Annotated in this window: 55 protein-coding genes (2 of these 55 cut by a window edge); 31 read left to right on the forward strand and 24 right to left on the reverse strand. The window is 59.2% G+C overall.

All coding sequences use genetic code 11. The features are described from left to right. The 6 genes from J7447_RS10680 to J7447_RS10705 form a co-directional block, all read left to right on the forward strand. A protein-coding gene (locus J7447_RS10680) for a CoA ester lyase (protein WP_209169591.1) crosses the window boundary here: on the forward strand, positions 1–108 show its 3' portion. It extends 693 nt beyond the left edge of the window; only the last 108 of its 801 coding nucleotides appear in the window; its start codon lies beyond the left edge, outside the window; its stop codon occupies positions 106–108. Continuing rightward, the gene (locus J7447_RS10685; RefSeq protein ID WP_286189115.1) at positions 105–815 is read left to right on the forward strand and encodes an alpha/beta fold hydrolase; all 711 of its coding nucleotides are present in this window, start codon (positions 105–107) and stop codon (positions 813–815) included. The genes J7447_RS10680 and J7447_RS10685 overlap by 4 nt, the downstream gene beginning before the upstream one ends. An 81-nt stretch (positions 816–896) precedes the next feature. Continuing rightward, on the forward strand, positions 897–1,508 hold the full coding sequence (locus J7447_RS10690; RefSeq protein ID WP_209169592.1) for a CDP-alcohol phosphatidyltransferase family protein: 612 nt from the start codon (positions 897–899) through the stop codon (positions 1,506–1,508). Then, positions 1,505–2,431 carry a phosphatidate cytidylyltransferase gene (locus J7447_RS10695; RefSeq protein ID WP_152506115.1) on the forward strand — a complete coding sequence of 309 codons (927 nt, stop codon included), beginning with the start codon at positions 1,505–1,507 and terminating at the stop codon, positions 2,429–2,431. Before J7447_RS10690 ends, J7447_RS10695 begins: the two co-directional genes overlap by 4 nt. A 277-nt stretch (positions 2,432–2,708) precedes the next feature. Further along, positions 2,709–3,338 carry a lysophospholipid acyltransferase family protein gene (locus J7447_RS10700; RefSeq protein WP_152510275.1) on the forward strand — a complete coding sequence of 210 codons (630 nt, stop codon included), beginning with the start codon at positions 2,709–2,711 and terminating at the stop codon, positions 3,336–3,338. A gap of 4 nt (positions 3,339–3,342) precedes the next feature. Then, complete coding sequence (locus J7447_RS10705; RefSeq protein ID WP_075284331.1) at positions 3,343–3,882, forward strand: hypothetical protein; 540 nt, start codon at positions 3,343–3,345, stop codon at positions 3,880–3,882. A gap of 16 nt (positions 3,883–3,898) precedes the next feature. On the opposite strand, the gene chrA is transcribed toward J7447_RS10705, so the two are convergent. From chrA to flgB, 9 genes are all read right to left on the reverse strand, one after another. Further along, positions 3,899–5,143 (reverse strand): chromate efflux transporter, encoded by a 1,245-nt coding sequence (gene chrA, locus J7447_RS10710; protein ID WP_209170137.1) that lies wholly within the window; start codon positions 5,141–5,143, stop codon positions 3,899–3,901. A 237-nt stretch (positions 5,144–5,380) separates the two neighbouring features. Continuing rightward, the gene (locus J7447_RS10715) at positions 5,381–5,716 is read right to left on the reverse strand and encodes a cupin domain-containing protein (RefSeq protein ID WP_023000729.1); all 336 of its coding nucleotides are present in this window, start codon (positions 5,714–5,716) and stop codon (positions 5,381–5,383) included. 52 nt (positions 5,717–5,768) lie between these two features. After that, positions 5,769–8,321 (reverse strand): cell cycle histidine kinase CckA, encoded by a 2,553-nt coding sequence (gene cckA, locus J7447_RS10720; RefSeq protein WP_023000728.1) that lies wholly within the window; start codon positions 8,319–8,321, stop codon positions 5,769–5,771. A 153-nt stretch (positions 8,322–8,474) separates the two neighbouring features. Then, positions 8,475–9,554, reverse strand: coding sequence for a flagellar biosynthesis protein FlhB (flhB, locus tag J7447_RS10725; RefSeq protein WP_023000727.1), 1,080 nt, complete (start codon positions 9,552–9,554; stop codon positions 8,475–8,477). Positions 9,555–9,563: 9 nt separating this feature from the next. Continuing rightward, positions 9,564–10,337 (reverse strand): flagellar biosynthetic protein FliR, encoded by a 774-nt coding sequence (fliR, locus tag J7447_RS10730; RefSeq protein WP_023000726.1) that lies wholly within the window; start codon positions 10,335–10,337, stop codon positions 9,564–9,566. Positions 10,338–10,350: 13 nt separating this feature from the next. Beyond that, complete coding sequence (gene fliQ / locus J7447_RS10735; RefSeq protein ID WP_023000725.1) at positions 10,351–10,617, reverse strand: flagellar biosynthesis protein FliQ; 267 nt, start codon at positions 10,615–10,617, stop codon at positions 10,351–10,353. Positions 10,618–10,641: 24 nt separating this feature from the next. Next, positions 10,642–10,962, reverse strand: a complete 321-nt coding sequence (locus J7447_RS10740; RefSeq protein ID WP_031269190.1) for a flagellar hook-basal body complex protein FliE — start codon at positions 10,960–10,962, stop codon at positions 10,642–10,644. A 34-nt stretch (positions 10,963–10,996) separates the two neighbouring features. Then, positions 10,997–11,407, reverse strand: coding sequence for a flagellar basal body rod protein FlgC (flgC, locus tag J7447_RS10745; RefSeq protein WP_023000723.1), 411 nt, complete (start codon positions 11,405–11,407; stop codon positions 10,997–10,999). A gap of 32 nt (positions 11,408–11,439) precedes the next feature. Further along, a complete protein-coding gene (gene flgB / locus J7447_RS10750; RefSeq protein ID WP_023000722.1) occupies positions 11,440–11,844 on the reverse strand; it encodes a flagellar basal body rod protein FlgB in 405 nt (134 codons plus the stop codon). A gap of 423 nt (positions 11,845–12,267) precedes the next feature. Between flgB and J7447_RS10755 the strand changes: the two genes are divergently transcribed. The 3 genes from J7447_RS10755 (at position 12,268) to J7447_RS10765 (ending at position 16,076) form a co-directional block, all read left to right on the forward strand. After that, the gene (locus J7447_RS10755; RefSeq protein WP_209169593.1) at positions 12,268–14,127 is read left to right on the forward strand and encodes a flagellar biosynthetic protein FliO; all 1,860 of its coding nucleotides are present in this window, start codon (positions 12,268–12,270) and stop codon (positions 14,125–14,127) included. A 44-nt stretch (positions 14,128–14,171) separates the two neighbouring features. Next, positions 14,172–14,894 (forward strand): flagellar type III secretion system pore protein FliP, encoded by a 723-nt coding sequence (gene fliP, locus J7447_RS10760; RefSeq protein ID WP_055656672.1) that lies wholly within the window; start codon positions 14,172–14,174, stop codon positions 14,892–14,894. A 222-nt stretch (positions 14,895–15,116) separates the two neighbouring features. Next, entirely contained in the window at positions 15,117–16,076 is a 960-nt protein-coding gene (locus J7447_RS10765) for a DUF2336 domain-containing protein (protein ID WP_208993498.1), read from the forward strand. A gap of 36 nt (positions 16,077–16,112) precedes the next feature. Here J7447_RS10765 and J7447_RS10770 read toward each other — a convergent pair whose 3' ends face one another. From J7447_RS10770 to J7447_RS10795, 6 genes are all read right to left on the reverse strand, one after another. Beyond that, positions 16,113–16,877: an alpha/beta hydrolase gene (locus J7447_RS10770; protein WP_209169594.1), complete on the reverse strand. Its 765-nt coding sequence runs from the start codon at positions 16,875–16,877 to the stop codon at positions 16,113–16,115. 225 nt (positions 16,878–17,102) lie between these two features. After that, positions 17,103–21,392, reverse strand: a complete 4,290-nt coding sequence (locus J7447_RS10775) for a tetratricopeptide repeat protein (RefSeq protein ID WP_209169595.1) — start codon at positions 21,390–21,392, stop codon at positions 17,103–17,105. Positions 21,393–21,485: 93 nt separating this feature from the next. Next, positions 21,486–22,217 carry a hypothetical protein gene (locus J7447_RS10780; RefSeq protein WP_023000714.1) on the reverse strand — a complete coding sequence of 244 codons (732 nt, stop codon included), beginning with the start codon at positions 22,215–22,217 and terminating at the stop codon, positions 21,486–21,488. After that, the gene (locus tag J7447_RS10785) at positions 22,214–22,771 is read right to left on the reverse strand and encodes a DUF6468 domain-containing protein (protein WP_031269186.1); all 558 of its coding nucleotides are present in this window, start codon (positions 22,769–22,771) and stop codon (positions 22,214–22,216) included. The genes J7447_RS10780 and J7447_RS10785 overlap by 4 nt, the downstream gene beginning before the upstream one ends. Then, a complete protein-coding gene (gene fliM / locus J7447_RS10790; RefSeq protein ID WP_228872743.1) occupies positions 22,768–23,964 on the reverse strand; it encodes a flagellar motor switch protein FliM in 1,197 nt (398 codons plus the stop codon). The genes J7447_RS10785 and fliM overlap by 4 nt, the downstream gene beginning before the upstream one ends. 50 nt (positions 23,965–24,014) lie before the next feature. After that, positions 24,015–24,527, reverse strand: a complete 513-nt coding sequence (locus J7447_RS10795; RefSeq protein WP_023000711.1) for a flagellar basal body-associated FliL family protein — start codon at positions 24,525–24,527, stop codon at positions 24,015–24,017. A 282-nt stretch (positions 24,528–24,809) separates the two neighbouring features. On the opposite strand from J7447_RS10795, the gene flgF reads away from it, so the two are divergent. The 7 genes from flgF (at position 24,810) to J7447_RS10830 (ending at position 32,182) form a co-directional block, all read left to right on the forward strand. Beyond that, the gene (gene flgF, locus J7447_RS10800; protein WP_075284327.1) at positions 24,810–25,550 is read left to right on the forward strand and encodes a flagellar basal-body rod protein FlgF; all 741 of its coding nucleotides are present in this window, start codon (positions 24,810–24,812) and stop codon (positions 25,548–25,550) included. Positions 25,551–25,572: 22 nt separating this feature from the next. Next, the gene (gene flgG / locus J7447_RS10805) at positions 25,573–26,355 is read left to right on the forward strand and encodes a flagellar basal-body rod protein FlgG (protein ID WP_023000709.1); all 783 of its coding nucleotides are present in this window, start codon (positions 25,573–25,575) and stop codon (positions 26,353–26,355) included. 17 nt (positions 26,356–26,372) lie between these two features. Next, positions 26,373–27,350 carry a flagellar basal body P-ring formation chaperone FlgA gene (flgA, locus tag J7447_RS10810; protein WP_152510266.1) on the forward strand — a complete coding sequence of 326 codons (978 nt, stop codon included), beginning with the start codon at positions 26,373–26,375 and terminating at the stop codon, positions 27,348–27,350. Beyond that, positions 27,351–28,100, forward strand: a complete 750-nt coding sequence (gene flgH / locus J7447_RS10815) for a flagellar basal body L-ring protein FlgH (RefSeq protein WP_023000707.1) — start codon at positions 27,351–27,353, stop codon at positions 28,098–28,100. Positions 28,101–28,289: 189 nt separating this feature from the next. Continuing rightward, positions 28,290–29,054, forward strand: coding sequence for an NAD(P)H-dependent oxidoreductase (locus J7447_RS10820; RefSeq protein WP_209169596.1), 765 nt, complete (start codon positions 28,290–28,292; stop codon positions 29,052–29,054). A 132-nt stretch (positions 29,055–29,186) separates the two neighbouring features. Further along, complete coding sequence (locus J7447_RS10825) at positions 29,187–29,993, forward strand: lytic murein transglycosylase (protein WP_023000705.1); 807 nt, start codon at positions 29,187–29,189, stop codon at positions 29,991–29,993. A 206-nt stretch (positions 29,994–30,199) separates the two neighbouring features. Beyond that, positions 30,200–32,182 (forward strand): bifunctional 2',3'-cyclic-nucleotide 2'-phosphodiesterase/3'-nucleotidase, encoded by a 1,983-nt coding sequence (locus J7447_RS10830; RefSeq protein WP_209169597.1) that lies wholly within the window; start codon positions 30,200–30,202, stop codon positions 32,180–32,182. Between the two features lie 277 nt (positions 32,183–32,459). On the opposite strand, the gene dksA is transcribed toward J7447_RS10830, so the two are convergent. Together dksA and J7447_RS10840 are read right to left on the reverse strand one after the other, a co-directional pair. Next, positions 32,460–32,876, reverse strand: coding sequence for an RNA polymerase-binding protein DksA (gene dksA, locus J7447_RS10835; protein ID WP_006932683.1), 417 nt, complete (start codon positions 32,874–32,876; stop codon positions 32,460–32,462). A gap of 165 nt (positions 32,877–33,041) precedes the next feature. After that, positions 33,042–33,461, reverse strand: coding sequence for a flagellar assembly protein FliX (locus J7447_RS10840; RefSeq protein WP_075284324.1), 420 nt, complete (start codon positions 33,459–33,461; stop codon positions 33,042–33,044). A 333-nt stretch (positions 33,462–33,794) separates the two neighbouring features. Here J7447_RS10840 and J7447_RS10845 point away from each other — a divergent pair, with 333 nt between their 5' ends. The 9 genes from J7447_RS10845 (at position 33,795) to flaF (ending at position 43,310) form a co-directional block, all read left to right on the forward strand. Beyond that, positions 33,795–34,919, forward strand: a complete 1,125-nt coding sequence (locus J7447_RS10845; RefSeq protein WP_209169598.1) for a flagellar basal body P-ring protein FlgI — start codon at positions 33,795–33,797, stop codon at positions 34,917–34,919. Next, the gene (locus J7447_RS10850) at positions 34,919–35,230 is read left to right on the forward strand and encodes a rod-binding protein (RefSeq protein WP_023000700.1); all 312 of its coding nucleotides are present in this window, start codon (positions 34,919–34,921) and stop codon (positions 35,228–35,230) included. The genes J7447_RS10845 and J7447_RS10850 overlap by 1 nt, the downstream gene beginning before the upstream one ends. Further along, on the forward strand, positions 35,227–35,721 hold the full coding sequence (locus tag J7447_RS10855) for a hypothetical protein (RefSeq protein WP_023000699.1): 495 nt from the start codon (positions 35,227–35,229) through the stop codon (positions 35,719–35,721). Before J7447_RS10850 ends, J7447_RS10855 begins: the two co-directional genes overlap by 4 nt. A gap of 274 nt (positions 35,722–35,995) precedes the next feature. Continuing rightward, positions 35,996–36,391: a hypothetical protein gene (locus J7447_RS10860; protein ID WP_152510262.1), complete on the forward strand. Its 396-nt coding sequence runs from the start codon at positions 35,996–35,998 to the stop codon at positions 36,389–36,391. A gap of 630 nt (positions 36,392–37,021) precedes the next feature. Next, entirely contained in the window at positions 37,022–38,518 is a 1,497-nt protein-coding gene (locus J7447_RS10865; RefSeq protein ID WP_023000696.1) for a flagellin, read from the forward strand. A gap of 678 nt (positions 38,519–39,196) precedes the next feature. Further along, the gene (locus tag J7447_RS10870) at positions 39,197–40,693 is read left to right on the forward strand and encodes a flagellin (protein WP_023000695.1); all 1,497 of its coding nucleotides are present in this window, start codon (positions 39,197–39,199) and stop codon (positions 40,691–40,693) included. A gap of 289 nt (positions 40,694–40,982) precedes the next feature. After that, positions 40,983–42,476, forward strand: a complete 1,494-nt coding sequence (locus tag J7447_RS10875; RefSeq protein ID WP_023000694.1) for a flagellin — start codon at positions 40,983–40,985, stop codon at positions 42,474–42,476. 92 nt (positions 42,477–42,568) lie between these two features. Continuing rightward, complete coding sequence (gene flbT, locus J7447_RS10880) at positions 42,569–43,063, forward strand: flagellar biosynthesis repressor FlbT (RefSeq protein ID WP_006932693.1); 495 nt, start codon at positions 42,569–42,571, stop codon at positions 43,061–43,063. Continuing rightward, entirely contained in the window at positions 42,993–43,310 is a 318-nt protein-coding gene (gene flaF, locus J7447_RS10885; RefSeq protein WP_286189118.1) for a flagellar biosynthesis regulator FlaF, read from the forward strand. Before flbT ends, flaF begins: the two co-directional genes overlap by 71 nt. A 289-nt stretch (positions 43,311–43,599) precedes the next feature. On the opposite strand, the gene J7447_RS10890 is transcribed toward flaF, so the two are convergent. The 7 genes from J7447_RS10890 to J7447_RS10920 all read right to left on the reverse strand — a co-directional run bounded on the left by J7447_RS10890 (position 43,600) and on the right by J7447_RS10920 (position 51,677). After that, positions 43,600–45,171 carry a GMC family oxidoreductase gene (locus J7447_RS10890; protein WP_209169600.1) on the reverse strand — a complete coding sequence of 524 codons (1,572 nt, stop codon included), beginning with the start codon at positions 45,169–45,171 and terminating at the stop codon, positions 43,600–43,602. Positions 45,172–45,188: 17 nt separating this feature from the next. Then, a complete protein-coding gene (locus J7447_RS10895) occupies positions 45,189–45,713 on the reverse strand; it encodes a Twin-arginine translocation pathway signal (protein WP_077292436.1) in 525 nt (174 codons plus the stop codon). 23 nt (positions 45,714–45,736) lie between these two features. Continuing rightward, positions 45,737–46,132 (reverse strand): VOC family protein, encoded by a 396-nt coding sequence (locus tag J7447_RS10900; protein WP_031269183.1) that lies wholly within the window; start codon positions 46,130–46,132, stop codon positions 45,737–45,739. A gap of 113 nt (positions 46,133–46,245) precedes the next feature. Then, entirely contained in the window at positions 46,246–46,539 is a 294-nt protein-coding gene (locus J7447_RS10905) for a ribbon-helix-helix domain-containing protein (RefSeq protein ID WP_006932702.1), read from the reverse strand. Positions 46,540–46,809: 270 nt separating this feature from the next. After that, positions 46,810–48,345, reverse strand: coding sequence for a hypothetical protein (locus J7447_RS10910; RefSeq protein WP_209169601.1), 1,536 nt, complete (start codon positions 48,343–48,345; stop codon positions 46,810–46,812). A 13-nt stretch (positions 48,346–48,358) separates the two neighbouring features. Next, positions 48,359–50,212 carry a flagellar hook-associated protein FlgK gene (gene flgK, locus J7447_RS10915; protein ID WP_152506103.1) on the reverse strand — a complete coding sequence of 618 codons (1,854 nt, stop codon included), beginning with the start codon at positions 50,210–50,212 and terminating at the stop codon, positions 48,359–48,361. 73 nt (positions 50,213–50,285) lie between these two features. After that, positions 50,286–51,677 carry a flagellar hook-basal body complex protein gene (locus tag J7447_RS10920; protein ID WP_152506102.1) on the reverse strand — a complete coding sequence of 464 codons (1,392 nt, stop codon included), beginning with the start codon at positions 51,675–51,677 and terminating at the stop codon, positions 50,286–50,288. A 310-nt stretch (positions 51,678–51,987) separates the two neighbouring features. Between J7447_RS10920 and J7447_RS10925 the strand changes: the two genes are divergently transcribed. From J7447_RS10925 to J7447_RS10950, 6 genes are all read left to right on the forward strand, one after another. Further along, complete coding sequence (locus J7447_RS10925) at positions 51,988–52,833, forward strand: MoxR family ATPase (RefSeq protein ID WP_055656676.1); 846 nt, start codon at positions 51,988–51,990, stop codon at positions 52,831–52,833. Between the two features lie 105 nt (positions 52,834–52,938). Then, on the forward strand, positions 52,939–53,475 hold the full coding sequence (locus J7447_RS10930) for a hypothetical protein (protein WP_209010136.1): 537 nt from the start codon (positions 52,939–52,941) through the stop codon (positions 53,473–53,475). A gap of 61 nt (positions 53,476–53,536) precedes the next feature. Further along, complete coding sequence (locus J7447_RS10935; RefSeq protein ID WP_055655271.1) at positions 53,537–54,061, forward strand: histidine phosphatase family protein; 525 nt, start codon at positions 53,537–53,539, stop codon at positions 54,059–54,061. Positions 54,062–54,107: 46 nt separating this feature from the next. Continuing rightward, positions 54,108–55,622 (forward strand): YcjX family protein, encoded by a 1,515-nt coding sequence (locus J7447_RS10940; protein ID WP_209169602.1) that lies wholly within the window; start codon positions 54,108–54,110, stop codon positions 55,620–55,622. Next, positions 55,619–56,665, forward strand: a complete 1,047-nt coding sequence (locus tag J7447_RS10945) for a TIGR01620 family protein (protein WP_055655275.1) — start codon at positions 55,619–55,621, stop codon at positions 56,663–56,665. The genes J7447_RS10940 and J7447_RS10945 overlap by 4 nt, the downstream gene beginning before the upstream one ends. A 165-nt stretch (positions 56,666–56,830) precedes the next feature. Further along, positions 56,831–57,671: the 5' end (the start) of an autotransporter outer membrane beta-barrel domain-containing protein gene (locus tag J7447_RS10950; protein WP_209169603.1), read on the forward strand. 1,358 nt of this gene lie beyond the right edge of the window; the window shows 841 of its 2,199 coding nt (coding positions 1–841); it begins with the start codon at positions 56,831–56,833; its stop codon lies off the right edge, out of view.

The following is a 57,671-nucleotide window of genomic DNA, read 5'->3' on the forward strand; positions in this document are numbered from 1 at the left end:
ATCGCCTCGGGTGATGGCGCAGCCAATGTCGATGGCGCAATGGTCGACGAGCCGGTCCGCATCCGTGCCCGGACAATCCTCGCCTCCGCGCAGGAGGCCGATGCATGAGCCTGCCGCAGATCGTCCTGATCCCGGGGCTCCTGAACGATGCGGATCTCTGGCGGGATCAGATCACCGGTCTCGCCGACATCGCTCGGCCCCGGGTTGCCGACATAACACGCGGTAGTTCGCTGGGGGCTCTGGCGGAAATGGTTCTGGCCACCAGCGAGGACCGCTTTGCGCTGGCCGGGTTTTCGCTTGGCGGTATCGTCGCTCAGGAAATCCTGCACCGCGCGCCGGAACGCGTGACCCATCTCGCCCTCCTCGACACCACCATGCTGCCTGACACGCCGGAACGCGCCGCAGAGCGCGAACAATTGATTGCCCAGGCGTCGAAACCGGGCCGTTTCCACGGCTTCGGCAGAAAACTCGCCCAGTCCTATCTTGCCCCGGAAAACCGGAACAATTCCGACATGATCAATCGGGTTCGTGCCATGACGCAGCGGCTTGGCCCGGACGTCTTCATTCGCCAGACCCGCATTGCTCGCCCCGACAGCCGCGCGTCGCTCACCGGCATTACCTGCCCGACACTGGTGCTGTGTGGCAATCATGATCAGTTGACGCCGCCGGAGCTTCATCGGTCCATGGCCAACCTGATCCCGTCAGCGGACCTTGTCGTCCTGGAACACAGTGGCCACCTGACACCGCTGGAAGAGCCGGAAAATGTTACTGATCACCTGAAACGCCTGCTCCAGCGCGACCCTGTCAGGAAGTGACAGCAGGCAATTGAAATTCTAGCGTGCACCGGGTGCTCTATACCTATATCTTTCCCGAAAATTAGTCGGGAAAGTTTTTGAATGCCAACGATTTACCAGCTGAAGTCCCGTTTTCAGGACCTGCTTCGCCCCGTGTGCAGATCGCTTGCCGCAAACGGGGTGACGGCCAATCAGGTAACCCTGGCCGCGCTTGGCCTGTCGATTGGCGAAGGGCTGCTGCTCTGGATCTTTCCCGGCGCTTTCCTGCCCTTGATCCTGCTGCCGCTGGTTCTGTTCATCCGCATGGGCCTCAATGCCATCGACGGCATGCTGGCGCGGGAACACGACCAGAAATCCGACCTTGGCGCGGTGCTCAACGAACTGGGCGATGTGCTGTCAGACGCTGCGCTCTACCTGCCTTTCGCACTCCTGCCTTTTGTCAATGGGCCGATTGTCGTCGGACTGGTCATGCTTGCCATCATCGGCGAAATGACCGGCGTGATCGCAGTCCAGATCGGCGCAAGCCGCCGGTATGACGGCCCCTTCGGCAAGAGCGACCGGGCAGCCCTGTTCGGTCTTTGCGGGTTCCTGATGGCCTTTGGCCTGACCGCACCTCTCCTTTATCAGATCCTTTTCGGTGCCGGGCTGGCGCTGTCCGCGGTCACCATCTTCAACCGCGCCAGGGCGGCAATCAGGGAGAAACAATCCGCATGAACCTCCTGACCATCCATTGGGCCCTGATCGGCATCTGGGCCGTGCTGTGCGCTGCCAGCGCCATCGTCTTCGTGATTTCGAAACGCTCCGCCAAGAACATGAGCGAACTGGTTCAGCGCACTGTCAGCTGGTGGGTGATGGTGGCAATCTTCACCGTCTCCTTCCTGGTCAGCAACACGGTCTCGATCATTGTTTTCGCCCTCATCAGCTTCCTGGCGCTGAAAGAGTATTTCTCGATGATCCCCACCCGCCGGGCTGACAGGCGGGTGCTGTTCTGGGCGTATTTGTCGATCCCCGTGCAGTACTTCTGGGTTTACGACAGCTACTATGGCATGTTCGCGGTGTTCATCCCGGTCTACATGTTCCTGTTCCTGCCCTTCGTCAGCCTGCTGACCCAGCAGACCGAGGGCTTCCTGCGCGCTGTCGGCACCCTCAACTGGGGGCTAATGCTATGCGTCTTCTCCATCAGCCACGCGGCTTTCCTCCTGATCCTGCCGGCGACCGAGGCCAACAGCACCGGCGGTCCAGGCCTGCTGCTGTTCCTCCTGTTCCTGACCCAGTTCAACGACGTTGCCCAATACACCTGGGGCAAACTGTTTGGCCGTCACAAGATCATTCCGGGCGTCAGTCCCAACAAGACGTGGGAAGGTTTTCTTGGCGGCGTTGCAACCACTTTTGTTCTGTCCCTTCTGACGGCACCGCTGGTCACGCCCTTTGACATGATCCACGCAGCTGCCGCCGGCCTGCTGATCCCGGTCGCGGGGTTCGTTGGAGATGTCACCGTCTCGGCCCTGAAGCGGGATCTCGGCGTCAAGGACACCGGCAGTCTTATTCCCGGTCATGGTGGCATCCTCGACCGGATCGACAGCCTGACCTACACCGCGCCGCTGTTCTTCCACTTCACCCGCTATTTCTATTACTGAAGGGGGATGTCAGGATGACCGCTCCCACTCTGCGCATGCAGTCGGCAGACTTCTCTTTCTCTCTTCTCCAAGCCCACGCGCCTCTCCTCTCGTCATCCCGGCCAAGCGCAGCGCGAGCCGGGATCGGGGAGCCTTTCAATCGGCTGAAAGGTTCAGCCACTGATCTTGCGCCTGGGTTCCCCGGCCCCGGATCTCCGCTTCGCTGCGTCCGGGGTGACCGAGGAGAGGACGCCCCTGGAACAAGCGCTCGACCGTCCGCATTCAGGAACCTCCATTGATGCTCCAGAAGATCTTCTACATTTTCGTCAAGGTCGCGGTCCTGTTCCTGCTCGGGCTGAACGTGCGTCGCAAGGAACTGCTGCCGGCCAACGGTCCGGCGATCATTGTTGCAAACCACAACAGCCATCTGGATACGATGGTGCTGATGGCCTTGATGCCCCTGTCGAAGCTGAAGGACATCAAGCCGGTTGCGGCGGCAGATTATTTCTTCTCCTCCCCTCTCAAGGCCTGGCTGTCGGAACATGTCCTCGGCATTATCCCGGTGGAGCGTGGCCGGAAAGAGAAGAATGTCGACCCGCTGGAAGGCTGCTACGAGGTTCTGCGTCAGGGCAAGGTTCTGATCCTGTTTCCCGAAGGTTCGCGCGGCGAACCGGAACAGATGACGGATCTCAAGAAAGGCGTTTCCTTTCTTGCCGAACGGTTCCCGGAAGCACCGGTCGTGCCCGTCTTCACCCATGGCCTCGGCAAGGCCTTGCCGAAGGGATCGTTCCTGCTGGTGCCGTTCTTCTGCGATATTTTCGTCGGGGAACCAATTACTTGGAACGAGGACCGGACTCATTTTATGACCGGGTTGAAGGAGCGCTTTAACGCACTCTCGACGGAAAAGACCTTTGCATCCTGGGAATAGTAAGTTGGCACTTTTCTGCCTGGCTGCGCTCTGGAGCTTTGCCGAGGCAACGCTGTTCTTCATCGCTCCCGACGCGCTTTTGAGCATTATCGCGCTTCGCTCCCTGGGCAAGGCCATGACAGCGGCGCTTCTGGCGTCCTTCGCGGCCGCGTTCGGCGGTCTGCTGGTCTGGACCTGCGCACAGCATTTTCCGGAAGAAACGCTTCAGGTGCTGCTGCTGGTGCCCGGGATTTCCGGACCAACATTTGAAATGGCCAGGCAGCTTTTGCAGGCAGGCCTGTTCGAGGGATTGCTCGGTGGAGCCTTCAGCGGCATCCCTTACAAGGTTCTTTCGGCCGAAGCGGGCTACGCCTCGATCCCCGCACAATCGCTTTTTCTTGTCTCGCCGGTGGCACGGCTACCAAGGTTTGTCCTTGTCGCCTTGATTTCCTGGTCAGTGTCCCGGCTTGTCGGTGCCCGTCTCAGCGACAGGAGAAAACTCGCCCTTTGCCTTGCAGTCTGGCCATTTGTCTATGCCAACTATTTTCTCACTGCGGGCTGGTGAGCGGGCACGCGTCCCCTCATCCCACTTGTGACAGCAGCACCCCGCCAAGTGCCGCCGTCAGCAGCACCCAGATCAGCCCCATGTGAAACCGCAGGAGCAACAGGCCACACAGGGCCGCGAGGACCGGCACGCGCCAGTCGAGGCTTGCAAGGTCCGGGATCCAGAGTGTCACGACACCCCACTTTGTCGCCGTGACCTCTTCGAAGAAGACATGCAGCGCGAACCAGACCGACAGATTGAGCACGACGCCGACCACCGCTGCTACGATGGCCGAAAGTGCCGACTTGAGCCTCGGCTGCGCCGAGATCCATTCGATGTATGGCGCCCCGGCAAAAATCCAGAGGAAACAGGGAGCAAAGGTCGCCCAGAGCGCAACCAGCCCCCCTGCGAGACCAAGAAGAAGCCCACCTTCGTGAAAGGCCGCCAGAAAGCCGACGAACTGGGTCACCAAAATGAGCGGCCCCGGCGTTGTTTCCGCCAGACCCAGCCCGTCCATCATTTCACCGGCGCTCAGCCAACCGTGAATGGCGACGACGTCCTGGGCCATATAGGCAAGCACCGCATAGGCGCCGCCAAAGGTGACGACAGCGAGCTTTGAAAAGAACCAGCCGATATCCGCCAGCAAGGGCACGTTGCCGGCCAGATCCAGCAGCGCCAGCGGCGCGATCCAGATGAAGGCCCAGAGAAACACCGTGCGGAGCGTTTTCGCAATCGGTCTGCCAATGGCAACACCAGGCTCACCGTGGCTTTCAGTCTGCGCCACGCTGAACGCGGCACCGTAAAGCCCGGCGGCCAGAACAATCAGCGGGAACGGCAGGGCCAGAAAGAAAATTCCGACAAAGGCCAGAGCTGCAATGACCCATTGCCGCCTGATGGTGAGTGCCCGTTTGGAGAGGCGCAGCAGCGCCTCCAGAACCACGATCAGGACGGCTGCCTTGATGCCCAGAAACAGCTGACTGACCAGCGGCACATTGCCGAAGGTTCCGTAAACTGCGGCAAGTGCGAAAATTGCGAGTGCGCCGGGAACGACAAACAGAAGGCCCGCCAGCAGACCACCGGCAACGCCGCGCAGTTTCCAGCCACAGTACGTCGCCAGCTGCATGGCTTCCGGACCCGGCAGCAACATGCAGAACCCGAGAGCGTTGACGTAGCTTTTTTCCGAAAGCCAGCCGGTCTCATCAACCAGCTTGCGGTGCATCAGCGCGATCTGTGCGGCCGGACCACCGAAAGACAGCAGACCAATGCTGCCAAAGACGGACATCAGCCGCCGCCAGGATGCTTCCTGGTCGAAAGCTGTTCCATCCTTGCCCGGAGCGCCTTCACCAGGTGCATGATGTGCGGTCAACGTGTCAGCCCTTTTCGTCGCAGACAGCCTGTCGTGACCTTCCTCTAACGCATTCGGGATGGAAGGGTAACTGCAATCCTTACCCGAATGCCGTCAGACCTGAACCGGTGCAACACAGTGGCAGGCGGCAGCGACCAGAGCCTGTATGAAGTGCTATCCCTTGACCGGATAGCGGTCAGGCTCCTCGAAGACATCGATCACCTTGGTTCCGGCCTTGATGATCGCACTGTGCTCCGCCCCGCTGGGAATATCGTAGATAGCGCCCGGACCCATCGTCCTTGTTTCTCCAGCGATGGTGAATTCGATCTCGCCGCTCAGGACAGTGCCCCACTGCGCCAGATGCGAATGCGGCGGCAGGACCATGTCCTTCACGAAATCGAAAAAAACGACCAGTCCGGCGTCCGAGCGCACTGCGTAGGATCTGACAACGTCCTCGGGAAAGGGAACATCGAGAGCGGGAAACTTTCGGATGAAATCTGGAAGCTGCATGGACCTCTTGCCTCAAACGGATGGTGTTGAGGCAAGTCTGGACCAGGTCGGCCTATCCGTTCAAGACATCCTTCACAGTCGTCGCAAGCTGCTTCAGCGTGAAAGGCTTGGGCAGGAAGAAGAACTGTTCGCCCGGTGGCAGGTTTTCCTCGAAGGCGTCCTCGGCATAACCGGACACGAAGATGATCTTGAGGTCCGGCCGGGTCTTGCGCAGCTCGACCAGAAGCGTCGGCCCGTCCATTTCCGGCATGACCACATCGGAGACCACGAGGTCGATCTTGCCGTCTGTCTCTTCCATGACCTCCAGCGCCTCGTTGCCCGAGCCCGCCTCGTAGACGGTGTAGCCACGCGACGCGAGGGCACGGGCACCAAAGGCACGCACGGCCTCCTCGTCTTCCACCAGCAGGATCGATGCGGAACCGGTTAGATCCTTGACCTTTTCCGGCTCGACTTCCTTCGGCTCCGGCTTTTTCTTCTCCACGACCTTCGGAATGTGGCGTGGCAGGAACAGACGGAACGTCGTGCCGACATCGACTTCGGAGGTACAGAAAATGAAACCGCCGGTCTGTTTGACGATGCCGTAAACCGTCGACAGGCCAAGGCCCGTTCCCTTGCCGACTTCCTTGGTGGAGAAGAACGGATCGAAGATCTTCTCCATCACGTCGGGCGGAATGCCGTGGCCCGTGTCGTCCACCTCGACAAGGGTGTACTCACCCGGTGGCATGCCGCGGATGTTGTCGAACTGTGTGCTTTCGGCTTCGTTGACGTTGCGCGTACGGATGGTCAGACGGCCACCGTCGGACATTGCATCGCCCGCGTTTACCGCCAGGTTGACGATCACCTGCTCCAGCTGGTTCAGGTCGGCCATGACCGGCCACAGGTCCCGGCCGTGGATCACCTTCAGTTCCACCTTCTCGCCCAGCAGGCGGTCGAGCAGGATGGAGAGATCTGCCAGAACGTCGTTCAGCTCCAGTTGCTGCGGACGCAGCGTCTGACGACGCGAGAAGGCCAGAAGCTGCCGCACGAGGCCGGCTGCACGGTTGGCGTTCTGCTTGATGTTCATGATGTCCTGGAAGGACGGATCGGTCGGCCTGTGGCTTGCCAGAAGCAGATCCGAGAAGCCGATGATCGCAGTCAGGACGTTGTTGAAGTCATGCGCGACGCCCCCGGCCAGCTGGCCGATGGCCTGCATCTTCTGGCTTTGGGCGAACTGGGCTTCCAGGGCTCGCTGCTGGGTGGTTTCAAGCGCGTAAACGATGGCGGCTTCGCCGTCACCCTCACCTTCCTGCACTGCGGAGACGTAGAAGGTTGCTGAACGCGGGTCATTGCCCTCTACCAGGGGAATGTCTATCGGCGCAATCTCGCCGATCCCGTTGGCAGCGGCCTGGAGAGACTTTGCCAGTTCCTGCCGCCCGCTCTCGGCCACATAAGCCTCCAGCTTGGGAGATTCGTCATCTGTGTCGACCGCACCGAACAGCTTCAGGAACGGCGCGTTGGTTCTCAGGACCCGGCCTTCCTTGTCGAGCGAGGCAATGGCGATCGGCGTGTTGTTGAAGAAACGGGCAAAGCGGACTTCCGCCGCCCGAAGCGCCTCGGAGGCTTCCTCACCGCGAGACCTGTTGAGAACCAGTGTGCGGCTGTCACCCGGCTGGCCGTTTTCACCGAAGGGCACACGGTGGAGTAGTCGCACCGGCAGGCCGCGTCCGTTGCGGGTGACAAAGTCGAGATCAAAGGTTTCGCTCTTGACCTCGCCCGCCTGACCCTTGATCGAGCGGATCAGCTCGGTGCCGTCACCGCGCACTATGCTCGAAAGATCGAGGTCGCCCGCGTCGAACTGGGCAAGATCGTAGCCAAGCCAGTCGGCCAGGGTGGCGTTGAGATAGACGATGCGGCCTTCCGCATCACAGGAGAAGAAACCGGCCGGCGCGTGATCCAGGAAATTGATGACGCGCTGCAGTTCCTGAAATGAGTTTTCCTGTTCGGCCCGGTCGCGGGTGATATCGGCCAGCTGCCAGACCGCCATGGGCTTGCCACCGCCGCGTTCCTTGGACACCTGCAACGGGCGGATCGACACCCGATACCAGCGCGCAGCGCCGTCGGCCCTGCCGAGCGGGAACGGCATGCGGATCTCTTCTTGCGCCCTGCGGCTGTCGCGCATGGCCTGGGACAGGCGGAAAATGGCGTCGGCGGCATCCGGATCGGAGGAAAACACACGCTCGACCACACGGATGTCGGCAGCGGTTTCAGCGCCGGTCAGATCCGCATAGGCCTTGTTGGCATAGACAAGCCGGCCGTCCAGATCGGTAATGAGCGCTCCGTCTTCAAGTGTATCGACAAAAGCGGAGGCAAGCGGATTGGCTTCGCCTGGGCGGGCCGACAGGCGCAGAAAGCCTATGGCTCCGGCAAACAGGCAGAAAACGCCGACGACGGCCAGGATACCGAGCAGTGCAAGAATAAACGGCTGCGCCACTTCGCGGTCCATGACCGCAAAGGCAGCAGCAGCGCCGACGAGCAGCAGTGCGAGGCCTATGAGAAGGCCTATATTACCGGAACGTTCCGGGCGGCTGATCATCGGCCCGCTCGGCGTCCCGTCCATGTCACTCATCAATCCTGTCTCCCGGGCCCGATTCGGTTCTTGAAGGGGCCGTACATAAGCATTCTGTGCTTAATAGCCGATTTCAACTGATATGCGACCAAGTCCTGTTGAAATTCACCTGTTTGCCGCGGACTTTTTCAGTCCGCTATCCTTGAGAGCAACTTAGTTGGCACGCCAGGATGCGCGCTTGCGCATGCGGAAGACGAAGCCGATGACTTCGGCAACGGCCTTGTAGTGTTCTTCCGGAACTTCCTGGTCGATCTCGACTGTCGCATAAAGCGCGCGGGCCAAAGGCGGATTTTCGACGACAGGAATATCGCTTTCCTTGGCGAGCTCACGAATTTTGAGCGCGACCGCATCGGTACCTTTCGCAAGGCAGAGCGGTGCTCCCATGCCTTCTTCATACTTCAACGCCACAGCATAGTGCGTCGGGTTGGTCACGACCACAGTGGCCTGCGGTACCGCCGCCATCATGCGCTTGCGCGACCGCTCCATGCGCAGCTGACGGATCTTGCCCTTGACCTGCGGATCACCTTCGGTCTGTTTATATTCTTCCTTGACCTCGCGCAGGGACATCTTCTGCTTGTTGAACCATTTGTTGCGCTGGTAGATGAAGTCGGCCGCGGCAACCACCGTCATCACAGCCAGCACGGCAGCCAGAAGCTGCAGGATCAGGATCCTTGCCTCCTCCAGGATGATGTTGGTATCGGCGAATACCATAACTTCCGCTTCGTCGCGGTGCGGCCACATCACCGCCACCATGATGGCGCCGACAACGGCGATCTTCACCATACCCTTGGCAAAGTTTACGAGGCTGTCGGCGGAAAACAGCCGCTTGAAACCGGAAGCCGGTGAAACCTTCGAGAATTTCGGCTTGATCGTTTCCGCGGTCAGCAGTGGCTGGTGCTGGACGAGATTGCCCGCCACAGCCATGATCACCAGCGCCAGCAACGGAATACCGACGATAAGAGCCACCGACTGCCCCGTGTCCCGCCACAGGGCTTTCAGCGCGTAGCCGTCCACCGCAATCTGGTGGGCATGCTCCATGTAGCCCTTCATCAACTCGCCCAGCGACACGGCGGTGCTGGGCGCGAAAATAGCAATCATCAGCGTCGCACCAGCCAGTGTGAACCAGGTGCTGACTTCCTGAGATTTCGGTACGTCCCCCTTGTCATGCGCCTCTTTCAGGCGCTTGTGCGTGGGGTCCTCTGTTTTTTCCGAGTCGTCGGTATCGTCAGCCATAGCGCAGCGCTACCCCACGATGAACTTGCCGAGCGATTCCTGAAAATGATCCAGATAGAACATCATCAGGGTTGCGATCAGCACCATGAGCAGGAACAGCCCGATCGCGATATTCACGGGCATGGCGATAAAGAAGATCTGCATCTGCGGCATCAGCTTGTTGAGCAGGCCAAGGCCGAAATAGAAAACCAGACCGACAACCAGAAAAGGCGCGCTCATGCGCACCGCGATGGAAAACACATGCGCAACGGTTTCCGTCGCGTTCTGTGAAAAGTCCCCGACCGGCGGAGCAAGGCCAGGCGGAAAGATCGTGAAACTGTCGTGGAGCGCCGCGATCACCAGGAAGTGGCTGTCGCTGACGAAGACCAGCGTAATACCGAGAATGGACAGGAAGTTGCCGAACAGCGCCCCCTGCTGGCCCTGGTTGGCGAAATCCGTTCCAAGCGCGAAGGCAAGGCCGGACTGGTTGGCCATGATCATGCCGGCGATCTGCAAGACGGACGTGATCATCTTGGCGCACAGGCCGATGCCGAAGCCGATGGCCAGCTCTCCGAACAGGAGTGCAATCATGCGATAGGTATTGGATGTCAGGTCGGCAGGGTAATACTGCGAGCCGACGGGGTAGAGAACAATCGTCAACGCCAGGGCAATGGTCAGCCGAAACCGTGTCGGGATCGTGCTTTCGCCCAGAGCCGGCAGCAACATGACCATCGTGCCCATACGTGCGAACATCAGCATGAAGATGGCTGCGATATTCGGCAGATAATCGAGCTGGATGGTCATGAAGGTCCACGTCCTAACCAGTGGTCAGGATCATTTCGGCAACCCTGCCCATGAAGGCCTCCAGAACCTGGCTCATGAAGGGCAGCGCAATCAGGATCGTCACGAAGATCGCGAGGATCTTGGGAACGAAAACCAGCGTCATTTCCTGGATCTGCGTCAGAGCCTGGAACAAGGCGATGACGACACCCACCAACAGACCGATGACCATGACCGGTCCGGCCACCAGGATCATGGTCCAAACGCCTTCACGGGCGAGATCGAGAACTTCACCAGCGGTCATCAAAGGCCCCCTTGCCGCATCGGATCAGATCGGCATCCGCATGATTTCCTCATAGGCGGAAATCACTCGATCGCGAACGGCGACCATCGTTTCAAGAGCAACTTCCGTTTCAGCGATCGCGGTGACAACGTCGACCACGTCAGCCTTGCCCTCGACAAGGCCGACAGCCTTGTCATCTGCGACACGGCCCTTGTCGACGACACCGCCGACAGCCTCTTCCACCAGCTTGGTAAAATCGAGACCGGCAGCTTCGGGAGCGCCCGCCTTGTCCTCGATCGCACGCGCCTGCTGCTGCAGCTTGGCGGCCATCTGGTAGGCATTATTTGCGATCGACGGAGTAGACATGACTAAGGCTCCCTTCCCGGATTAGGACTGCCGCTCAGGCGCGCAGGATATCGATGGTCCGCTGCAGCATCCGCCGCGTGGAATCGATGACGTTCAGATTGGCTTCATAGGATCGCTGCGCTTCGCGCATGTCCGTCGTTTCGATCAGCGTGTTGACGTTGGGCTGCAGCACGTAACCGTTGGCATCGGCCGCCGGGTGCCCGGGCATGTGCACCGAACGGAAGTCCGTGTTGTCTTCCGCGATCTTGCCCAGCTCGACCATATCAGCGCCCATTTCCCTGTCGAAATGGCTCTTGAAGGTCGGAATCTTGCGCCGGTACGGCAGTTCTTCAGGCGTCTTGGCAGTCGAGTTCGCATTCGCGATGTTCTCCGCGATGATGCGCATGCGCCCGTTCTGAGCTCTCAACCCGCTTGCCGAGATGAACAGGGATTTGATCAGGTCCATGTTATCGGTCCTCTAGCTTGTGCTGCCTTGCCTCATACACTCTTGGAAAGCGCGGTCCGGATCAGACCGAGCCCCTTGGTGTAAAGCGTTGTCGCAGCCTGGTAATCCATCTGGTTCTCGGTGATGTGCATCATCTGCTCTTCCAGATTGACGCTGTTGCCGCTCGGCGTGACTTCGAAGGTGTCGTCTTCCTCGATCTTGGCCGAACCGGTATTTCCCAGCTTCCCGGGAATGTGCCCGGCCACCGTCGTCGTCGTCGCCAGGTTCAGTGACTGCCGCCCGATGTGATCCTTGAAGGTATATTCCTTCACGTCCCGCGCCATGTATCCGGGCGTATCCGCGTTGGCGATATTCTGCGCCAGCACGCTCTGTCTCGTCTGGTGCCACTGCATCTTGGATTTCAATGCCTGGAACAGCGGCAGATCCGTTATGGCCATTCCGATTCACCATTCGTTAACCAACCCGGCAATGATTGCTGCTCAAATGGTTAATGAAAAGTTAACAGCCATTTACCTCTTCCGGCCCAAACCCTTCAAAAACCAGTGGAGGAGGCAACTTTCCTTTGCATTTCGCAAAAAGAGAGGCGCCGCCAACAGGCAAAATTTGCCTGCCTCTGTTAACTTTAAGTCCTAGAGAGATTCGAAGCAGATCAGCAAGCGGCTGAACCGGTACCGACGGGGCAAAACATTCCCGCCGCAACGGGGAAAAACAAAAAAGCCGAGAGGTTTGCGAGACAGGAGCCTTCACAGGCTCAACCGCCGGAATTACTGGGGATAAAGGCAAACCTCCCCAATTGAGGCAAAAAACCGGAGTAACCGGCACACGCGATCAAACCGCAAGCGGGGCGGCACGAGGGTAAGATGTATAACTGGATTGAGACCACATTCAACGTGAGCGGGGGCATCACGCAGGCTATTGCAGTCATCCTGGCTTTGGCCGTCGTGCTGCTGCTGTTCGGACTGTTTATTTTCATTCTGAAGCGCCTGATGGGGGCAAGTGCTCCACAAAGCCGCAACCGGCAGCCCCGGATTGCCATCATGGACAGTGCTTCTGTCGACGCTCGCCGCCGGCTGCTGCTCATTCGCCGGGACAACATCGAGCATCTCATCCTGGTCGGCGGCCCGAGCGACGTTGTGGTGGAACAGAATATCGTTCGCAACACCCCGCTGGCCCAGGCCCGGCCCGGACAGCCGTCTCCCTCGAACATGCCGATGCCGGTAAAGGCCGCAGTCGCCCCCGGACCGGAGATCCCGGCCCGGCCCGACGACTTCCTCGAAGAACAGGAAGTCGCAGCGCCCGCAGTCCAGGCACGTACGCCAGTTCCGTCTGCCGCGCCGATAGCGCAGCCGTCTCCACCGGCACCACAACAGGCTGCCCCGGCACCGCAACCTGCCACTCCGGTGGCACAGCCATCCGCACCGGCCTCACCTTCGTATCAGGCAGCAGCCACCCCGGTTGCCACGCCGGCAGCCCCCAGTGTGAGTTCGGCTGCACCGCAACGCAATTATTCGGAACCCGCTCCCTCCCGGCTTACCGCCACGCGTGCGGCCGAGAGTGCTCCGGCAACCGTGCAAGCCCCGACGCCCCCGGCCCAACAGGCAACGCCGCCCAAGACCACCCCCGACAAGCCGGAAAGCGGTGGAGGACTGGGCCGCGCGAGCGATCTGCTACGTGCGGCCACTCAGAACGGCTTCAACCGGGTCGCTACTAAACCAGCCGCTCCCGCGCCTGCTTCGCCGGAAGTTTCGCCTCCGCGAAGCACCGACGAAGGCAAGGTCGACATTGCAGCTGCCCTGGAAGCTGAGATGCAGGCAAGCGAACCTGCAACAACACCCGTAAAAGCGCCGGAAGTGCGCCCTGCCGTTCCGGCTCCCTCTGCGCCGCAGGAAAGCAAGACAGCTTCCACATTGAAGTCCCTGGCACGCCCCTTCACGGCCCGTGACCGGCCTTCCTATGGCGGTACGATCTCCCCGCCCGCTTCCGGACCGGCAGCACGTGCCAAAACCGCTCTCTTGAAGCCGGTTGAGCAGGTTCTGCCGGAGCACAAGGTGGAGCCGGTGCTCGTTGCCGCAACCTTGACCGCAGCATCCACACCTCAACAAGCCCCTGCGCAGGAAGCTCCGGCGGAAGAAAGCACGCCGAAACCGGACCAGCCCGCCGACCTCGGGCAGGCGACGGCAGACACGGCGGACGAAAACGTCCAGATGGCCGATGCACAACACTCTTCAAGCGATGTTTCAGAGCCCGAAGTGACTGAAGCAATCGAACCTGCCGACGTCACGGCGGATGATGAAGCCCGGACAGCGGCTTCCTTGGAAGAGGAAGGCGCCACAGCCGAAACGCAGTCGGTCGCAGAAGCCGCCCCTTCCAGGGAACTCTCGCTGGATATCGGCGATCTCCTGGAAGACGTGCCGGAAGCGCCCCCCCCGGCTCAGGACAAGCCCGAAGCGTCTTCCGCAGCGGAAATGCCAGCTGACGAGGCATCTGCCGACGAGGCTGAAGAGGCGCAGGAAGAATCCGCAAGCGCTACTGCAACGGTCGCGCCGTCTGCTGTGGCATCGGTAGCAGCCCCTGCCCCGGTAACCAGCGGTCCCGTGACGAGCTCTGCGCCACCGGTCAAGGCGCCTGTCAGGCCTTCTGCCGGTTTGGGCGACAGAAATCCCATCGAGGAAGAAATGGCGAAGATCCTCGACGAACTGGGTGGACAGTCAAACGGATGATGCGCTTGCAATCGCTCCTGCGGCCTGGCGGTCTGATCCGCCTGATGCTTTTGCTGACCGCATTGCTCGCGGTCCTGGCCGGACCGGCTGCTGCGCAGGAAATCTCGGTCGGTTTTGGCGATGACACCACCTTGACGGAACGCGCCGTCCAGATGGTTGTCCTTCTGACCATCCTGTCGCTGGCGCCTTCCATTCTCGTCATGGTGACCAGCTTCACCCGTATCGTGGTGGTGCTGTCGCTCTTGCGGTCTGCCATCGGCCTGCAGACGGCCCCGCCCAACATGGTGATGGTCAGCCTTGCACTGTTCCTGTCGGCCTTCATCATGATGCCCACCTTGCAGGCCTCCTATGATGCCGGCGTTCAACCGCTCATCGACGGGGACATAGAATTCGAGCAGGCCTTCGAGCGTGCCTCCGATCCGTTCCGGACGTTCATGCTGTCCCAGGTCCGCGAAAAGGACCTCGCCCTGTTCGAGGAACTCTCCGGCAGAGAAGAAGCACCGGAAGGCCCGGAAGACCTTTCCATGGCCACGCTCATTCCCGCTTTCATGATCTCCGAACTGCGACGTGCTTTCGAAATCGGCTTCCTGCTCTACCTGCCGTTTCTCATTATCGATCTCGTGATCGCATCCGTCTTGATGTCCATGGGTATGATGATGTTGCCGCCGGTGGTAATATCTCTCCCGTTCAAGCTGATCTTCTTCGTACTTGTCGATGGCTGGAATCTGGTGGCAGGCTCGCTGGTCAAGAGCTTCGGCGGCGGCTGAAACACCCGGCCAAGTCGTTAAAAGTAGAAGAAAATTAAGATAGGACTGTAATAGTTACAGCCGTGCGGGCCTGAACTGTGCCCCTTCGTTAATAGCGGCAGGACAGTGTTAAGAGAACAATTAGAACAGCTCGCCCGGATCAAAGAACCAGAGGCGAGATCAAAACTCATCCGTACGCTCGTCGGCGAATATGCGCGGTCGGAAGACCACGAGCCGACGGAGATGGAGCGGGAACTGTTTTCGCGAATTGTTCTCTCGGTTTTCGACCAGCTGGACCGCGCTGCACGCTACGAACTTGTCGTACGCCTTGCAAAAACCGATCGCATCATCCCCGACCTTGCGGACCGGCTCGCCCAGGAAGATTACGAGCTGTCGGAACCGGTGATCGAATGCTCGCCGATGATCAGCCAGAACGGTCTCATGCAGATCGCCAAGAACGGCGGCAATGACAAGCGCAAGTCAACGGCAAAGAGACCTGATCTTTCCGAAGAGATGACCGACACGATGATTGCGCGGGCGAGCCGGGATGTGGTCCACGAGCTCCTCCATAACATGGCAGCGCCCTTTTCCGTTCGGGGCACACTGGCCTTGCTGATCTTTGCAAACACGGAAGCAGACGTGCTCGCCGGCATTGCAAGGCGTGCACTGGAAGACGAAGAGTTTCTCCAAACCCAGATGGACATTCTCGAGACCAACTGTCCGCTGATCCCGCCTCCTCTCAAGAAGGCACTTGAAACCGGCGAACTGCAGCGCCTGGCGAAGACCATCGAAGAGCGACACGACGGCAGCATCGACCTCGATGGCATCACCTATTCGCGCCACGAAGCCAGCATCCAGATTGCCAACGGCGAGCTGTCCTTCGATGCAATCCTGCGGACGCTGTTCGAAGAAGGCCGCCTTGATGCGGCTATCTGGCTGATCAGCCGCAAGATCAACCTCGCCGACGAGGTTGTTTCCGACACGCTGAAATCCGATGCGGATGGTGCGATCATGCGCCTGATGCTGCAGACCGGCATTCATGAAAAGACCTATCGCGACTTCCTGAAAGCACGCTGCGAGTGGCTGGACCGAAGCACGCGGTCCATTCCCGAACTCGTCATGCGCTACAAGTCCGAACTCAAGAAACCGCATAAGAACCCGGGTCAGCCGCCGTCTCAGTCTCTTCTGAAGGCAGTCACCTGACACGAGTGCGTGGTCAGCCCGCCGCCCTCGGCAAAGTCACGATGCCAGAAGATTTCTGTCCAGAAATGTCAGCAGGTTCTCGTGATGCAGGTTTTCTGCAGCACTGGTCGGGATATGGTCCTGACCTTCGTAGATATGAACCTCCGGCTTCCGGCCATGGGCAAGAAGCCGCCCTTCCAGACGCTTTGTCATGGCCACTGACCAGACCCGGTCGGCCGACCCGTGGCTCAGGAAAATCGGTCCGTCATAGCGCTCTATTTCGATCTGTTTCGTAGGAAGAAGGTTTTCGGAAGACCCGCGCCAGGACCATGCCCGCTCACCGGGGTCCCATGGCTGCCAGCCTGGATCTCCAGCGTCGCGGTAAGCCTTGCTGTCGAACGCCCCGCACACAACGTCTGGCGGACTGTGCACAGCCACCGCGTCAGGCAGGCCGTCAAGACCTTCCTCCGCCATCAGGGCTGTCAGCAAAAGGGCATGTTCAGCCCCCCGCGACACGCCGTAGAATGCCGCCTTATCACCAACGGCCTCAAATGCACGCAGCGCCCGGAAGGCTTCCAGACTTCTGTCCAGTGACACGTTTTCAATGCTGCCGGCATTCCAGGCATTGCCCCCCTTCGAATAGCCGAAAGGAAAGGCCAGGTAACCATGTGCTGCCAGGAGCACCGCATTTCGATGGCTCCAGCCTGACCATGCCCCCTCTGAGCCATGAAACACCATGACGGCAGGAAAGGGTCCCTCGCCTGCAGGACCGTAGGTCGTGCCCCATTCCGGGATAAGACGCCGGACGATTTTCAAGGACATTAAGACGTTCCTTTGTTCCGGTGTTCCAACGCCATCGAACCGACACCTCCACCGCTGCAAAGCGGAAAGGTGGGGCCATGAGGCCGGATAATCAGGTTCTTTGTGAGAACGTGCTGCGGATAGCGACACGTGTGGGAGGGTGAACGACCGCAACTGAACAGGAGTTGGCACCGGTGCGCAAGAGGCAAAACCCTGCAACCGGACAACCTTCACACAGCGTCAGCTTCAGCCGGCGTTTTCTTCCGCGACGGGCGCAGCGGCAGACTGATCCGGGCTGCGATCGGGAGACATGTACTGACGCCGGTATTCTTTCAGGAAGGTTTCCAGTGAATCGACATCGGCAAGCCTGTTGGCGACTTCGAGGAACTCGACACCCTGCGCCTCGATCGGCCTGGTCACGACCTCAAAGGACATTGCCTCGGGGCTGTCGGACATCTTGGACATGTACTTTGTCTGCAGGCGTTCCAGGCTGAGTTGGTCGCCCGCCAGCGAATAGGCGATGGCCGCCCGCAGGATGTCGCGGCGTTCAAGATCATCTAGCGGAATGTTGTCGGACCAGCGCGAGCCATGCATCGCTTCGAGCTGTTCACCCGCATCCCGCCAGCTTTCGGCTGCCCAGAATGTATCTGCCCTCAACCGATCGACATCCGAGCCGCGCATGTTGCGAACCAGTTCCAGGGCAAGATCCGGGCGCCCGCTTTCGGTCAGGGCACGGGCTTCAACGATGTTGCGCTGACGCTCCAGGGTCGACGGAAGGCTCGCCTGCCGCGTCCGGTTGAGCACCCGCAGTGCTTCTTCAGCCTTGCGATCCATCAGGTAGATCGCCGCAAGATCCGCTGCAATCTGTGCCCGCGCTGCACCTTTCAAGCGGTTGTCAACCTGATGGCGCAGCAACTCGGTTGCCTGGTCCAGCAAGTCGACTTCAACCAGTCTCTTGGCCAGAAGGCGGACCATCTCGTCCCCCTGACGACCGATCGGCACAAGTTCGCGGAAATCATAAAAGAGTGCCAGCGCCTTCACCGGCTGCATCTCGTCCGCCTTGCCGTCCAGGAACAACGCGTTGAAGAGGCCGTTCATCTCTTCCTGCAGCAGCCGCGTGGTATCCGCATCGGGTTCAGCCTGAACGGCCGATTTCATGGCTTCGAACGCTTCACGGTACTGGCCCTGCTCGGCATAGAGCTGTGCCAGGAACCTCAATGTCTTCAATTCGATTTCATCACCACGCCAGGACGTTGCCAGCCCGGCAAGCTGATCGATGGCCTGCTCCATGTTGAGTTCGCCATCCCTGTAACGGATCCGGAGCGCGCGGTATTCCGCTTCGGCTGCCCGCGGCCGGTCATCGGACCTGGTCACGAGATCGAACACGGTCAAGGCTTCCTGCGACCGGCCGGAGGCATCGGCAACGCGGCCACGCAGGATATCGTAACGGGCAGCCTGCGTCCGCGTCACTTCGGCGGGCTCGATCTCGGCCAGCACGCTGTTGGCAACACCGAAATCATTGACCTCGACCATGGCCTGTGCGGCGGCGAGCTTGAATTCTGTCTGGATGGCTTCCGGGTAGTTGCCGACCACGGCACGTCCGCGCGGCATGGCAATACGGGCGGACGTCCAGTTACCCAGCTTCACATCAACAATCGTCTGCCAGACAGCAGCATCGGGGCTGTTCTTCAGGTCTGGTCGGTTCAGATGCGCATAGGCCGCGTCGGGCCGGTTGGCCAGGGTTTGGGCCGCCCCCATCATCAGATTAAAGGAACTGTCTTCGGCAAGTGCCGGCTCTTCTTCCAGCGCAAGCTTCATCAGCCCCAGCGCTTCCTGCGCAAACTGATGCGCCAGATAGAACCGCGACAAAGCCATCAAGGGCTTGCGACGCTTGCCTGTCGGCGACTTAGCCAGCTTGTCCTGCAGCTCCAGCAGGCGGGTGCGGTAAGCCCCCGGACCTTCGGTGCTCAGGGAAACGAACTCGATGAAGTTGCTGTCTTCCGGATCAACGATTGTCTGGCTCGATCCGGATCCGCCTCGCAGATGCTGGCTGGAAAGCGCAAGACCGCCTTCCTTTTCGATGATCACGTCATCTCCAAGGATCTTCATCTTCAAGCCGTCAGACTTCGGCACGACGGCAATGCCCTGCGCGGAACTCAGGGCGTCCAGATCGACAAACGTCTGAGGCTTCAACAGACCGCGTGGCGGACCGAAGCCGGTGACGAGAGATATCGTGTCGCCAACGAACGGGTCGGTAATCTGACGAATGTTCTGCGGATCCTGATAGAGCACACGCAGCACGGAGCCGCCATCGCCTCGCACAGTCCGTTCCAGCTGCAGCGGAATGGAGGGTTCCAGGATCAGGTCGCCGATAACGAGCGACCAGGCATTGCCGTCAACACCCACCGTCGCCAGTACAGGATCGGTCATGTCCATCCGCAGGATCTGGTAATCGTCGAACTGCTGAACCTCGATAGTTTCCGCCGTTTCGGCCAGCGCCGAGACCATCCCCCGGGTGTCGATCGTGGCATCGGTATCGAAGATCAGCCAGATGCTGTCATTGCGCCGGAACACCGCGCTGGAAACTGGCTCGGAGAACGGAAACACAACGCGGACCGTGTTACCTATGCGCCGGGCTTCAGCAGAAACGAAATTGCGCACTTCCTCAGCGAAGTTTTCCGGCGGCTGCTCCGGTGAGGGACGCCCCTGGTTCAAATCCTGACCGCCGTTCGCGCGCCAGGTTTCCGGTGCTGATTGCTGCGTGCCGGGAAGCTGGATCCCGGCTGGAACGTCGCCGCTACCAAGCGTCGGCGTGTTCAGGATCTGCACTGGCGTTGCGCCATACGGCGCATTCGGCTGGCTACCCCGGTTGATTGTGTCGACCTGCTGCAGTGTCGGAATGCCGTTGTTCTCGGGCGCGGCTTCCTGCTGCTGGTCGCCGATCTGCTGCGTGGACAAGTCCAGCATCGGCGCTTCCCGGACGATTTCCTCATCCTCCGGCAGCACTTCGTTCAACGGCAAAGCACCGGGCTCAGCCTGGGCAACGGTTACCAGACCAGCGTTGGATGAGGCAACGGCGTCGTTCCCGTTGGTTACTTCGGCCGCGGGAATGGCCGCTGTCGTCAGCAATTCAGCTGCGCCATCAGCCGAAATCGGCAGGACAGCGGCAGCAAGCTCTGGTGCAGGAAGCGTTTCGACCGCCAAGGCGGTCGGAGTGACGTCAACACCAGCGGCAGCGATCTCGGTCCCGCTACCAGGCCCTGGCAGCGCTTCTTCCCCGACCAACGGTTTGATGCGCGGGACCATGGCAAGCTGAGTTTCGGCCGGAGCGTTCGCACGACCGGCTTCCGGATCGGGCTCGGCCGACAGCGCGGCTGACTGATCAGAATTTTCAACGGCTGACGGCTGTGGTGCTTGCGGTGCCTCGGCCCCCTCATCCGTCTTGCCGCCTCCCAGCGGAACAATCGTATAGGCCGGCGATTCATCGGCCTTGGATTCCTTCAGGACCCCGCCTCCGCTCACCGTGCTCCCGCCGGACGTCGGATTCCCGCGCGGGTTCTTGACCTCACGCGTGTCGCGCAGGCCTGGCGCGGTAATCATGTCCTTGCGGTTTTCGTTGTCCTCGACGGAGAGTTCCTTGTTGATCAGCGCATTTGCCGGATCATTCACTTCCATGTTTTCCGGCGTCACGTCGATAACGTAGGTCTGTTCCTCCCGGAACGCCCGAATGTCGACTGACGGCTCGACGCGCATAAGAAATTTCAGCTTGCCCTGGTCAAGGAAGGAGGTCGCGTCGATCACCCCTTGGGGCAGATGCGCGCGCAGGTGGGCAATGTCCAGCTGTGCCGGGTGGTTGAACGTCACCTTGATGATGTCGTTTTCGCGCACGAAAGCGGTGTCGAACTTGATCGACCAGTCGAACACCAGACGGGTGAATGTCGGATGCTCACCCACATGCAGCGTCACCTCCGGCCCTTCCTGAGCCTTGAGTCGCGCCTGTTCGAGGGCACGAACCTTGCGCATCGCCTCTTCGGCACGCTTTGCAAGATCACGCACGACATCGTCGGGAAGTCCGGGCGGCAAGCCCTGCCAGTCCATCGGCAGGATATCGACAAACAGCTTTTCGCCGGCCTCCAGAGTATTGATCTGGAACTGGTTCTTCAGTGCAAAGCGGATGGCACTTCCGTCCGGATCTCGCCGGGCGATGGTCACGTAGTCGCCCAGGTCCAGCGGAACATCGTCAACGTTGATGTCGATCGGATCTTCAAATGAAATCCGCAGGACCCCGCCTGTGATGACCGCATCATAGATCGGAAGCAGCGTGCGGTCCTTGAACGTCAGGACGATACGGCCATAACCCTCCCCCGGAGAAACGGTCAGATCAACCGGTTCCAGATTGTCGGATTGGGCCAGGGCGGCACCCGTGACCCAGGCCAGAACAAGCCAGAACGAAACCAGCAGGCGCGCGAAAACTCGCACCCTGTCCGAAAACGCGGGAGTTCCGCCGGTCTGGGATGTCAGGAACGGTCCTGGCAAGATGTTCTGTCCTCGGATGACGCCAACACACTATTGTTAGTCAGGTCTTGTTAACGTGCCCTTACGCGATACGCCGAAATCCGGTCTTCTCGGTCAGTTTGACGGAATTTTCGGCAAGGCCTCCGGCGCTTGCGCCTGTGCCTGCACCGGTTTTGTGTCCGCTGAGGGCAACGGAGAGGCGTTCGCGATTGCCACTGTCATGCGCTCGGCCGCTTCGGGATCCATTTTCCCGAGGATATCTGCCATCTTTCGAGGTTTCATCTGGCGCACCACCTTCAAAAGGACCGGCAGGCTCAAGCGGTCGAAGATCCGGGCGGCATCTTTCGGCTTCATGCTTTCGTACATGGTCACGAGGCCGGCAATTTCGTTTTCTTCCTGCTCCTGCTTCTGTCCAACAGCTGCCTCAATGCGCTCTTCGAGCTTCTTCAGTTCATCAACGCGCTTTTGAATGCGCTCTTCGGTGGCCTGCAGAAGCTTTTCACGCAGGTCCAGCTGGCCTTCATGCTCCTGCAGAGACTCGCGCCGTCTGCCAAGACTTTCCAGAACAGCGCGCTCCGCGGCCGAACCACCGATTTCAAGACTGTCCGGCAGGGCCGGCTGGTCGGGCAGCCCGCCCCCCGGCGGCGGTGGTGGCGGCGGACCATCCGCGGCCATTTCAGCCGTTGGGTCAGCCATGTCACCGCCGTCAGCCCCCGGCGTTTCCTGTGCGACTGCGCCATTGATGGGCAGGTTGCCGCTTTGCGGGCCCAGCGCGAAGCCAAGCAGCTTCAGGGCCAGCAGAGCGCTTGCCGAAACACCCAACAAAGGCAGCAGTCTCAAGTTCATGCAGCAGCACCGTTCCGTTTACGGAATTGTTCCAGCCGCGCAGTGGCTTCCGCCGCAGCACTGCGAATGTCGGAAGCCCGGCTGCTCCTGCGGCGCTCCGGTTCCACGGCCGGAGCTGCCTGGCCATAGCCTGCAGCCTGTTGCGCGTATTGTTGCGGTTCCGGTTGCGGCTGAGCCGCATAAGGATCGCTCCTCGTCACCGCCTCGCGCTGCGGTGCAGCCGAACGGGCCGCCTCCGCAATCTGCGAAATCCGTGTGAATACTATCTCACCTTCGCCGACTTGTTCGGCAAGAGTGTGAGACATGGTTTCCGCTTGCTTAAGACGGCTGCCAAGTGTCTTGTCAGCCTCCGCGGCGGTCGTCTTCAGACCGAGGATGGCACGCTCGGCAATTTCCGTGGCCGTCATGAGCTCCGAAATGGTTGCACGCAGCACTTCTTCGTCGGCCCGCAAGCGCTGCAGACGGCGGTTCAGCGTGAAGCAGTAGCCGATGGTAATCACCAGAAGAACCGCAACCAGTCCTTCAATGATCATTCCGAGTGGCAAAGTGCTCATTGGTCCCCCATTTCGCTTTGCATGGCGCGCTCGAAGGCGGCCAGCGTCATTTTTGGCTTGCGCAAATTCTTTGCGACACGGATGGCAATGGAATCCTCCACCTTGCCGAGCGTTCCCTCGGTCAGTGGAATGTTGCCGCATTTGATCGTCACCGGATCGGTCGGTTCCTTGTCGAAGACGAGCGTCTGGCCGACATCGAGGCTGAGCACCCGTCCGAGCGGCAGATAGGTCTCGTAAAGAACCGCATCGACCTCGACTTCCGCGGCATGAATTTCGGTCGCCAAATGGCCTTCCCAGATCGGATCCCGGCCGAATTTTTCCCCCATGAACATCTGCAGAAGCAGATCGCGGATCGGCTCCAGCGTTGCATAGGGCATCATGATTTCGACGGACCCGCCCCGGTCTTCCATGTCGATTCTGAGCTCGACGAGAATGGCGGCGTTTGCGGGCCGGGAAATCGCGGCAAAGCGCGGGTTCGTCTCAAGACGTTCCAGGTTGAAATGGACCGGAGAAAGCGGCGCGAAGGCGTGCTCGGCATCCTGAAGGATCAGCGCCACCATCTGCTGGACCAGACCGGTCTCGATCGTGGTGTAGGGCCGGCCCTCGACGCGCACGGCCGATGTCCCCCGACCTCCACCAAGAAGCACGTCGATAATCGAATAGATCAGGCTGGATTCAACGGTGATCAGACCAAACCCGTCCCATTCCTCGGCCTTGAAGACACCGAGAATGGCCGGCAGCGGGATGGAATTCAGGTAGTCGCCGAAACGAACGGAGCTGATGGAATCGAGCGACACTTCCACGTTGTCGGACGTGAAGTTGCGCAAGGACGTGGTCGTCAGACGCACAAGACGGTCGAACACGATTTCGAGCATCGGCAGACGCTCGTAGGATACCATTGCCGAGTTGATCAGCGCGCGGATGCCGCTCTGGTCGCCAGCAATCGTGTCCTCGATGTTGAAGCCGAGGAGGTTGTCGATTTCTTCCTGGTTCAGGACACGGTCAGCACCGCGCGTGGCATTTTCAAGGTCCGGTTCGCTGTCGTCGATCATGGCTGCCCATTGGGCCGCCATGTCGTCGGAACTGCCGGCGCCCTGCTCCTCTAGAGCAGCACCCCACGCCGCGGCGAGATCTTCGTCGTCGTCGCTGCCGGCACCCTGCTCTGCAAGAGCGGCGCCCCAGGCATCGGCCATGTCCTCTTCGGACAGGTCGTCATCGTCGTCGATATCAGCCATTCACAAAGTCACTGGACAAGGATTTCCTTGAACAGCACCCCTTCAACTTTCGCCGGATAAACCGACAGATTGATCCGTCTGAGCAATTCTTCCTTCAGGCGGAACAAACCGGCAGACCCTTCCAGGTCCGCAGGGCGAAGCTCGCGCAGATAGATCTGAAACGCATCCAGGATGCGCGGCAGATACGGCTGGATCTGGTCGATCATCGCACGGTTCTCGACTTCCAGGGCAATCCTGACCTTCAGATAGGTCGTGCGCCCTTCCGTCGCCAAATTCACCGTCATTTCCGGAAGGTCATAGAAGACCACCGGTTTTTGCACTTCCTGCGGCGCTTCCGTCTCTCCGGGAACCGGTGCCGGTGCACTCGATCCCATCAGGAAATAATAGGCCGCCCCACCCGCGGCGAGCAGAACCACCAGACCGATGCCGCCGAACAGGATAAGCTTCTTCTTGCGGCCACCGCCACCAGCTTCAGCTCCATCCTCGCCGTCTTCTCCGGCTGCGGCGTTTTCGTCTGTCATTCCGCACTCCGATCTGCAGGCGCTCGCGCGCGCTTATTTATTACTAAAGAGTTAATGGTTAACGAATGGTTACCGAGCCATTAACGCGAGTCACCGGGCAAAAATTGCCAAGTGGTTAACTTCTGCCGGAATCTCTTGCCGCGTGCACCCGCCCCTTTTGATTTTTACCCAGATTTCCCAAGGATTTAAAAACTGGCACGCCTCGTGCATTAACCTTAACGAGCCAGCGGATCTGGGGAGATCGGCCGGCTTACTCGGGGAGCACGAAGGGAACCGTTCACTATGGAGAACGCTCAACTAGTTGCCTTATCAAGGCAATCGATCCTGCGGAACCATCTGGATGTGATCGCCAACAACATGGCGAACATCAATACGTCCGGGTTCAAGTCGCAGAATCTGCATTTTTCGGAATACATCATGCCGGTGGCAGACGGCTCGGCTTTTGAGCCGCAGGACCGCGCCATTTCCTATGTCGACATGTTTACGACACGGACCGACTTCACGCATGGCCCGATCAAGATGACGGGTAACGAATTCGACCTGTCCCTCAACAGTGATGGTTTTTTCGCGGTCCAGATGCCGGACGGTACCGAAGCCTATACGCGCAGCGGCGCGTTCAGGCTCGACTCGACCGGCCAGCTGATCTCGGCGGACGGCAGCCCTGTCATGACCGACCAGGGTCCGATCTCCTTCAACGAACAGGATGGCCGCGTCGAGATTGCCCAGGACGGCACGATCTCCACCCGTCTGGGCATTCGCGGCCGCATCAAGGTCGTCGACTTCGAAGACGTTCGGACGATGGAGAAGATCGGCAACACGATGTTCAAGGCTGATAACCCGATACCGGCCCAGGAAGTCCGCATGGTGCAGGGCGCCGTCGAAGGCTCCAACGTCTACGGCATCACGGAAGTCACGCGCCTCATCGAAGTGACGCGCGCTTACGACTCCACTTCCAAGATCGTGAAAGACCTGGATGAGTTGCGCCGGCAGGCGATCTCCACTCTCGGCAAGATTCAGGCCTAAGCGCCTTTAAGGGATCACTACCATGAAAGCACTTCATATCGCCGCAACTGGCATGAAGGCCCAGGAACTGAACGTCGAAGTCATTTCGAACAACGTCGCCAACATGCGCACGACAGGCTTCAAGAAGCAGCGGGCCGACTTTCAGGACCTGCTCTACCAGAACCTGCGTCGCATGGGCACGGAAACATCGGATTCCGGCACCATCGTCCCGACCGGTATCCAGATCGGTTCCGGCGTAAAGATCGCAGCCACCGGCCGCATCATGTCCCAGGGCTCTCTCGAGCAGACCGGCAAGGAACTGGATCTGGCCATCCGCGGCGAAGGCTTCTTCCAGATCGACATGCCGGACGGAACCACGGCCTATACCCGTGACGGTTCCTTCGAGCGCGATGCCAACGGGCAGCTGGTGACCATCGACGGCTATTCCGTCAATCCGGGCATCACCATTCCGCAAACGGTCAAGGACGTCACGATTTCCAACACCGGTGTCGTTCAGGGTGTCGACCAGGGCGGCAATACTGTTCAGCTCGGCCAGATCCAGCTTGCCCGTTTCGTCAACAAGGCTGGTCTCGAAGCCATTGGCGACAACCTCTACCTGGAAACAGACGCCAGCGGCGCACCCGATACCAGCAATCCGGGCGACGAGAGCTACGGCACGGTGCAGCAGTATTTTCTTGAAATGGCCAACGTGGATGCAGTCACGGAAATCGCCGACCTGATTTCCGCACAGCGCGCCTATGAGATGAACTCACAGATCATCCAGGCAGCCGACGAGATGTATTCCACCACCACGAACCTCCGCTAAGACCGAGGCTTGAGACGATGATGAGACATCTGCTGAAAGTCGGGTTGCTGCTGGCGGGCTTGCTGTCCCTGCCTGCCCTGGCGGACGAAAAACCCGTGCTCCGGTCGCAGGTCATGACCCTGTCGGACATCGTGACGGTAGGCGACTTCTATTCCAATGCCGGGCTGCTGGCATCCAAGCCGCTGTTCCGTTCACCGGATATGGGAACCTCCGGCAATGTGCCCGCGGATGTCGTCGCCGAACGCGCTCGCGCGGCCGGCCTCGAGACGGCCGGCACCGATGGCCTGCGAACCGTCGTCGTCTTTCGCGGGGCAACAAGGCTGAACCGGGACCAGCTTGCCGGCCTTGCCCGCAAGGCTCTGGCAGACCGCAATGCCGGCATTGATCCCGAGCGCCTGGATATCCGCTTGCTGCAGGCGCCGGATCAGGTTCTCGCCGACCCCAAGGTACACGACCCGATCCGCATCGACCGGGTAGAATGGTCCCAGTCGAACGGCCGCTTCACCATCCACGCAGCCGTCGCGGTCGAGTTCGGAACCGAGCCTCTGACCCTGACCGGTGTTGCGACGGAAATGGTCGATGTGCTGGTTCTGGTGCAACCCGTGCGCCGGGGCGACATTGTTCGTGAAGAAGACCTGAACATCATTCGCGAAGCCCGCACCAAGGTACCGGCAGGTGCCCTCACCGAAATGGAAGACATTGTCGGCAAGCAGGCCCGCACCACCTTGCGTGCGAATTCGCCCCTGTCCCGAAATGACGTCCAGCGCCCGATCCTGATCGAACGCGGTGAGAAGATCACTGTCACCTATGTCATGCCGGGCATGAAGCTGACTTCACGGGCCCAGGCCATGGATACCGGCGCCAAGGGCGACGTGATCGACGTCATGAACCTGCAGTCGCGGCGCATCGTGCCGGCGACGATTACCTCCCGCGGCCAAGTACGCGTTCACGCCGCCAATCCGATTGTTGCAAGCTTGAACAGCGAGAAAAATTAAATGCTGAGCACCTTTCCCAGACACCTCCTGGCAAGCATCGCCCTTTCCGCCCTCGCCGCGGGGTGCGGCACTGCCGACAAACTCGCGAATGTTGGCCAGCAGCCAGCCCTGAACGCCATTCAGGATCCGACCACCACTCCGGGTTACCGGCCCGTGCAGATGCCCATGCCGGAACCGCAGCAGGCCCATTACAATCCGAATTCGCTGTGGCAGTCCGGCAGCCGCGCCTTCTTCAAGGACCAGCGCGCCAGCCAGGTTGGCGACATCCTGACGGTCGTCGTCACCATCGACGACCAGGCCGAGATCGACAACAAGACCGAGCGGAGCCGGTCTGAGTCCAGCGGTGCCGATGTTGGTGGCGCACTCGGAACGGCAATCGACACCATCTTCCTGCCGGCAAGTTCTGCCGCCAGCGACCTTGCCAACGTCAACAGCAACTCCAGCTTCTCGGGCGACGGCAGCGTTGACCGCAACGAAGTCCTGCAGACCACCGTCGCCGCCGTGGTGACCCAGGTTCTGCCGAACGGCAACATGGTGATCGAAGGCCGTCAGGAAGTTCGTGTGAACTTCGAAGTCCGCGAGCTGATCGTCGCCGGCATCGTCAGACCTGAAGACATTACGTCGGATAACCGCATCGCCAGCGAGCAGATCGCCGAAGCGCGGATCGGATATGGTGGCCGCGGCCAGATTACCGATGTCCAGCAGCCACGGGTCGGCAACCAGGTGCTGGACATCCTGCTCCCCTTCTGATCCCAAACCTTTCACAGTCCCCCGGCCGAATCCGGCGACGCGTTCTAGAAGCGCCGCCGGCCCGGCTGATGACGGGCACGATGTCTCGCTCCCCGAGCATCGTGCCCGTTCTCATTTCCAGGCCGGAAAAGACCGTTTAGGGTGTGGCCCGTTACCTGATTTGTCGCTCATTCCGGAAGACCCTACCGCGTGACCACCACCCTCATCGTTCTCGCCCACCCTGCTCAGACTTCCTTCAACGCTGCCTGGGCACGCGCAACCGAAGCCGCGTGCCGAGCTGAAGGCGATGAGGTGCTTTGGTCAGATCTCTACCAGCTTGGCTTTGATCCGGCGGAGCGCGCAGCGCACTATGCAGAGGAGATCGTCACCGAACCTTATGACGTCCTGAAAACGCAGGAAGCGGCCTCGAAAACCGGAAACCTTCCCGCGGTCATTACGGAAGAAGTCGAGAAGCTGCGCCTGGCGGACCGGATCGTGTTGCATTTTCCGGTCTGGTGGTTCGCCCCACCTGCCATCCTGAAGGGCTGGTGCGAGCGCGTTCTGGCCAACGGCGGCCTGCACGACACTTCCAACCGTTTCGATACCGGCCATTTCAGGAACAAGCCGGTTCTTTTCTGCGTCACGACCGGATCCAAGGCGAGCGAAAGTGCCCACAACGGCAAGGAAGGCGACATTCAGATGCTGCTTTGGCCGCTCGCCTACACACTGCGCTATCTGGGTTTCGATGTTCTGGTTCCCAGGATCGTCCACGGTGTTCACGGTTATCACAAGGGGGCGGCACGGGAAGACCTGGTAACGCGACTTCAAAACGAGATCGAAGGCCATCGGGAGACGATCGCAAGGTTCGCAACGCTGCCGAAGATCAGCTTCAATGCCGACAGCGAATTCGACCGCGCCGGCACCCTTAGCCCGGGTGCGCCATCTCACAGCCACTTCATCCGGCACGACCCCTGATTTTGCGGCAACCGGAAAAGACGAGACCGGATTTGTCCGCCCCCACCCCTCTTTTTCCTGTATCTGCCGGATGACGCTACCGCTTTTTCGGATAGAATGTCGGTAATCTTATATTGGCCCAGCGGGGATTCGATGCGCCTCCTTTCTGCATTCGTCTTTGGTTTTGTTCTTCTGTCCGCACCTTCTGCCTGGAGTGCAAGCTGCGGCAATGGCCCGGGTGGTTTTGAAGCCTGGAAACAGTCGTTCATTGCAAATTCCCAAAGCTACGGCCTCAAGAAAAGGGTCGTTGAATCGTCCCTCAAGAACGTGAAATACAACAAGAAGGTGGTCTCGCTCGACCGGAACCAGAAATCCTTCAAGCTCAGCTTCAACCAGTTCTATGCCAAGCGGGTCAACAACGCGATGATCCGGCGGGGCAAGCAGCTCGGCAAGACCTACGCCCGCATCTTCCGTGGCATCGAAAAGAAATACGGCGTTCCAGCACCTGTTCTGCTGGCGATCTGGGGACTTGAAACCAACTACGGCAGCTTCTCCGGCAACATGCCGGTCCTGCAATCCCTTGCCACGCTGGCCTATGATTGCCGCCGGTCCGATTTCTTCACCGCCGAACTGGTCGCCGCGCTCAAGATCGTGCAGGGCCGTGACATGCAGCCGGCCGAAATGAAGGGTGCCTGGGCCGGCGAACTCGGCCAGACCCAGTTTCTCGCCACCAGCTATGTCCGTTATGCGGTCGATTATGACCGCGACGGCCGCAAGGACCTGATCCGCTCCATTCCGGATGTGCTGGCTTCCACCGCAAATTATCTTGCCCAGAAAGGCTGGCGCCGCGGCCAGGGCTGGGGCCCGGGCACTGCCAATTACAACGTTCTCAAGCAATGGAACAAGGCCAGTGTCTACGTGGAAACGATCTCGGTCATGGCAGGCCAGATCAGCGAGTAGACCCCGCTCGACGCCCCATAAACCTGCTTGACAAAACTGACGATCCGGGCAGCAATTTGCGTCATACGGTTGTAATCCTCGCGGACCAAAACCGTGTGCCGCGGAAACATGCCGCCCGGCGGGCACCGACAGCTGTCGGTCCGGCTCGCGCTGCTCCGCAAGGCTAAACGACACCAATCGCCGAGCGACCGAACAGGAGCTATTTCATGTCCAGTATCAAAGACTTTTCGATTTCACGGCGCACCCTTTTGATGGGCGCGGCGGCAACTGGCTTCACGGCAGCTCTGCACCCCTATTCGGTTCTGGCCAAGGAAGGTACGGCTCACCTTCGCCTGATGGAGACCACGGACCTCCATGTCCATGTTTTCCCTTACGACTATTACAGCGACAAACCTGTCGACACCGCCGGTCTCGCCCGGACAGCCACACTGATCCGCGATATACGGAACGAGGCGACAAACTCGGTTCTGGTCGACAATGGCGACTTTCTGCAAGGCAACCCGATGGGGGACTATGTCGCCTATGAACGCGGCATGAGCGAAGGCGACCTGCACCCAGTCATCAAGGGCATGAACGTCCTTGAATTCGACGCGGCAACACTCGGCAACCACGAATTCAACTACGGCCTGGACTTCCTGATGAAGGTGCTGGCCGGTGCCAATTTCCCCGTCGTCTGCGCCAATCTTGTCAAGGGCAGCACGCTGGCCGGCAACGCACGAGACGACGCCCTTTTCCTGAAGCCCTACGTGATCGTTGAAAAACAGGTCACCGACGGTGCCGGCAAGTCCTATCCGATCAAGATCGGCTTCATCGGCTTCGTGCCACCGCAGATCATGAACTGGGACCGCCGCCACCTGGAAGGCAACGCCAATGCGCGTGACATTATCGAAACCGCCAAGGCCTTCGTCCCGGAAATGCGCGAACAGGGCTGCGACCTTGTAATCGCCCTCTCCCACTCGGGGATTGACGCCAACGATTATTCGGAAGGCATGGAAAACGCCTCCCTGCACCTTGCCGGCGTGGACGGGATCGACGCCGTCTTTACCGGTCACCAGCATCTGGTCTTCCCCGGTCCCCAGTATGAGGGACTGCCGGGTATCGACAGCGAGAAAGGCACGTTGTTCGGCAAGCCTGCCGCGATGGGCGGTTTCTGGGGATCGCATCTGGGCGTCATCGACCTGATGATCGAGCGCGACGGCAACGGCTGGCGTGTCGCTAATTTCATGACCGAAGCACGCCCGATCTACGAAAAAGAAGGTCGAACCGTGACACCGCTGGTGGAGAGCCAGCAGGATGTACTCGATGCAGTGAAGGAAGATCACGAGGCAACCCTTGCCTATGTCCGCCGCCCCGTCGGCAAGACGTCGGCTCCCTTGCATTCCTATTTCGCCCTCGTGGCCGACGACCCAAGCGTCCAGATCGTTTCAAAGGCGCAGATCTGGTACATCGAACAGATGCTGAAGGGTACGGAATGGGAAGGCCTGCCGGTACTTTCCGCAGCAGCGCCTTTCAAGGCCGGCGGTCGTGGCGGCCCGGACTACTACACCGATGTTCCGGTCGGCGATGTCGCCATCAAGAACGTGGCCGATCTCTACCTGTATCCGAACACCATTCGCGCGGTCGCCATCAAGGGCAGCACGGTGAAGGAATGGCTGGAACGTTCAGCCGGAATTTTCCGGGAAGTCGAGCCGGGCAAGGCCGACCAGACACTGATCAACCCGGAGTTTCCAAGCTATAATTTCGATGTGATCGACGGTGTCACCTACCAGATAGACCTGAGCCAGCCATCGAAATATGACGCGAAAGGCGAAGTCCTCAATCCGGACGCCAGCCGCATCGTGAACCTGCAGTTCAACGGCGCACCGCTTGATCCTGAAGCAACCTTCGTGGTCGCGACCAACAATTACCGTGCAGGTGGCGGTGGCAATTTCCCCGGCATCAGCGACGACGTTGTCGTTTTCGTCGGCCCGGACACCAATCGCGACGTCCTGGTGCGATACATTGTCGAACAGGGCACGATCAACCCTTCGGCAGATGCCAACTGGTCCTTCAAACCGATGCCGGATACGAGCGTCCTGTTCGAAACCGGCCCGGGTGGCACGGAACACGCCGCCTCCGTGGAAGGTGTCCGGATCGAACCGGCAGGCGACGGTGCGGATGGTTTTGCCCGTTACCGGATCACGCTTTGAACGGTCTCGACTTTCGCAAGCCTGCTTGAACGAGCAGGTCCCCCAAAAACTTATCCTGAGGAAGCGCATAGCGCTGTCTCGAAGGATGGGCCGCATGCTTGTGAGCGTGCTGCCAATCCTCCGAGGCGGACCTGATGGTCCTCCTCAAGGTGAGGCGTGCGGGCGGTCGGCATGGGAAAGCAGTCAACAGACATAAAAAAACCTTCCCACGAGGGGAAGGTCTTGAAAGTCGTTACGGATCTGCCGTCTGTGCGGCAAACCGGCCGTTTTCTGGAAATCAGTCGTCGCGATACACTTTTTCCCGACGCTCGTGGGCTTCCTGAGCCTCGATCGACAAAGTCGCGATCGGGCGCGCCTCGAGGCGCCGAAGAGAGATCGGCTCGCCGGTCTCTTCGCAATAGCCATAGCTTCCGTCTGTAATGCGTTCCAAGGCATCATCGATCTTCGAGATCAGTTTCCGCTGACGGTCCCTGGCGCGAAGTTCAATGGACCGATCCGTTTCGGACGACGCACGGTCGGCAAAGTCAGGATGGTTCTGGCTTTCCTCCTGAAGATTGGCGAGGGTTTCCTTGCTTTCCTTCAGGATCTCTTCTTTCCACACAAGCAGCTTGTTCCGAAAGTACTCGCGCTGCCTGTCATTCATGAACGGCTCGTCTTCCGAGGGTCGATATTCAGACTCAATTTCAACCGTCATCGATAGCTCCGGATTACCGTTATGCCGGGCGCAATATATAGGCGGTTCCGCCAGCGGACAACGGTTCATTTGCTAAAAATGGCGTCAAGGAAAGTTTATACCTTTCAAGACGTTGCGTAAATTTTGAACACTAAGCCGACAAATTTTATCGATTTGTGTGCACGCTCAATCCTGGAATCGGCCGAGCTTTGCAAGCTCGACTTTGACCCGCAATTCGATCTCCTCGAGCACCGAATCAACCTCAGGATCACCACTCGACTGGCGTTTGGAAACCTGCCTGGCGAGCAGCTCCAGCCGGTCCTCCGACACGTGTCCGGCAAGCAGATCCGCCCGCACCGACTCCAGTGTGTCCAGCAGATTGTGCCCGTGCTTGGTGGCGCGGGATCGGCGCTCGGCGCGGTCGTCAACCTCCTGCAGGGCCAGCAAGGCATCCATGCCCTGAATGGACGCGCCGCCCGCGGTCTGGGAAGACTGTGAAACCTCACCCCCAAGGTCCGGTGCGAACTGGTCGCCGCTTGAAGAAACGCTTTTCTTGGCGCCTCGTCCCTGAACGCCGGAAATGGGTTTATTGCCTGTAATACGCATGATCGATCTTCCAGTCGGACTGACGGCAATTCTGGCGCATGGAGTGGCTCTGCCCGTCAGATTCTGCCGAGAAGGGTAAATGAGTCCTTGGGGGTGAGGCAATATTTGCCGACCAACAGGTACATTTCTTTAACCTCAAGCGACAGTTTTGCGTGGATATGCTCGTGATCATATCAGCAAAGAGCCCGGATTTCCGCCACTTTTATGGAAAGAACCAACACCTTTGTAAAAAGTGGCACGGCTCTCGCATTGCGCATTTCGAATATATGTATCCCGGCAGCAAAGCCGGAAACACGATGGCGGGCCAGATCGGTAATGCGAAAAATTGGTGGAATGATCTGCGGAGGGTTCAAGCGGCTGGCACTTCTGGGTGCTGCCACCGCCGTTGCTGCAACAACCTTGCTGGCACCGGTACACGCAGCCTCCCGTATCAAGGATATTGCCGATTTCGAAGGCATTCGCGAAAACCAGCTAATCGGTTACGGCCTTGTGGTCGGCCTGAATGGCACCGGCGACTCGCTCAACAATTCGCCTTTCACGCAGCAGAGCCTGCAGGCCATGCTCGAACGTCTCGGCGTCAACACCCGCAACATCGACCTGAACACCAACACCGTCGCGGCCGTCATGGTGACTGCCAACCTGCCGCCCTTCTCCACACAGGGTACCCGGATCGACGTCAACGTCAGCGCCCTCGGCGATTCAGAATCGCTTCAGGGCGGCACGCTTCTGGTCACACCGCTGGTCGGTGCCGATGGTGAAGTCTACGCTATCGCCCAAGGTTCGATCGCGATCGGCGGCTTTTCCGCACAAGCGGATGCCGCGTCGGTTGTTCGCGGTGTTCCCACCGCCGGACGGATCGCCAACGGTGGCCTTGTTGAACGCGAACTGGAATTCAAGCTGGCTTCGCTGACCACGCTTCGTCTCGCCCTGCGCAATCCGGATCTGACCACCGCGCGGCGCATCGCGCTCTCCGTCAACGAACTGATCGGCATGCCGACAGCCGAACCGCTTGATCCGGCAACCGTACGCATCGACCTGCCGCAGCAATATGATGGCAACATCGTCGATCTTCTCACGGACATCGAGCAGTTGATCGTCGAACCGGATCTGGCAGCCCGCATCGTCATCGACGAGAACTCCGGCATCATCGTCATGGGACAGGACGTGAAGGTTTCCATGGTCGCCGTTGCCCAGGGCAACCTGACCGTGACGATTGCCGAATCTCCGCAGGTCTCGCAGCCGCTGCCTTTCGCAAACGGCCAGACCGCCGTGGTGCCGCGTTCTGACGTCACCGTGGATGAGGAAGGCTCCAAACTCGCCATCGTTCCGCAAACCGTCACGCTGAAGCAGCTTGTTGATGGTCTGAACGCTCTCGGGATCGGTCCACGCGACATGATCTCGATCCTGCAGGCCATCAAGGCCGCAGGTGCCCTCCAGGCCGATATCGAGGTGCTGTGATGGCCGAGCTTGTTTCACCGACATCCTTTCAACAAAGCCCGCTGGACACGCTGCGCGGCGTCGACCGGACCAACAAGACGCGCGTTCGCGAGGCCGCCGAAGAGTTTGAGGCGGTTTTCCTGAACACCATGCTCCAGAACATGTTCACCGGCCTTGAAAACGGTGGCACCTGGGGCAAAGGCCACGGGGCGGATGCCTGGCAGAGCCTTCTGGTCGACGAATATGCACGCAACATCGCCCAAACAGGCGGCATCGGCCTTGCCGACAGCGTGGAACGTGAACTGCTCGCATTGCAGGAGGGGTCAAGATGACCGCACAACCCAACGCATCCACCTTTCCGTTTTCCCTTGAGCGGCCTACCAGCCAGCAGGAAGCCGAGCAGTTTTGCTCTGCCTTGTCCGGCACCATGGAAGCCCTCCTGTCCGTGATCGAAATGGAAACCGATCTGGTCAGGGCCGGTAAACTCCGGGAAGCCGGCGAACTGCAGCCCGACAAGGCCCGGCTGATCCACGAATACACCCGCGGCATGATGACAGCGAAGGAACACGCGGTCGCCCTGGGCAATCTTTCCCCGGCATCCACCCAGTCGCTGCGTCGCCAGCACAGCGAATTCCAGCCGGTTCTGCGCATCAACCTGGCGGTGCTTTCAACGGCAAGAGACGTTGCCAATAACATCGTTGCAACCGTCGCGAAGGTCGCCGGTGCCAAGAATGCCAATGCACCGACCACCTACGGACGAAACGGTTCTGCGCCAACCGGACCGCAATCCGCTCGGGGCATCGCTGTCAATCAGTCGCTCTGAGGATAGCTGACAGCTAGCAAGAACCACGCCGGGTATCCTGTAACGATGAAAAGCTCCCCGTCGGGAGCTTTTCGTGTATTTATCCCCCTCGCGAAACCTGCCCAGAGGTTTCCCCAAACGGCAGGACGGGACTGCGAGAGCGAATCAGAAACAGCCGCAACCGGATAGATCGCAATCCTTAAAAGTCTAATCATTCCGTTAACAGACGATTCATTCCCTTACGTTATCTTTCCAGATTGATCGGGTAAAAGTTGTTAGTCACCCGGAGGAAAAGATGTTGGACACGGGATTGGCCCGGCCGCCATCGCCGACATATACGGCGATTACGCCGGTAGCGCGGGCTCCGGAGCGCAATGCTCCTTCAGTTGAGACGGACCTTCCGGTCGAAGAGACCGTAAGACCTTCTACCGAGACGCAAAACCCACAGCGCAGTGCGAACAACGAGCGCGACCAGCGTTCGTTTGGCGAACGGTTTTCTTCCACGGTCGAACGCCAGAACATCATCGACCCGGAATACGACGCCCTGGTCTATGTCGCGACCAACACCGAAACCGGTCAGGTCGTCCGGCAGATACCTGCAGAGACATTGCTTCGTCTGAGGGCGTACAACGAGTCGATAGAAACCCGGCAGACCCAGCCCCAGGCAGAACCGGTTCAACGCGTTATCTGATCAGGAGCAGCCATCCACATTCCCTGCCCGTGTCCCAACGGCGCCCGGCTTTGCTGTGACCTTGGCAATCCCCAGTCTGCTCGACTTTCCCCAATCCCCTCCCGCAGGGTTGCTTCCCTCCTCCAGCGACGCCTTCAGCTTCGCCCCCACACGGTCTTTCAACTGATCGCTTGCAGCCTCCTCACGCGCGTTCCCTGACGCTTGCTCTATGAAGCTTGCCAGCAAACCCCACGAGCAATCGGCCCGGCGCGTCTTGCCGGCGCATCTGTCTATCGTCTTCGATTTCGGCACCTTCACCTGCCTCGGTCCGCACACGAGTTAACAAATCCGTCAGGTTTCAGACAAGCCGACTGCCTTTAGGGGAAATTTACGCTGCCCAAGCACCTGGCGATAGGCATTCCCCAAGCATTCGCGGCTCATTGTTAAGATCTTTACTCAGCTAAAATTTGTCTTTCAAAACAATATACTCAACTTTTTCTGGCAATGATTTTATGTGCTCGGCTTAGGGGGCTGTTAAGGTTAATTTACGCTAACCATCTTTGTTTAGAACTTCTTACAAGAAAGCGCCGATAGATGTCCCTCGGACCCAGGAAGGGTCCTCGTATCTTGTACTCCTAGAAAGGACACAAAATGGCCGACATTACTCTGTCGAGCGCGGTTCGCGCGAACCTCAACACCCTTCAGTCCACTGCACAGTTCATGTCGGACGTCCAGAACAAACTGGCGACCGGTAAAAAGGTGAACTCCGCTCTGGACAATCCGAACAGCTTCTTCACGGCTTCCGGCCTGACCTCCCGTGCAAACGACCTGTCCACTCTTCTGGACGACATGGGCCAGTCCACGCAGACCCTGAAGGCAGCCGACCAGGGTATTTCGAGCATCACCAAGCTCGTTGAATCTGCAAAAGCAAAGGCCAACCAGGCCCTGCAGACACAGAGCCAGTACGAGCGCAAGCAGTTTGCTGCTCAGTACAACGACCTGCTGACGCAGATCGAAGATCTGGCGAAGGACTCCGGTTATAAAGGCAAGAACCTGCTCGCAGGTGAAGGCAACGACCTGAGAACCATCTTCAACGAAGACTCCACTTCGAAGCTCGACATTGAAGCTGTTGACTACACCGACACCGCACTGTCCACCGGTCTGAACCTTTCCGACCTCGCAGAAGGCGAAGGCGCTTCCGCATCCCTGCAGCTGCAGGGCGGCAAGACCGTCATCACCCTGCAGGATTCTGGCGGTTCTGCCCTGAACACTTCCTCCACCCTGTCGGACTCCACTCTGATCTCCACGACCCAGAGCCTGTCCTTCGTCAACGACACTGCCACCAACCCGGCCGTGCTCTCCGGTGGTGTTTCCTCGACGGCTTCCGTTCAGGATCTGGTTGATGGCCTCAACGCCATTGCCGGTGTTCGTGCAGAATTCGACAACGGCACGGGCGAACTGACCATCTACTCCGATGAAGACTTTTACATCGGTGGTAACGGTTCTGCGACCACGAGCTTTGCAGGCACCCTCGTCGACGCGACTGCGTTCTCTTCGACCACGGATGCTCTGATCAACTCCGGTTCCTTCTCTGTTGGCGACACTCTGACGCTGACGGACGGCAACGGCTACGAGCTCGGCTCCTTCGAAGTTGAAGAAGACAGCACGGTTGATGATCTGGAAAACTTCATCAACGACTTCAACGGCGTCTCCGCTGACTTCGACACTGGCTCTGGCCGCATCACCATCACTTCGGAAACCGACTTGTCGCTGACCAGTGACAACGACGACTTTGCAAGCTCCGGCTTCACCGCAAACTCCACCGGTATCGGCATCTCGGCGATCTCCGACAGTGGCTTTGCAACGGATACGGACATCAACCGTACAGTTGACCGGTTGAACACTGCACTGTCGAACCTGAGAACGCAGGCTTCCTCCTTCGGTACCAACCTCTCCATCGTTGAAAACCGTCAGGACTTCACCAAGAACCTGATCAACACGCTGGAAGAAGGTGCTGGCAAGCTGACGCTGGCCGACACCAACGAAGAAGGTGCAAACCTGCTGGCCCTGCAGACTCGCCAGAGCCTGGCTTCTACCTCGCTGTCCTTCGCAGCACAGGCAGACCAGAACGTTCTGCGTCTCTTCTAAGCCAGACATTTCGGTTAGAACGACATTGGAAAGCGGGCCACGGCCCGCTTTTCTTGTTTCCGGATCCTCAAGCGTGTTTCCCGATCCAGCCGTTCTCGCCCGCGGAAAACTTTAGGCGCATCTATATTCGGCCTCACCCCCCAAGCTCACTCCCAAGACACGCCCCCAGCCCGAAACCTCCCATCTTCCCGAACATCGGTTTCAAAGCCTTGCCTGATCCCAATCGTTAAGATTCTGGCTCAGGTGGATATAAACGCAGCTCGCAGCCTGCGCCTATTCCTTCAAATTGCCATGGCTGCTCGGGCCCTCTCTCGACGCCAGAGCAAACATGCAAGGCCGGCTTCGGCCTCCATGACGCCTCGCATTGATTTTTTTGGAGATTGCCTGTCCCGCCAGAACCCGACGAGGACAAAACCCGCTGGACTCCGGGCTTTGCATACCTGTCGCAGTAACCAGGCACCCTGCCCTCGCATTAAAGACACTGGCACTTTTTGGAACTCTGCCTCGGCACGTGAAGGCAATCCCCCTGACAGTTCAGACAGGGCGCAAAACGGCGTTAACCTCCTGATAACCCTATTTTTCAAGCGCTTAACCATTGATTAAGGTTAACGCTCGATGATCGGTCCCAACCTGCTCAGGAAGAGCAGTTGAAATTTGACCCAGGAAAGGGATAACCCGATGCGTGACATTACGCTGTCAGCCGCCGTGCGGCAAAACCTCCTCACACTTCAATCCACTGCAGACCTGATGTCGGGCGTCCAGAACAAGCTGGCAACCGGCATGAAGGTGAACTCCGCGCTGGACAATCCGAACAGCTTCTTCACGGCATCCGGACTGAACTCCCGCGCAGGCGATCTCAGCACCCTGCTGGACGATATGGGCCAGTCCCTGCAGACCATCAAAGCCGCGGACAAAGGCATTCAGACCATCACGGATCTGGTTGAAACCGCGAAGGCGAAAGCCAACCAGGCCCTGCAGACCCAGAGCCAGTACGAGCGTAAAACCTACGCAGCACAGTACAACGCCCTGCTGGAACAGATCGAAGACGTCGCCAAGGACAGCTCGTACAAAGGCAAGAACCTGCTTGCAGGTGACGGCAACGACCTGACCACCATCTTCAACGAAGATGCGACCTCAAAGCTGACAATTGAAGCGGTCGACTACACCGACACCGCACTGTCCACCGGTCTGAACCTTTCCGACCTGGCAGAAGGCGAAGGTGCAACCTCTTCCCTGCAGCTGCAGGGCGGCAAGACCGTCATCACCCTGCAGGATGCAGGCGGTTCTGCCCTGAACACTTCCTCCACCCTGTCGGACTCCACTCTGATCTCCACGACCCAGAGCCTGTCCTTCGTCAACGACACTGCCACCAACCCGGCCGTGCTCTCCGGTGGTGTTTCCTCGACGGCTTCCGTTCAGGATCTGGTTGATGGCCTCAACGCCATTGCCGGTGTTCGTGCAGAATTCGACAACGGCACGGGCGAACTGACCATCTACTCCGATGAAGACTTCTACATCGGTGGTAACGGTTCTGCGACCACGAGCTTTGCAGGCACCCTCGTCGACGCAACCGCGTTCTCCTCGACCACGGATGCCCTGATCGACTCCGGTTCCTTCGCGGTTGGCGATACTCTGACGCTGACGGACGGTAACGGCTACGAGCTCGGCACCTTCGAAGTTGAAGCAGACAGCACCGTTGATGACCTGGAAAACTTCATCAACGACTTCAACGGCGTCTCGGCCAAGTTCGATGACGGCTCCGGTCGTATCACCATCACGTCGGAAACCGACCTGTCGCTGACCAGTGACAACACGGACTTCAACAGCTCCGGCTTTACTGCTGACACGGATGGCATCGTGATCGAAGCGATCTCCGACAGTGGGTTCGCAACGGATACGAACATCAACCGCGTCATAGACCGGTTGAACACCAGTCTGTCAAACCTGCGGTCCCAGGCTTCCGAATTCGGTACCAACCTCTCGACTGTTGAGATCCGGCAAGACTTCACGAAGACCTTAATCAATACTCTGCAGGAAGGTGCAGGTCTTTTGACCCTGGCCGACACCAACGAGGAAGGTGCAAACCTGCTGGCCCTGCAGACCCGTCAGCAGCTTGCTTCCACCTCTCTGTCCTTCGCCTCCCAGGCGGACCAGACCGTGCTATCCCTCTTCTAATTCAAAGAGAATCAGTCGGACGCACGACTCACAGACAAGCATCAGAAACGGCGGGCCACTGGTCCGCCGTTTTCGTTTACGCCGTGAATTACTGTCTGAACCCGAAATTTTTTATCATTGAGAATCAACATCTTAAAAGAAACCTTTTGGTAACTTTTATTTACGGGACGTTAATACGTGCATCAGTGATTAACTTTCCATTTAGATTTACGGCAAAGGTGCATGCTCGACTTGGATTACCCGCATGTTGCCTTTGGCGAGACCTGAATAGGGAAAGCGGTGAAGTCTGATGCCTGATATTGTTCTCTCCAGTGCTGTCCGGGACAATCTCCTGTCGCTGAAACAGACGGCGGATTTGCAGTCGATCACGCAAACGCGCCTGGCAACGGGCCTGAAGGTCAACACGGCGCTCGACAATCCAAACTCCTATTTCACGGCACAATCCCTGAACGACCGCGCGAGTGATCTGTCCAACCTCTTGGATAACATGGGCCAGGCGGTTCAGACGATCAGGGCAGCGGACAAGGGCATCACGTCGATCACCAAACTGGTGGAGTCGGCCAAGGCAATCGCGAACCAGGCCTTGCAGACCTCCAGTGAATACGAACGCAAGCTGTTCACCAGCCAGTACAACGATCTGCTCGAGCAGATTGAGGATATGGCACGGGACTCCAGCTACAAGGGCAAGAACCTTCTTGCCGGTGCCGGCAACGAGCTGGAAGTTATCTTCAACGAGGACAGCACTTCGAATCTGACCGTTAATCCGGTAGATTTTACAGACACTTCACTCGATGACGGTCTCAATCTGGATGACCTGGATGCCGGAGGCACCGGTACGTCGTCCTTCAACCTCTTCAGCGGCACCACCTCCATTTCCCTGTCAGGCCTGCAGGCGTCCTCGAATCTGACGGACCTCGCCGACTGGGCAACCGGCAACGTTGTCAGCATCACGGATTCCTCCGGCACCACCAACCTGACGGTCGGTACCGACATCACCACGGTGCAGGACTACGTGGACGCATTGAACGATCTGAACGGCGTTCACGCCACTTTTGACGAAGCCACGGACTCCATCACCATCACTTCCGGTCTCGACAACCCTCTCTATATCTCCAAGGACAACACCGGTGGTGGCGCAGCGACAGACGGTGGCGACACCGGCGGCACAACGACCACGATGACGGTGTCTCCTCTCAGTTCCACGGCAACGCTGGTCTCCTCCGGCGGCTTCCAGGCCGGCGACACGATCACGATCACCGACGGCAACGGCTTCGAGCCGGCCTCTCTGGAGATCGACGAAGAAACCACGGTCAGCGATCTCGTGACCTTCATCAACAACGTAAAGGGCCTGGATGCCACCTTCTCGGGCGGCAGCATCAGCCTTATCGGCGAAGTCTCCTTCGACATTTCCAGCAGCAACAGCGACTTCAACCGAACGACGCTCGGATCGACGACAGGAATCGTGTCGCTGACGGCAGCGCCGTCCGAATTCAAGTCGGATACGGATATCGATCGAACGCTTCAGGCCATCAACGCGGCGCTCGACGAGCTTCGCAATGCGGCCCGTTCGATGGGTACGGCTCTTTCGACTGTGGAAATCCGGACCGATTTCACCCAAAATCTGATCAACACGCTGGAGGTTGGCGCTGGCCACCTAACTATTGCGGACATGAACGAAGAAGGTGCTAACATGCTGGCGCTGCAAACCCGTCAGCAGCTTTCTTCGACTGCTCTGTCTCTGGCCAACCAGGCAGATCAGAGCGTCTTGAGCCTGTTCGGTTAACACCGGCGGCAGTTATCATTAAGGTATCGGGGGCAAATCGTTAACGATTTCGTTAACGTTTCACAGCGATACTTCTGCGTGGAGGTCACGGAATGGCGCTCAAGGTCGAGCTGAAACCGGGCGAGCGAATTATCATTGGGGAAAGCGTTATCACCAATGACAATCAACGCACTCGCCTCTTTATCGAAGGCCAGGCTCCCATTCTGCGAGAAAAGGATATTCTCACGCCGGCCACTGCGGATACACCAGCCAAACGGGTCTACCTGGCCGTTCAGCTGATGTATCTGTCAACTGACTTGGAGAAGATACAGGAGAGTTACTTCAGCCTCGTCAATGACATAGTGAAAGCCGCGCCGAGTACGATCCCTTTTGTCACCAGGATTAGTAACGCCATACTAACCGGCGCCTTCTATAAAGCACTGAAAGAAGCACGTAAGCTCATCGAGTACGAAGGGACGCTGATCAGTCATGTACAAACAGGCAGCGCAGGCTTACCAGAAAACAAGCCAGGTGGCGATGTCACCGAGGGAGCTGGAAGCGAATCTGCTGATGAAGGCCGCAGCCCGGCTTCAGTTGATCAAGGATGAATGGGCAAATTCCTCGCTTGCGGAAAAAGATGACGCCCTGGTGTACAACCGCAAGCTCTGGACAATTCTCGTGACGTCCGCGACCAGTCCTGAAAGCGAACTGCCTCAGGACATCAAGAACAACATCGCCTCGCTGGGCATGTTCGTGTTCAAGCAGACCATGACAGTCATGACGACTGACGACGAAAACAAGCTCGATACCCTCATCAGCATCAATCGTTCGATTGCCGAGGGTCTGAGGTCCTGATCCCGGCGCGGCCGGTTCAAGAACAGCCTCGGAAAACACGATAGAAGATCAAGAAAGGCCGCCAGGGTAACCTCGGCGGCCTTTCTCTTGACTGCAACGTTCACCTGCCCTCCTCCAGCGGAAACGGAGGAAGCCTCCACCGGAGATCAGCGGGTCCTCAAGCTGCGGGCAGGATTTGCAGCCATGAGATATTCAGCACCGGCCCAGTGCGAGCCCGGCAATCCATTCAGAACCTCCGAGTTGGCCGGGCTTTGAAAGCCCAGCCTTCCGGAAGCCGACCCTCACGGGACTACAGATTGCCGGCACTCATTTCCCGGGCGATATGATCGGCCTGACGGATGGCTAGTGCCACGATCGTCAGGGTCGGGTTTTCGGCAGCGCCCGTGGTGAACTGGGACCCGTCCGACACGAACAGATTGGCAATGTCGTGGGTTTGCCCCCAGCGGTTGACCACCCCGTCCCGCGGATTTTCCGACATCCGGTTGGTACCCAGATTGTGGGTAGACGGGTAAGGCGGCGTCGGGAAGGTCCGGGTCGCCCCGACGGCATCGTAGATGGCCATCCCCTGCTTGTAGGCATGATTGCGCATTGCGACGTCGTTGGGATGATCATCGAAATGGACGTTCGCCACCGGCAGGCCAAAGCTGTCCTTCACATCATGATTGAGCGTGACGCGGTTGGTTTCCTGGGGCATGTCCTCACCGACGATCCACATGCCCGCCATGTTCTCGTAACCGTCGAGCGCACTTGTGAATTCCCGGCCCCACGCCCCCGGATCAAGAAACGCCGCCATGAACGGCAGTCCAAGAGCCAGGGTTTCAAGTTCATATCCGCCGACAAAGCCGCGGGACGGGTCGTGACGGGCTTCGTCCTGAATGATCCCCGCCATCGTTGTTCCACGCCACATCTTCACCGGCTGGTCGAAAATGGCATAGACCGAGCCTGTGGTATGGCGCATGTAATTGCGACCGACCTGGCCGGAGCTGTTGGCAAGACCGTCCGGGAACATGGAAGACGCTGAATTCAGCAACACCCTCGGGCTTTCGAAGGAATTGCCGGCAACGCAGACGACACGGGCTTTCTGAAGCTGCAGATTGCCGTCCTTGTCGAAATATTCGACCCCGGTCACCTTGCCTGCATCGTCGTGCAGGATTCGTGCAACATGGGCCTGGTCGCGAACTTCCAGATTTCCGGTTGCCTCGCCCCGCGGAATATCCGTGTAGGCGGCGGACCACTTCGCTCCCCATTTGCAGCCCTGAAAACAGAAACCGGTCTGCTGGCAGGCAATACGCTCGTCATAGTCGGCCGAGTTGATGGCCATCCGGCCTGTATGGACTTCCTTGTAGCCGAGCGCCTTGGCGCCCTTTTCGAACACAAGGTAGTTGTTGTTGCCCGGCAGTCCGGCCCGCCCCCCTGTGCGCGTCACGCCCAGCTTTGTTTCGGCAAGCGTGTACCAGGGGTCCATTTCCTCCGCATCCAGCGGCCAATCGAGCAGATTGGCTCCCTGGACGTTGCCGTAGGACGTTTTTGCCTTCCACTCATGTGGCTGGAAGCGGATCGACGCCCCGGCCCAGTGAACGGTGGTCCCCCCGACGGCCTTGACGATCCAGGCCGGCAGGCCGGAAAAGTCCTTTGCAACCCGCCAGTCGCCCGACGTGGTTCTGGGGTCGACCCAGGCAAGCTGCCCGAAGCTTTCCCACTCGTCGTTGACATAATCATCCGGAAGATAGCGTCCGCCCGCTTCCAGAGCCACGACACTTACGCCCTTCTGCGCCAGCTCGTTGGCAAGCACACCGCCACCGGCGCCCGTTCCGATCACGACAACAACCGTGTCGTCATTCAGGTCAAATGGTGCAGCCATGGTTTCCTCCCTAAGGCTCAAAGCCAGTTGATGTCGTTGAAGCCCCGGTCGATGTAGCCGCCCAGTTCGTAGGAAGCTCCCTCGTATCCAAACAGCGGCCAGACTGCTTTTTGATTGTAGAGACCCGTTACCAGTCCGCCCCTGACCCTTTGAAAGAACGGGCTGTCCTCCATGGACCGCAGCAGGTCCGCCCTGTCACGTTCCCAGCCGATCGCAAGATAGGAAGTATGCCCTCTCCCCTGGGCTGCTCCGTTCAGGGCCTCGATACCGGCCTCGATATCCTCGGCGTGGTCGGGGGTGTCATATCCCTTGACGGCAATGACATAGTATTCGTCGCCGACATGGTCGTGCGGGTAGATGTCCCGCGCCATCTGCACCAGCGTCGCGAAACTGTCCGGCTTGAGTGCCGTCAGCTCCGTCGCCCAGGCGCCGTCCCTTGCTGCCAGAAACCCGGTCCCGGTGACGAAGGCAGCGCCTGCCGCCGTCGCCCGGGCCAGAAGCTGTCGTCTGGTCAGACCTCTCGGACTGTTTTCGGTTTTCATGCTCTCCTCCCGTTCAATTCAATTCATTCGTATCGACCGCCGCGCTGAAGCACCTCGATCTGATAGCCATCGGGATCCGCAACGAAGAAGAAGCGCGCTATGACGTCTCCCGCCGGTGCGAAATCGACCAGTTTTCTTGGATTGAGACCTGCTGCTTCGAAGCGTGCATGTTCGCTGTCGAGGTCATCGACACTGAACGCCAGATGCCCATAGCCATCGCCCAGGTCATAGGGTTCTGTCCGCCCCTTGTTGACGGTCAGCTCCAGCTCGAAGCCGGAGTCGCTGTTGCGCAGGTAGATCAGGGTAAAATCGGGAAAATCCAGACGATCCGCTACGGTCAGCCCGAATGCTTTTTCATAAAAGGAAAGAGACCTGTGCTCTTCCAGAACACGGATCATAGAATGTATTGCTTTCGCCACGCGTTACTCCGCTCTGCTTGTATTTGCATGACGGAAGCGTAGCGCGTGGCAACTATCGCCCGGGTAGTATGCTTATACTGCGAGCGGTAAAACTTGCGCTGCAGCGCAAAATGTCATTCAGCGGCAATCGAAGCCGCGTGCTGGTTCGACGAAATCTCGAGGAACTTCAGGCAGGCGCAACGCAACAGCGATGTGAAATTCTTCGGTTCACCGCGCAGTTCGATCACTTCTGAATGCAGCGTCGAGATGAAATGCGGTGTCGTCACCCCTTCCGACGCGGCAATCTGATCCAGAATTGCCCAGAAGGAATTTTCCAGTCGGATGCTCGTGCTCTGTCCGTTGAGCCGCAACCGCCGGGTCTGGCTGGCATAGCGTTCCGGATCCTGTCCGGCAAATACGTGACACATCGGCTCTCCCTCCCATGGTGTCGATCTTTACGCGGTATGCCGCGATCTGTTTTTTGAAAAGGGATAATGAAAAGAACGCGCCGTTGCCAAAGGCCCCGGCGGCAAACCGGTTGGAACTGGACACCAGAAGATATCCGTCGGGAAGAAAGGCAACCAGGAGAGTGTTTCCCCAAAGGGGGAATATTTCAAGGCCTTTCCCGGCCCTGACCGGCAGTCCAGGCAGCAGTGAGCGAAGACCGCCCGGGGAAAAGCCGGAAGTTCCGGGCGATCCTAGAGATAATCGGACAGGGTCAGATTGAACACGATCGACGAGGCCCTGTAGGAAACCTCGATATTGGTCTGCAATTGCAGGATCTCGGCGGCGACCTGATCCTGGTCGATTCCCTCGATATCCGCGATCGTGCCTTCGTAGCTGCTCTTCATTTGCACGTGCCGGTCATCGGTCAGCGACACTGTCCGATGCGTGATGGCAATGTCCGTGGCAATATCGGTGATCCCGGACTGATCGACACCTGGCGGCTGCAAGGTCGTGCGCAGGTTGGTCGACAGGGTATTGTAATACTCTTCGTCGATCGTCGAGCCGCCCGAAAAATCCGCGGCAATGAAAGCCGCAAGCGACTGGACCAGTTCCTGCAGCGGTGTTTCATTGGCCCGAACGCCGTAGCTCACCGTGAGATTGCTGTCGATCACCGCGTTCTTGTCCGTGCGCGGATCGTCCGTGGCCGTGTTGCGGCCCGTATACCAGGCGACAGTCGTCGAGCTGCCACCGATCAGCGCGGTTGCGCTGTCGAAGGGAGGTCCGTCGACCCGCTGCGGCTCTTCCCCGCCGAACGTCCTGAAGAACTCTTCTGCAGCCCATTCGTCCGACACGGCGCGAAGGGTTGTCTGAGCCTGGTGCTCGATCTCCGCTTCCAGGGCATCGCGCAGGTTCTGCGCCGTTTCCTCAAGATCGGCGCCGATCGCGAACGTTCCGTCTTCAGCCGTGCTGTTTGCTGCCGTCAGCTCGATGGAGATCGTCTCGCTGTGATCAGGCGGCAGGGAGAATTCCACAGTGATGGTCTCGCCAAGTTCCGGCTGACCGGTGAACTGAACGTCGAAGCTGTCCGGATCAGTGCCCGAAGGCCCGGTGATCGCGACGTTGGTCAGGGTTGAGGCAACCGATGCGATGTCGAAACCGAAATCATGTGCTCCATCTTCGGCAATGGTGAAGGTGGAATCCGTCGGCACGGGCCCGGCGTAGTTGGTTGTCAGCGCGGAGGTCGATGTGCGGCCATCGTTGCCGGCACCCAGATTTGCCTGGGAATACTCGCTCATGACGGTTTTCAGCCCGTCCCGGCCGTTCGCCCCTTCCAGAATGGCATCGATCTTGGCAACCGGGTCCTGAACGGCATCCGTGCCGCCAAAGACGTAAAATCCGGCGACTTCCGTGTTCAGAATGTTGAGCGCTTCGTTCAACAGCAGTTTGGCGCGGGACTGGGTCTGCGTCTGCCCGTCGTCCTGCAGCACGAAATCGTTGGTATCGAGCGCGGATTTCGCATCCTGCCGGATATCCTCCAGACGCTCCAGCGACATGGTCGAGGTCTGCAGGTGCAAGTTGGCGATGGTGATGGTGTCCTGGTAGCTCTCGATCATGCTGACTTTCTGGGTCAGCTGAATGTCCAGAAGCCGGCGGTCGCCTACTTCGCCGTATGTGGTACCGACCTTGCCTCTGGCGAGCTGGGTTGTCTTGCTTGCCAGCAGATCGTTGAGCTCGCCGAGCTGGCGGGTCAGGTAAGTCCGGGAGGTGGTGATATTCGAAACTGCCATAACGCACCCAACCTTAAACGATGTTCAGGAGCTCTTCGAAGAGATCCTTGATGGTCTGCATGACGCGGGCATTGGCCGCATAGGCGTTTTCCAGCTGAACCATGAAGGCCAGTTCGGCGTCGAGATCGACCGAGTAGCTCTGCTCGTAACGAATGGCGAGGTTCATGGTCAGCGCTTCCTTGGAATCCGCATATGTGGCTGCGTCTTCCGCCTGGTTGCCCTGAAACGCGACGGTCTGGTTGACAAAGCCCAGCAGCGTTCCCTGGAACGGTGTCGATGCGCTGCCGATACCCGAGCCCGGGTCATAGTGTTTCGTGCCGACGCTGAGCGCATCCGACAGGAACTGCGCACGCGCAGGATCGTTGGTCGTGTTCGGTGTCGGCGTGGTCTGATAGTTCACCAGAAGCGCGCTATCGGCCAGAAGATCCGGATTGACGCTGATTCCGGACGCATAGCCGAGCCGCTGGCCGCCGCCTTCAAGCGCATCGGTGAAGAGGTCCGTTCCAGCCCGCTGGTCAACGAAGATCGCAAGGCCCAACCCCTGATCGGAATTCGCCGTCACGGTGACATTCGCACTCAGGCTTTCAACGCTGGTCGGCGCCGTGTTGTCGCCCAGAACCCGAAGGTTGTCCGACCCGTCATTGCTGACCAGAAGACCGGTGCCGGCAAGTGCTGCGGTGATGTTGGTGATATAGGTTGCCGGAACACCGCTGGAAATGTCGATACCGAAGACCGTGTCGCCCGGATTTGCCGTAGCGGAGTTGTCCAGCGGCAGCAGGGCGGGATCGTCCACGGCCACGAGGGTGACTGTCTGCGGATTGCCGCTGCTGTCGGTGTAATCCAGCGTGATCGTGTTGCCCGGTTGAAGCGCGGACACATCGAGATCGAAACCGCTGTCCAGACCGACGGTCGCTGCTGTGCTTTCAACATTCACATTGGAAAAGGCAAGTGACAGTTCGGCAGCAATCGTGTCGAGCTGTGTCTGCGCCTCGACCAGGATATCATCGCGCAGTTCAGCAGTTGCCTGCATCGAACCTGATTTCGACGACGCGATGAGATCGAACTGGGTGCCGCCTGGCGTTCTCACCATCACCGAGTTGCCTGCCTGGCCCGGCTGCAGCAGATGCGTGGCATCGAAGGTCAGCGTCGATGCCTGGCCGTCGGCGTAAAGCTGGTCGCCGCTGGCGGTGCGGATGGAAATTGAATTGTTGTCGTTCTTGGTGACGTCGATATCGATATAACCGGACAACTGCTCAATCAGCCGGTCGCGCTCGTCTTCCATGTCGGCGGTCGAAACACCGGACTGGGTCGCGTTCTGGATCGCCTCGTCAATGTCTTCAATGCTTGAGAGCAGGCCATTCACGCTATCTGTCTGGGAAGCCAGTGCGTTGTCCGCTTCCTGGCGCAGGTCCGCAATCTGCTCATAGGATGAGTTGATTTCGCGCGCAAAAGCTTCGGCGGCCGAAACCACGTCCTTTTGAACGGCATAGTTGCCCGGATCGTTTACCAGGCCGGCAAGTGCAGCTGAAAGATTGCCTGCAAGGGACGACAACGAACTCTTGTCGTCGATCGTGCCGAAGATATCGTCCAGACGATCAGTAAAATCAGCAATCTGCCGGGAGTAGCTGGTGTCGGCGAGAGAGTTGAAATAGTCGGACTGGATCTGCTCGTTGACAATCCGGCGCACTTCCGTCGCATTCATTCCGGCGACGTTGCCGTTGCCGTCGAAGTAGACATTCGCCGAAATTATTTTTTTCGAATAGCCGGCCGTATCCGCGTTCGCAATGTTGGACGCGGTGACGTCCAGCTGACGCTGATTGTAGGTGATTCCGAAAACCGCGGTATTCAGGGCACTTGTAAGACCCATGGCGGCTTCTCCTTCCTTATACGCGACCAGGCCAGGTGGCCGGCGGGTCAGTGCCCCGCCGGCCTAGGCGGTGTTACCGGACCATATTCAGGGCATCGTCGAGCATTTCGTCTGCTGAGGTGACGATCCGCGAGTTTGCCGAATAGGCCTGCTGGGTGATGATCAGTTTGGAAAACTCGTCCGCGATATCGGCGTTGGAGAGTTCCAGCTTCTTGGCCAGGATCTGCCCGCCTCCGGAAAGATCCGCGTCTCCCGATCCGGCCGTTGCCGCAAACGCGGCACCGTCAACGCGCTGCAGGTCCTGCTCGGCCTCGAACGTCGCAAGCGGGATCTGGTAAACCGGACGCTGCTGGTTGTTGGAATAGCTGGCAATGACGCGGCCGGAAGCGTCTACAGCCACCCCGATCAGCTCACCTGCAGGATAGCCATCCGGATCCAGCGACACGGAGCTGGCCCTGCCGTCCTTGTCGGAATACTGGGTCAGGGAGCCGTCGGCAAAGGAGAACTCGACGTCCGTTGCCGTCGTGCCGCCGATGGTCAGCGAGGAGATTGTAAAGCCGTCGCCCGTACCGTTCACTGCGGAACCGGCCATGGCACCGGCGGTCAGGGTCGTCATCTCGCCGGTATCGTCGAATTGGACGGTACCAACATCATACCAGGCATCGGTCGCATCACCGCCAGTACCGATATACATCGACCAGGCGTCCTCAACGATGGGCGGGCCAGCATCGTAGTTCGCGGTCTTGGCATAACGGATTTCGACGTTCATCGCCGTACCGTTCTGATTGTAGATCGTTGTGGATCCGCCGGAAATGGAGCTGTTCAGGAAGTCGGTTTCATCTGCAACGGCAACGTTACCGGCACCGACCGAAGCGTTCAGGAGGGCAGTGGTTTCATCCGTGCCATCATAGTCGGTAGTCGCGGGAACCCGTGGCAGGTTGGCCTGGTAGTCCACAGTCGTGGTTGCGGATGCTGCCAGTGGCTGGTTCTCGATCTGGATTACGGCCGGGTTGTCGCCGATCGCATTTCCGGTATTCGGGTCCAGCGGGAAGCCCTGCAGGTAATAGCCGGAACTGTTGATCAGATAACCTTCCTTGTCGCGCTCGAAATCACCGGCGCGGGTGTAGTAGGTCTCATCTGCGAAGGTGGTCGAGCCGTCGACCACGTCGGACGCCTTGGTCACGACGAAATAGCCAGCGCCGTTGATGGCCATGTAGGTATCGACGTCGACCGACGTGATATCACCCTGCACGGTGTTGGTGGCGCGGGATGTGGCGAAGGTGGTTCCGGAAACCTGCTGGGCCTGCTTGGACCCACCCCCGGAAACCAGATCCGAAAAGGTCGTGTCGAGCCGTTTGTAACCGGTCGTCTGCGAGTTTGCGACGTTACCGGAAATATTCTCCAGAGCCGTAGCCTGCGCAGCCAGTCCGGAGACAGCCGAGTTGATAGCCCCATAAATACCCATTTGCGGTCCTCTTTATAGATCGGGCACTGCGACGCGGGCTTACGCCCATAATCGGCCTTCCTCCGCAAAGGCCGTGCCAGTTTGGGGAAATCACAATTTTTCTTTTCATTTCATAACCTTAGGAAATTTTCCTTTTCCAGAAGCGGAAAAAAGAACCCGGCAGGTCACGACCCAACAGGCAAAAACTTCCGCTCTGGCCGGTGGCAGATGTTCAAAATTGCCGTGCGCCGGCACTCCTGCCTTTTACGGGCTTGCACAGCCGCGCGCGGCCTGCCACCTTGCGGCCAACCTAGGAAAAACGGACGGCCAAATGCGCTTTGAAGGAACTGAAAGCTATATTGCCACGGAAGACCTGAGGGTCGCGGTCAACGCCGCAGTCGCCCTGGAGAGGCCGTTGCTGATCAAGGGTGAACCCGGCACCGGCAAGACCGTGCTCGCCGAACAGGTTGCGGTCGCCCTGAAAGCCCCGCTGATCGAATGGCATGTCAAATCCACCACCAAGGCTCAGCAGGGCCTTTATGAATATGACGCCGTTTCGCGCTTGCGCGACAGCCAGCTCGGTGACGAACGCGTCAAGGACATCAACAACTACATCCGTAAGGGCAAGCTCTGGGAAGCATTCGACGCTGAAGAACGGCCGGTTCTGCTGATTGACGAAGTCGACAAGGCCGATATCGAGTTTCCGAACGATCTTCTCCTGGAACTCGACCGCATGGAGTTCCACGTCTACGAGACCGGTGAAACCGTCCGTGCAAAGCAGCGCCCCGTGGTCATCATTACATCAAACAACGAGAAGGACCTACCCGACGCCTTCCTGCGCCGGTGCTTCTTCCATTTCATCAAGTTCCCCGATGCCGATACCATGGCGGAAATCGTTGAAGTGCATTTTCCCGGCATCAAGCAACGGCTCCTGTCGGAGGCGCTGCGCCTCTTCTATGACGTACGCGACGTCCCCGGACTGAAGAAGAAGCCCTCGACCTCGGAGCTGATCGACTGGATCAAGCTGCTGCTGAACGAAGACATCGATCCTGAAACCCTTCGTCAACAAGATAGCTCCAAACTGATACCGCCGCTGCATGGCGCGCTGTTGAAGAACGAACAGGACGTGCACCTGTTCGAACGCCTGGCATTCATGGCGCGGCGGGAACGGTCCTGAAGATCCGGCCATGCCTCAACGTGAAAGCTGGTCGAGGCTGAGCGCCTGGGCGGCTGACCGGGCAAAACGCGATCTTCGGGTCGGGGTGACAAGGAGACTGACTTGGTGAAACAGGCCACCGCTCTTCTGGTACTGGCGATGCTCACGCTGCCGATGACGGCGAGCGGGCCTGTTCTCGCACAAGTGCCTCCCGAAAAGGACGCAGGCTGGCAAAGCGATGTCGGCGGATTGCGCCATTTCACCGGCCTGCGCTGCCCCGACATGATCGGCGATTACTACCGCATCAAGGTGATGGAGGGTGATGCCGTCAGCCAGGCGGGATGCATCTACACCGGCCGCGACGGCATTACCGCTGTCCTGCGCAAGCACCTGCAGGGCACTGGCCGCCGCGAAGCGCTGACATTTTCCCGCAATTACAAGGCAGCCGGATTCGAACCGATCAAGCTGACGGGCGCTGCCGCCTCCGGCATCTCGTTCCGGACCCGCAACTGGACGCCGACAAGCCTGTGCGAAACGATGTGGTACTTTTCCGGTGCCACATCGGACTATACATTGTGGCTGTCCTACACGCTGCCGACTCAGGAAGTGGAGATCGGACCGGCAGTAACCGCCTTCACCATGGCGCTTGCCAACCAGAACTGACCGGAAGTCCGGCTTTTGACCCGCCGGCACACTTTCCACTTTCAAGGAACCAGGAAAGACAATGCGGCTCCTTTTGTTCAGACACGCTAAATCAGACTGGGGCGACGCGAACCTGGCCGACATCGACCGGCCTCTGAACAGCCGCGGCAAGGCCGCCTCCGTCAAGATGGCCCGTTACATGAAGGAACAGGGCCTGCAGCCCAACCAGATCCTGTGCTCTACTGCACAGAGGACCCGGGAAACCCTGGCCCGCCTTCTGCCGACCCTCACACAGGAAACACAGATCCACCTGGTGTCCGACCTCTACCAGCAAAGCGAAGACGACTATGTCGGGCTGATCCGCCGCTATGGTGGCCGGGCCCAGAACCTCATGGTCATTGGCCATAATCCGGCTACCGAGGATACGGCGTTGAGCCTCAGCGGCACGGCATCCAGCGACGCGATTGCTGATATTCAGGAAAAGTTTCCGACTGGCGCTCTTGCCGTGATCGATTTCGACATTGCCGACTGGTCGGAGCTGCAGCCGAAGACCGGCCATCTGGAACGTTTCGTCAAACCACGGGACCTGAAGGAAGACCTCGACTAGAGCATCAGCCGAGTCCCGGATTGTACTTGTTCCCGCCTGCGCCTACATGAACGCGCTGGAGGCCCTTGTGAACCCATTGACGACACTTGCAGAAGAAACCCGACTGACACTGGCCAATCTTGCCGATGCGGCAACCGATCTGGCAGTGCCGAGCGTCCGGCTGGGCGTGACCGGACTTGCGCGCGCAGGCAAGACCGTCTTTCTGACCGCGCTTGTGCACAACCTCGTTCATGGTGGCCGCCTGCCGCTCTTCAGCGCCGCCTCCGGGCACAGGATGACCGGCGCAAGACTTCAGCCACAACCTGACGACGCCGTGCCGCGCTTCGACTATGAAGCGCACGTGCGTGCCCTGGTGAGTGAGCGTATCTGGCCGGAATCGACCCGTCAGGTCTCCGAGCTGCGCCTGACCATCGACTATGAGAGCGCCTCCTACTTCCACCGCAAGCTTGGTCCCGGCCGCCTTCATCTCGACCTGATCGACTATCCCGGCGAGTGGTTGCTGGATCTGCCGCTTCTCGGCAAGGACTATGCCACCTTCTCCGCCGAGGCAATGCAGCGCGCCCGGGCGGAAAACCGGGCGGAGATCGCCGCGCCGTTTCTGAAGATCCTGGCCGCCACGGATGCGAACGCAGAAGAAAGCGAACCGGCGGCACAAGAGCTGGCGGCAAATTTCAAAACCTATCTGGCGGCCTGCAGAGCCGACGCCCATGCCCTGTCCATGCTTCCCCCGGGACGCTTCCTGATGCCCGGGGATCTCGACGGCTCCCCGGCCCTGACCTTCGCGCCGCTGGACATTCCGGCAGACGCCGCCCCGGCAAGGACAGGCACATTGCGGGCGATGATGGAGCGGCGATACGAGGCCTACAAGACCCACGTTGTGCGTCCGTTCTTCCGCAATCACTTCGCGCGCCTCGACCGCCAGATCGTGCTGGTCGATGTCCTTCATGCCCTGAACGCAGGGCCGCACGCGATTGCCGATCTGGAAACCGCCCTCACCGAAGTTCTCGGAGCTTTCCGTCCGGGCAAACGCAGCTGGCTGTCCTCAATCCTGTCGCGACGGATCGACCGCATCCTGTTTGCGGCGACCAAGGCAGACCACTTGCACAGAACGGATCACGACCGACTGGAGCTGATCCTGAAGAGACTGGTTGCCCGAGCAGAAGAGAAGGCAACATTCAAGGGTGCGGAGGTCGAAGTGCTGGCCATGGCTGCGGTCCGCGCGACGCGTGAGGCAACGGTCAAACATAGCGGCGAAGCTTTGCCTGCGATCCTTGGAACGCCATTGCCGGGCGAACGGCTGAACGGTGACACCTACGACGGAAAAACCGAAATCGCCATGTTTCCCGGTGACTTGCCGGACGACCCTGAATCACTTTTTGGACAAGCTGACTCAGTTTCTGAAGCACTTCGAGCAAGTTTTCAAACTGCTCAGGCAGACCTTCAGTTCCTGAGGTTCCGGCCGCCGGAACTCGACAAGACCGCAGAAGGCCTGACTTTGTCTCTGCCGCATATCCGGCTTGACCGCGCCCTGGAATTCCTGATCGGAGATCGCCTGGCATGACCGGTTCCCAGCCCCCGTCCAATCGCAAACCGACCGCCTTCCGTCTCGATGATTCCAAGGTGCGGATGACCGATGACGAAACAAGGATGCCCTCGGCCGGCGAAGCCCTGGTCACCCAGGCCTTCATTGACGACGAGGAACCTCGCCTTCCCCGCGCTGCCAGCACTCCCAGATCCGGATTTCGCTTCGGCAAGTGGCTGATGATCGGCCTTTCCGGCCTCGTCTCCCTGGCAGTCGGCCTTGCGGTTGACAGCCTGATACGGGATCTCTTTGCCCGGACCGACTGGCTGGGATGGCTGGGTGTGGCTCTTGCCGTTCTGGCGGCCCTTGGCCTGCTCGGCCTGGTCATTCGCGAGATCGCGGGCCTCATGCGCCTCGGCCGAATAGACCACCTGCGGGATCGGCTGCAGAGCGCCGCCGACGCAGATGACGCGAAGGCGGCATCAGTCGGCCTGAAGGAACTGCTCACACTCTACAAGGACCGTCCCGAAACGGCCCAGGGCCGCAAGGCGCTGGCGGGGCATATGCGGGAAGTCATCGACGGCCGTGATCTGGTGAAACTGGCCGAACGCGATCTGCTCAGCCCACTCGACCTGGAAGCCCGGCGTATCGTGATGAACAGTGCAAAGCGCGTTTCCATCGTCACGGCCGTCAGCCCACGGGCACTGGTCGATCTGCTGGCGGTCCTGTTTGAGAACCTGCGCACGATCCGGCGCCTGTCCGCCCTTTACGGCGGGAGACCCGGCACACTCGGCTTCCTGCGCCTCGCAAAACACGTCATGGCACATCTGGCAGTGACCGGCGGCATGGCAGCAGGCGACAGCCTTGCCTCACAGGTGCTGGGCCACGGTCTGGCGGCTCGACTTTCCGCCCGCCTGGGCGAAGGCGTGGTCAATGGACTGCTCACTGCCCGCATCGGCATTGCAGCAATTGCAGTCTGCAGGCCGGCACCGTTCGTGGCCGGCACTGGACCGACCATCTCGGACTTCATGGGTGAGCTTGTCTCGTTTGCCAAAAAAGAAGACCCGGTCGACAAGTCTTAAAGTTTAGATTTCAAATAATACACGGCATGGTTACACGCACAACGTAACCAAACCGATTGCTATTTCTACCGATGACACATAAACGTTTCATTCGTTAAGGTTTCTGCGGACGAGCAGTGGCGTCTTCCTCGGAATACAACAATAATAGCGAGGTGAGACGTTAACTTGTGTAGCGACAGGCCGTTGCCAATCCAGACGAAATCCGCCCTTCAGCATCGCCGCCAACTCAAGGCTTTTCTGCTTTGCAGTTGCGCCCTGGTTTTGCTTGGTCCGGAAAAAGGCCTTGCCGGTGACATTACCATCGGCTCAGGCACCACGGTCACCACAACACAGACACTGACGGACCTTGGCGATACCGGCACAGTCGAGAGCGGCGGCACCATCGACGTTACCGATCAGGATGGCCTCGTTCTGGACAATGACGACCAGACAGCAACCAACAACGGCACCATTACAGTCACCAAGACAACCATTGGCACACCTAATTTTGCCGGTATTGGGTCGAACGAAGACGACGCCACCGTTCACAACAATGGGTCCATAACCACTACCGGCAGCCGCGCCTTTGGCATTGCCGGTGACGGGGACGACTTCACGGTCACCAACTCGGGTACCATCACCACAACGGGCAAGGAATCCGATGCAATCTTGTCGCTTGGTGCGGACACGGACATCACCAACTCCGGCACGATTTCCACCACTGGTGAAGCTGCCTATGGCATCAATGCCGAGGGCGACCGTCCGACCGTCTTGAACTCAGGCACGATCACCACGACAGGTGACGACGCCTATGCCATCGACACCGATGAAGACGACGCGAAGATAACCAACACCGGAACGATTACAACGACTGGAGAGGACGCGGACGGCTTTGACAGTGACGGCGACGATGTCATCCTGATCAATACCGGTGTGATGACCATGTCCGGTACGCTGGCAGACGGCATCGACAATGACGGTGACCGCGCCGCGATCACCAACTCGGGCACGATTACTGTTTCTGGGG

Source organism: Labrenzia sp. R5_0 (genome assembly GCF_017743835.1).
Taxonomy (GTDB): Bacteria; Pseudomonadota; Alphaproteobacteria; order Rhizobiales; family Stappiaceae; genus Roseibium; species Roseibium algicola.

Bases quoted from the DNA above. Each gene is read 5' to 3' on its own strand.
- J7447_RS10685 (WP_286189115.1), top strand. From the start codon at position 105: ATGAGCCTGCCGCAGATCGTCCTGATCCCGGGGCTCCTGAACGATGCG.
- J7447_RS10690 (WP_209169592.1), top strand. From the start codon at position 897: ATGCCAACGATTTACCAGCTGAAGTCCCGTTTTCAGGACCTGCTTCGC.
- J7447_RS10695 (WP_152506115.1), top strand. From the start codon at position 1,505: ATGAACCTCCTGACCATCCATTGGGCCCTGATCGGCATCTGGGCCGTG.
- J7447_RS10700 (WP_152510275.1), top strand. From the start codon at position 2,709: ATGCTCCAGAAGATCTTCTACATTTTCGTCAAGGTCGCGGTCCTGTTC.
- chrA (WP_209170137.1), bottom strand. From the start codon at position 5,143: ATGTCCGTCTTTGGCAGCATTGGTCTGCTGTCTTTCGGTGGTCCGGCC.
- J7447_RS10715 (WP_023000729.1), bottom strand. From the start codon at position 5,716: ATGCAGCTTCCAGATTTCATCCGAAAGTTTCCCGCTCTCGATGTTCCC.
- cckA (WP_023000728.1), bottom strand. From the start codon at position 8,321: ATGAGTGACATGGACGGGACGCCGAGCGGGCCGATGATCAGCCGCCCG.
- flhB (WP_023000727.1), bottom strand. From the start codon at position 9,554: ATGGCTGACGATACCGACGACTCGGAAAAAACAGAGGACCCCACGCAC.
- fliR (WP_023000726.1), bottom strand. From the start codon at position 10,337: ATGACCATCCAGCTCGATTATCTGCCGAATATCGCAGCCATCTTCATG.
- fliQ (WP_023000725.1), bottom strand. From the start codon at position 10,617: ATGACCGCTGGTGAAGTTCTCGATCTCGCCCGTGAAGGCGTTTGGACC.
- J7447_RS10740 (WP_031269190.1), bottom strand. From the start codon at position 10,962: ATGTCTACTCCGTCGATCGCAAATAATGCCTACCAGATGGCCGCCAAG.
- flgC (WP_023000723.1), bottom strand. From the start codon at position 11,407: ATGGACCTGATCAAATCCCTGTTCATCTCGGCAAGCGGGTTGAGAGCT.
- flgB (WP_023000722.1), bottom strand. From the start codon at position 11,844: ATGGCCATAACGGATCTGCCGCTGTTCCAGGCATTGAAATCCAAGATG.
- J7447_RS10755 (WP_209169593.1), top strand. From the start codon at position 12,268: ATGTATAACTGGATTGAGACCACATTCAACGTGAGCGGGGGCATCACG.
- fliP (WP_055656672.1), top strand. From the start codon at position 14,172: ATGCTTTTGCTGACCGCATTGCTCGCGGTCCTGGCCGGACCGGCTGCT.
- J7447_RS10765 (WP_208993498.1), top strand. From the start codon at position 15,117: ATGGAGCGGGAACTGTTTTCGCGAATTGTTCTCTCGGTTTTCGACCAG.
- J7447_RS10770 (WP_209169594.1), bottom strand. From the start codon at position 16,877: ATGTCCTTGAAAATCGTCCGGCGTCTTATCCCGGAATGGGGCACGACC.
- J7447_RS10780 (WP_023000714.1), bottom strand. From the start codon at position 22,217: ATGAACTTGAGACTGCTGCCTTTGTTGGGTGTTTCGGCAAGCGCTCTG.
- J7447_RS10785 (WP_031269186.1), bottom strand. From the start codon at position 22,771: ATGAGCACTTTGCCACTCGGAATGATCATTGAAGGACTGGTTGCGGTT.
- fliM (WP_228872743.1), bottom strand. From the start codon at position 23,964: ATGGCCGATGCCTGGGGCGCCGCTCTTGCAGAGCAGGGTGCCGGCAGC.
- J7447_RS10795 (WP_023000711.1), bottom strand. From the start codon at position 24,527: ATGACAGACGAAAACGCCGCAGCCGGAGAAGACGGCGAGGATGGAGCT.
- flgF (WP_075284327.1), top strand. From the start codon at position 24,810: ATGGAGAACGCTCAACTAGTTGCCTTATCAAGGCAATCGATCCTGCGG.
- flgG (WP_023000709.1), top strand. From the start codon at position 25,573: ATGAAAGCACTTCATATCGCCGCAACTGGCATGAAGGCCCAGGAACTG.
- flgA (WP_152510266.1), top strand. From the start codon at position 26,373: ATGATGAGACATCTGCTGAAAGTCGGGTTGCTGCTGGCGGGCTTGCTG.
- flgH (WP_023000707.1), top strand. From the start codon at position 27,351: ATGCTGAGCACCTTTCCCAGACACCTCCTGGCAAGCATCGCCCTTTCC.
- J7447_RS10825 (WP_023000705.1), top strand. From the start codon at position 29,187: ATGCGCCTCCTTTCTGCATTCGTCTTTGGTTTTGTTCTTCTGTCCGCA.
- J7447_RS10830 (WP_209169597.1), top strand. From the start codon at position 30,200: ATGTCCAGTATCAAAGACTTTTCGATTTCACGGCGCACCCTTTTGATG.
- dksA (WP_006932683.1), bottom strand. From the start codon at position 32,876: ATGACGGTTGAAATTGAGTCTGAATATCGACCCTCGGAAGACGAGCCG.
- J7447_RS10840 (WP_075284324.1), bottom strand. From the start codon at position 33,461: ATGCGTATTACAGGCAATAAACCCATTTCCGGCGTTCAGGGACGAGGC.
- J7447_RS10845 (WP_209169598.1), top strand. From the start codon at position 33,795: ATGATCTGCGGAGGGTTCAAGCGGCTGGCACTTCTGGGTGCTGCCACC.
- J7447_RS10850 (WP_023000700.1), top strand. From the start codon at position 34,919: ATGGCCGAGCTTGTTTCACCGACATCCTTTCAACAAAGCCCGCTGGAC.
- J7447_RS10855 (WP_023000699.1), top strand. From the start codon at position 35,227: ATGACCGCACAACCCAACGCATCCACCTTTCCGTTTTCCCTTGAGCGG.
- J7447_RS10860 (WP_152510262.1), top strand. From the start codon at position 35,996: ATGTTGGACACGGGATTGGCCCGGCCGCCATCGCCGACATATACGGCG.
- J7447_RS10865 (WP_023000696.1), top strand. From the start codon at position 37,022: ATGGCCGACATTACTCTGTCGAGCGCGGTTCGCGCGAACCTCAACACC.
- J7447_RS10870 (WP_023000695.1), top strand. From the start codon at position 39,197: ATGCGTGACATTACGCTGTCAGCCGCCGTGCGGCAAAACCTCCTCACA.
- J7447_RS10875 (WP_023000694.1), top strand. From the start codon at position 40,983: ATGCCTGATATTGTTCTCTCCAGTGCTGTCCGGGACAATCTCCTGTCG.
- flbT (WP_006932693.1), top strand. From the start codon at position 42,569: ATGGCGCTCAAGGTCGAGCTGAAACCGGGCGAGCGAATTATCATTGGG.
- flaF (WP_286189118.1), top strand. From the start codon at position 42,993: ATGTCACCGAGGGAGCTGGAAGCGAATCTGCTGATGAAGGCCGCAGCC.
- J7447_RS10890 (WP_209169600.1), bottom strand. From the start codon at position 45,171: ATGGCTGCACCATTTGACCTGAATGACGACACGGTTGTTGTCGTGATC.
- J7447_RS10895 (WP_077292436.1), bottom strand. From the start codon at position 45,713: ATGAAAACCGAAAACAGTCCGAGAGGTCTGACCAGACGACAGCTTCTG.
- J7447_RS10905 (WP_006932702.1), bottom strand. From the start codon at position 46,539: ATGTGTCACGTATTTGCCGGACAGGATCCGGAACGCTATGCCAGCCAG.
- J7447_RS10910 (WP_209169601.1), bottom strand. From the start codon at position 48,345: ATGGCAGTTTCGAATATCACCACCTCCCGGACTTACCTGACCCGCCAG.
- flgK (WP_152506103.1), bottom strand. From the start codon at position 50,212: ATGGGTCTTACAAGTGCCCTGAATACCGCGGTTTTCGGAATCACCTAC.
- J7447_RS10920 (WP_152506102.1), bottom strand. From the start codon at position 51,677: ATGGGTATTTATGGGGCTATCAACTCGGCTGTCTCCGGACTGGCTGCG.
- J7447_RS10925 (WP_055656676.1), top strand. From the start codon at position 51,988: ATGCGCTTTGAAGGAACTGAAAGCTATATTGCCACGGAAGACCTGAGG.
- J7447_RS10935 (WP_055655271.1), top strand. From the start codon at position 53,537: ATGCGGCTCCTTTTGTTCAGACACGCTAAATCAGACTGGGGCGACGCG.
- J7447_RS10940 (WP_209169602.1), top strand. From the start codon at position 54,108: ATGAACGCGCTGGAGGCCCTTGTGAACCCATTGACGACACTTGCAGAA.
- J7447_RS10945 (WP_055655275.1), top strand. From the start codon at position 55,619: ATGACCGGTTCCCAGCCCCCGTCCAATCGCAAACCGACCGCCTTCCGT.